The sequence below is a fragment of the Dactylosporangium salmoneum genome, assembly GCF_039532525.1.
In the GTDB taxonomy this organism is placed as follows: Bacteria; Actinomycetota; Actinomycetes; order Mycobacteriales; family Micromonosporaceae; genus Dactylosporangium; species Dactylosporangium salmoneum.
This window is the reverse complement of sequence record NZ_BAAARV010000025.1, coordinates 1-57671: the sequence shown is the minus strand read 5'-3', so window position 1 is coordinate 57671 and position 57671 is coordinate 1. Positions and strand designations below refer to the sequence as shown.

The window sequence follows — 57671 nt, the reverse complement described above, 5'->3', positions numbered from 1 at the left end:
GGCCGAACTGCAGCCGCTCGGCCGTCTCCTGCATGGTCGTCATCGGCGAGGCGAGCAGCGGGCCGTACGGCTGGACCGGGAAGTTCCTGATGAACTCCTCCGACAGGCCGCAGGTGCTGTACGGGGTGAGGCTCACGTCGGTGAACTCGTCCAGCAGCGGCCAGTAGTCCCGGGGCAGCGCGATGCCCTTGTAGCCGGGGTTGACCACCATGCCCCACGGGTCGCGCTCGCCGTCGAGGAACGCGCGGGCGTCCGGGTCGGCGTTGAGGTACTGCGACAGCGCGTACATCACGTCGGAGTTGCCGGACAGCGCGATGAGCGCGGTGCCGGACAGCGCCTCGGCCATCGAGCCGGTGAGCTTGGGGTTCAGCGCCAGGAACTCCGGGTCGGCCACGAGGTACGTCGGGTTGTTCGCCAGCGCGCGGTACGGGCTGTCCTTGGGTACCGTGCCCTCCTTGTTGGCGAGCAGCTGGTTGATGTCGGGCCGGCCCAGGTAGGACTCGCTGAGCAGCTTGGCGATGAGCCGCGGGTTGAGCTTGAGCTCGGAGTACTCGCTGTGGGTGTTGTCGTCCACCACGTAGCTGATCGCGAAGCCGGTGGCCGCGATGGGCGCGTTGACCACCGGGAGGTCGCCGTACCCTTCGTCGGGTGGCCGGCTGATCAGCGAGGCCGAGGTCTTGCCGTCGATGAGGTTGTTCTTGGCCAGCGGCTCGCCCATCTGCACCAGCCGGAACTTGAACCGCGTGGGGTCGCCGCAGAAGGCCGGCGCCCACTGCTGCGTGGCCTCCTGCATGAGCTCGGAGCCGAAGATGTCCAGCGCCTTGCGGGCGTCGCCGGCGTCGCAGACGTCGGCCGCGGTGCCGAAGCCCAGCTTGACGCTGAAGTGGTTCTTCCAGATCGACGGCGACCACCAGTCGGCCGCCGTCACCGCCATGTCGACCTGGAAGCGCGGCACCGGGTTGGGCAGGAACTCGCCGGGCTCGTTCTTGCCGGCCGCGTGGCAGGCGTCCAGGGCGCCGTTGCGGTAGCGCCCCGGCGCCGGCCGGTCCGCCTCGGGCAGCTGGGAGAAGGTGTCGTCGCAGCTGATGCCCATGATCGGCAGCACCACCAGGGAGCAGCTCACGGACTGCGAGCAGCCCAGCGACGCGTTCTCCAACCCGGTCCAGATCACGAACTTGGCGCTGCCGTTGCCGTTCTTGTCGGTGCTGGCGAACGTCGTGTTGCCCGGCGGCGCCGCCTTGTCCTCGACGTTGACCATGTCCGGGGCGAGCACCTTGCCGCAGACGTCGGTCTTGTCGTAGGTGGTCAGCGGCCGGTAGATGTTGCCGTCCGCGGCGACGAACGGCTCGTAGTGCGCCACCGCGTCCTTCGGCCCCTCGCAGTCCTTGGTCGGCAGCGGATCGGGGAAGCCGACGATCTGCTTGGCCTGGGCCGGGGTGTTGTCGCGGTCCATCCGCCACGGCGGGACGTTCCTCGTGTCGATCGGCAGGAACGTGTCCTTGCGCTGGTCGAAGCCCTGCGTCCAGCAGGTGCTCGGGCTCAGCGTGCCGCTCGCGTCGTCACCCCGGCACTCCATGATCATGACGGGGTACTCCTGGTAGATCGCCTCGGCGGAGTTCTGGTCGTCGACCACGCCGAGGCTCGGGTGCGCCCCCGTCCACGAGATCTCGACCTGCTGCCGGGCCTTGAGCTTGCTGACCTGGTTGACCGAGACGGTCACCGTGCGCTTGTCGGCCTCGGTCTCGACGTGGTTCTCGCCGAGGTGCGCGCGGACGAGGGTCTTGGTCTGGACGGACTCCGGGCTGTCGGCCGAGGCCCGCGGCGGCGCGAAGGTGGCCGCCGGCAGCATCATCGCCAGGATCAGCAGCGCGAGCGCGCCGGCCCGGCGGCGACGGTTCATGCCCTTCACTGCCCCTCCTTGCGCCTGGCCACCAGGCGCCCGAACAGCGCCGGCGCGAACAGCACGATCAGCAACAGGCCGACGGAGACCGGCCCGAGCACCGCCGCGTACCGGTTGGCCTTGAAGGCGGCGAGGTCCGTCGGGACGGCGGCCGCGTTGGCGTCGGTGGAGTTGCCGCCGGAGCCGGTGCCGCCGACCACCTCGCCGGTGTCCGGGTCGATCTGCGGGCCGTCGGTGCCCGTGCCGGTGCCGGTGCCGGTGGTGCCGCCATTGGCGGCCGTGCCCCCGGTGCCGCTGCCGGAGCCGGAGCCGGAGGTGCCGCCGGTGGTGCCGCCGCTGGTGCCGCCCGACCCGGAGCTGCCGCTGCTGCCCTTGGGCGGGCACGGGCCGGCCCCGATCTTGTCGCAGGGCTGGGGCATCGGGGCGATCTCGGCCAGGTGGTTGCGGGTCAGGTCGCCCGGCACGAACGTCGGGTTGTTGCAGCTGGTCGCCGGCTGGTCCTTGATCTCCACCCCCGGGTCGGCCGCCTTGAGCTTCTTGACCTGGTCGAAGCCGGCCTGCACCAGGTTGAGCGGCAGCGGCGAGTAGCCCTTGGAGCCGATGCTCTGCTGGCCGGCGCAGATCGAGTAGTCAACGAAGTCGGCCAGCGTCTGGCGCTTGGCGGTGGTGAGCCGCTTCTCCTCGGGGTCCTTGGCGCCGGTCGGCAGGACCATGTACGAGTACGACGAGAGCGGGTAGGTGCGCGCGTCGGGGTTGACGTACACCTGGTCCAGGTTCTGGATCAGGTACTCCTTCGAGTTCGGGTCGTTGTTGATCTGCGCCTTGGTCAGCGAGACGGCCACGTTGTAGTCGGTCGGCTCGGTGAAGTAGCCGGCCTTGTTGCCGATCTTGGCCACCGGGTAGCCGATGTTCAGGGCGAAGGAGTACTCGTCGTAGCCGATCGAGCCGTTGCCGGACTTCGACACGATGAAGTTCATGACGCTGTCCGAGCCGGCCTGGGGCACCGCGCCGCCCTGGCGCGGGTAGTACTCGGTCGGCACGTTGCGCCCGGCGAAGGCCTGCCAGTACTGCGGGAACTGGTTGACGAGGTACCGGGTGAACTGCGCCGTGGACCCGGAGCCCTCGGCGTGCAGGACCGGCACGATCTTGATCGACGGCAGCTTCCGCCCGTTGTTGTCGGCGGTGATCTGCGGGTCGTCCCACTTGGTGATCTGGTTGGTGAAGATCTTCGCGAGCGTGTCGCCGGACAGCCGCAGGTCCTTCACCAGCTTGCCGCCGACCTCGATGTGGTACGGGAAGGCGGTGCCACCGGCGACCATCGGCAGGTAGGCGTAGGGCCGGCCGCGGGGCGTGTCGTCCTCGCCGGTCAGCGGGTCGGAGCCCTGGAAGGGGATGTCGCTGATGGCGAAGTCGTTGGTCTGGTAGCCGAAGTCCTTGCGCCCGGCCGCGGAGCCCAGCGAGGTGAAGACCACCTGCAGGCCCTGCGGCTTCACGTCGGCGATCCACTGGGCCAGCGCGTTGGCCGACCAGGACGAGCCGGTGCCCTCGATGCGCACGTGCGCGGCCGCGGCCGCGGGCCGGGCGGTGGCGGCCAGCAGCAGGGCCACGACGGCGCCGAACGCGGCGGCCCGCCGGAGGATCGTGCGCTTCATATCAATTTTCCTCGCATACTCAAGGGCAGGAATTAGCGGCGGCCGACGCGCGGCCGGGCGAGCCAGCGGGTGACGGCGAAGAGCACCAGCACCAGCACGAGCAGCACGATCGCGGCGCCGAAGCCGCGGGTGATGTAGTCGGGCTGGCCGCTGCGCACCGCGGTGAAGATGTAGAGGGGCAGCGAGTTCATCGTGTAGTGGAACGGGTCCCAGTTGAGGAACGTGGACGCGCCGGAGGTGAGCAGGACCGGCGCGGTCTCGCCGATGCCCCGGGCGACGGCCAGGATCAGCGCGGTGGCCAGGCCCGGCAGGGCGGTCGGCAGCACGACCCGGAACACCACCTGCACCTGCGAGGCGCCGAGCGCGAGCCCGGCCTCCCGCAGGCCGCCGGGCACGACCCGCAGCACGACGTCGGCGGCCCGGGCGATGATCGGCACCATCGTCACCGAGATCGCCAGGCCCGCCGCGAAGCCGCTCTTGGGGAAGTTGAACGCCACGATGAGCGTCGTGTAGATGAACAGGCCGGCCAGGATGTCCGGCACCGCGGTCATCGCCTCGACCATGGTGCGCACGATCCGCGACAGCCGGCCGCCGACCTCGGTCATGTACACCGCCGTCACGATGCCCAGCGGCAGCGAGACCACGATCGCGATGGCCACCTCGATGAGCGAGCCGACGAGCGCGTGCAGGATGCCGCCCTGGTCCAGCGGGGCGTCGCCCGGCACGCCGGACATGTCCTTCGTGTAGAAGTCCACGTGCGGCAGGGCCGGCGCGCCGCGCAGGGCCGTGTAGATCACGGTCAGCGCGAGGCACAGGCCGACCAGCGCGGCGCCGGCGTGCAGCATGGCCGAGGCGATCCGGTCCTTCACCACCGGCCACGGGTTGCCCACCGCGGTGACCGCCGCGTAGATGAGCACGAAGACGACGTACCAGGTGATGAGGAACCCCGTGAAGCCCGACAGCAGCAGCACCTGGGTGTAGACCAGCCAGGACAGCCCGAGCGAGCCGCACGCCGCGCCGATGACGCTGGCCCGGTCGTCGATCGTGCGGCTGTGCAGGTCCCGCGGCTTGTCCGCGGGCGGCGGGCCGGTCGGCGGCGCGACCGGAGCCGGCTTCGGGTCCGCGTGCGGCTGCTCCCGCGGCAGCGTCGTCCTCGGCAAGGAGACCGTCTTCGGCAGGACATCCGTCATGAGCTCTCCCCGCTCAGATCTCGGTCGCCGCGCCGCTGCGGCTGCGGCTGACGATGACCGAGGCGATCGTGTTGATGATCACCGTGATGACGAACAGCACCAGGCCCGCGGTGAGCAGCGCCGAGAGCTGCATGGAGGTGGCCTCGCCGAAGCGGTTGGCGATGAGCGAGGAGACCGTGATGCCGCCGCCCTCCAGGATCTTGATCTTCAGGTCGAAGATCGGCTGGATGATGAGCAGCACGGCCACCGTCTCGCCGAGCGCGCGGCCGAGGGCCAGCATGGTGCCGCCGATGATGCCGCCGCGGCCGAAGGGCAGCACGACCGTGCGCACCATGCCCCACCGGGTGGCGCCGAGGGCCAGCGCCGCCTCCCGCTCGCCGATCGGCGCCTGGGCGAAGACCTCCCGCATGACCGAGCAGGCGATCGGGATCGCCATCATGGCCACCGCGACGCCGGCGATGAAGACCGAGCCGGTGTACTTCGACATCTCCAGCAGCGCCGCGTCGGGATCGGTGTCCACGTCGAAGATCGGGATGAACCCGAGGTTCTGGTGGATCCAGTGCGCGACGTCCTGCAGGTAGGGGGCCAGCATGAACAGGCCCCACAGCCCGAAGACGATGCTGGGCACCGCGGCCATGAGGTCGACCACCGCCACCAGCGCGCCGCGCAGCTTCGGCGGCGCGTACTCGCTGATGTAGAGCGCGCTGGTCAGCGCCAGCGGGAAGGCGACCGCCAGGGCGACGAGAGCGACCAGGAACGTGCCCAGCAGCACCTCGGACAGGCCGACCTGGTCCCGCTCCGGCTGCCAGTCGTGCTCGGTGAAGAAGCTCCAGCCGTACCGCCGGAAGGTCGGGAACGCCGAGAGGGCCAGCATGAAGCCGATCGCGCCGAACAGGACGAGCACGAACAGGCCCACGCCGGTGCTGCCGACGCGGAACACCCGGTCGGCCGGCGCCGGCCGGGTGACCAGCTTGCGCGGCGCGTCGTCCGGGGCGGGCAGCTCCCGGGGCTCCTCGAGCTCCTGCGGGGCGCTCATCCGAACCGGCCGTGGACGTAGTCGGCGGTGCGCGGGTCCTGCGGGTCGCCGAACATCGCGTCGGTCGGGCCGTACTCGACGATCACGCCCGGCTGGCCCTGCTCGGCCAGGAAGAACGCGCACTGGTCGGAGACCCGGTTGGCCTGCTGCATGTTGTGCGTGACGATGATGATCGTGACCTCGGCCGCGAGCTCCGAGATCGTCTCCTCGATGACCCGGGTCGAGGTCGGGTCCAGGGCGGAGCAGGGCTCGTCCATGAGCAGGACCCGCGGGCGTACGGCGAGCGACCGGGCGATGCACAGCCGCTGCTGCTGGCCGCCGGAGAGTGCGCCGCCGGGCTGGTTGAGCCGGTCCGCCACCTCCCGCCACAGGCCGGCCTTGGTCAGGCACTCCTCGACCAGGTAGTCCTTCTCGGCCCGGCCGGCCCGCTTGCCGGTGAGCTTGAGCCCGGCGATCACGTTGTTGTAGATGCTCATCGTCGGGAACGGGTTGGGCTTCTGGAACACCATGCCGATGTCCCGGCGGGCCTCGGTGATGCGCCGGCCGGTGGCGTAGATGTCCTGGCCGTCGAGCAGCACCTCGCCGGCCAGCTGGGCCGAGGGCACCAGCTCGTGCATCCGGTTGAGAATGCGCAGGAACGTCGACTTGCCGCAGCCCGACGGTCCGATCAGCGCGGTGACCTCGCCGGCCTGCATGGTGAGCGACACCCGGTCGAGCACCTTGCGCGCGCCGAACCAGGCCGAGATGGCCCGTGCGTCGAGCGAGGCCGGCTGCGGCCGGTCGGCGAACGGCGGCGCGACGGGGGCCGTCGCGGCGTACATCGGCGGCGGGGGCGGATATCCACCCGGTGGCACGAAGTCCCCCTGAGCCGGGAACTGCTGCGTGTCTGCGGCGTGTGTCATGAACGGCTCCCAGCGCGCTCGCTGCGGCGGCGGGCGGCGACGAGCACCGAGGCGCCCAGCGCCACCAGGCCGACGCCGACTCCGGCGATGAGCAGGATGTTGAGGCCCGTGCGCGGCAGGTCGCCGCCCGGGGAGCTCGGGGTGGTCGTGGCGGTCGGGGTGGTCGTGGCCGTGGTCGGCGCGGGGCTGCCGGGCACGCTGACCACGATCGGCACCCCCTCGTCGCGGCGGGGCGCGCCGATCGCGAGGCCGAGGCCGCCCGCGCGCGGGGCCCGGCCGGCGGCCTGGGCGCTCGTCGCCACCAGCGTCCACGTGTCGCCCTCGACCTTGAGGTCGGCGGTGGCGTAGGAGCTGTTCAGCGTGGGCTCGTTGGGCACGCCGAGATACATCCGCAGCTGGACGAGGCCGTTCCAGCGGGTGGGGTACTTCTCGATGAACTCCCGCAGCGAGAGCCCCTCGGCCGGCGCCTGCGCCGTCGGGTGGGCCTTGTCGTCGTAGGTGCTCGCGCCGGTGAGGAACGTGCCCGCCCACAGCGACGGGTCGACGCCCTCGCGCGGCTGGTAGGCCAGCAGCGACGCCTTCCGCCCGTCCCCGTCGTAGGGTGCGGGCGCGGAGACCTGGCTCACCGCCTTGGCCACGAACGGCTTGTCGGACAGCTTGCCGGTGCTCTTCGCCTTGCCGTCGGCGCCGTAGAGCACGAGCGCGCCGGTGGAGCGGGAGTCGTGGTATGGCACCCGGTCCTTCTGCCCGCCACCGCACGCGGCCAGGAGGGTCAGGGCGGCGACCGCCACGACGGTCGCGCCGATGCGCAGCCGCCGGGTCACTTGGCCGCCTCGACGACCGTCGTGGCCGGCTTCTTCTCCTGCTTGCCGGGGCGCGCGACGTTCGGCATGTCACGGACCGGGCGCGTGGCGCGCTTCGGGGTCTCCGCCGCCTTGGACGGCGTGGGCGGGGTCGGCGGGGTCGGCTTCTTCGGCGCGCCGCCGCCACCCTTGCCCTTGCCCGGGCGGGGCCGGCCGAAGCGCATGCCGATGAGAACCGCCAGGCCCACGAGGACGGCCACGATCAGCAGCGTGATCAGCCACGGCACGGCCCAGATGGTCACCGAGGTCTTGGCCGTGGCGATCTGCTGGCCGACCGGCTGGTCGGGGTCGGCGTAGGGCTCGAGGATGACGTTGGCGTCGATCGGGCCGGCCGGGAAGACGCCGTCGACGTGCGCGGTGTACGTCACGCGCTGGCCGGGCAGCAGCTCCGTCAGCTCCTTCTTGGCCTCGCCGCCGAGGCGGGTGCCGAAGAGCGCCGAGGTCACGTTGATCTTCGCGTGGCTGGCCAGCCGGATGTTGCCGGTGTTGACGACCGTGTAGGTCACGTCGACGCCGCCCTTGCCGATCGGGTTGCTGACCCCGGCGTACGACGCCTGGACCTTCTGCGCCTCGAGCGTCGGGCGCAGCAGTCCGGCGATCCTGAGGTACACCCGGACCGCCACGCGCGTGTCCAGCTTGACGTCGGTGCCGTTGGCGGCCAGCGACACCACGACGCCGCCGGCGTGGTCGCCGGGCGTGGCGCCGGCCGGCACGTCGATGATGAAGGGCACCGCGACGGTGGCGCCGGCCTCGATCTCGACGGCCGGGCTGGCGAACTTCATCCACGAGCCGATGCCGGTGGGCTTGGTCGCCGCCGGGAGCAGGTCGAACGCGCCGGTGTCGGTGTTGAACGCGTCCGTGCCGTAGACGAGGAACGACGCCTTCACCTTGCTGGAGTTGGTGATGAGCACCATCTCCTGGACCTTCTTGCCCAGGTCACCCTGCAGCGTGTAGTGGGTGCGCCGGTCGGGCTTGCCGTCGGCGGTCCCGGGCCGCACGGACCACGCCCGGTTGCCGTCGTCGGCAGGCTCGGCGCGCGCGGGGGCGCCGGCGGCCAGTAGGAACGCGGCGACGGTCGCGGCCAGGAGGGCGAGGTACGTGCGGGCTGTCTTCATGGAGGGTTCCGTTCTCTGGCAACCGCAGATGCTGGGAGCCAGGCCGGCCGGAAACCCGGCCGACCTGGCGTTGTGGTGCTAGCGCGGGGTCATCCGCGTCAGGGGCTGACCAGGGTCAGCGTCAGCGTGCTCTGGTACAGACCGGTCGGGGACGTGTCCGGAATCCGCAGCTCCAGGGAGGCGCTGAGGTTCTGGGTGCCCAGGCCGTTGCCCGCGCCGGCGTGAGCGAACAGGCTGCTGGTGTGCAGACCGTCGCTGGAGGCCGTCTTGAGCTTCGAGTCGACCGAGTTGCCGGCGCCCAGCGTGCCCTCGGCGTCGCCGCCGGTGGCGAGAGCCGGGGTCCAGCCCAGGTTGCTGCCCGTCACGGTGGTGGTGCCGTTGACGAAGTCAGCGGCCTGGCCGTTGAGCGTCCAGCCATCCTGCGTCGGACGGGTGTCGTTGACCGACACGCCGGAAAGCGAGCCGGTGAACACCCAGGCGTGGCGGTGACCCGTCGGGTCGGTCGCCTGCGCCGGGTGGCCGTTCGGGTCGGTCACCGGAACCTGGGTCAGGTGCACGGCCGTGCCCGAGGCGACCTGCAGCGACAGGGCGCCCGCGAACGGCTGCGTGTCGTTCTGGGCGTCGACCGGGATCGCGGCCGAGTTGCTGCCCACAACGGCGTAGTTGATGATCGACGAGGACGACGACTGGAAGCCGCCGACGCTCGGCGCGAACGTGGCGATGAGCAGGTGGTTGCCGATGGCTAGGCTCGTCGTCAGCGTGGCCGTCCCGGTCGCGGCGGTGTAGTTGCCCGCACCCAGGTCGGTGGTCCCGTCGAAGAAGTGGACCGAGCCGGCGGTGCCGACCGGGGCCACCTGGGCCGACAGGTTCACGTCGAGCGTGCCGCCGCTACCCGCGGGCGCGCCGCTGGGCGGCGTGACCGACAGGGTGGTGGTGGTCGGCGTGCCGGCCGGGTTCACCGTGTAGGCGAGGTCGGACGACGTCGACGCGTTGAACGAGTCGGTGTCGGCCGGCGTGAACTTGGCCGTGAAGGTGTGGTTGCCGTCGGCCGGGGTGGTCGCCAGGGTGGCGGTGCCGGTCGCGGCGTTGTAGGTCGCGGCGCCGAGGTCGTTGCTGCCGTCGAAGATGTGGACCGAGCCGGCGGTGCCGGCCGGGGTCACCTTCGCGGTCAGCGTGACCTGCGAGCCGTGGTTGGCCGGGCTGTTCGGGCTGGCCGTCAGCGTGGTGGCCGTGTTGGTCTTGGTGCCCGGGTAGACGACCGACCACGTGCCCGCGGCGGGGTTCACCTGGATGTCGACCCGGTAGTAGTTCGTGTTCTGCGGCTGGCCCGCCGCGGTGGTGATGAGCCGAAGCTGGTAGATGTTCGCCAGGTTCGCGGCCGTCTCGGTGTTCGGGTTCGACGCGATGTAGCTCGCCAGCGACGGCACGCCGGCGAGGCCGGTCGCGACCGCGTTGGCCGAGGTGTTCAGCGGCGCCGGCGCGTTGGTGTTCGGGAAGTTCTGCGCGCTCGTCAGCAGGCCGCTGACGAACTGGTCCGGCGGGGTGTTGGCCTTCGGCGTGGCCACCCGCAGGAACGCCCGGTTGTCCCCGGGACGCCCGCTGCCATCCGCCTCCGCGTAGGCGACGATCGGGCTGTCGGCCACGTTACCGCCGGTGATGACCTGGCCGGCCGCGTTGTAGAGCGTGAGCGCGCCGCTCACGCTCGGGTCCGGCTCGAACGGCGGCGTGATGGTGGCGGCGAACGCGCTGCCCCCGCTCACGAGAACGCCGGCCGCGACGACCAGAGCGGCCGCCCCGACCATCAACGACCTCGAGCGAATGCCCACTTGGGGCTCCCTTCGGTGTGGAACCGGCCGGCGACGCCGGCCGGGGTTGCGATACGTGCGGTCGTGCCTGTTACTGGTGGTGCGACCGACGTCAGGCCGTGTGGCAGAGGCCGGCGTCGGCGTACTGGTAGGTGAAGCCGGCCGCGTCCTCGATCAGCGGCTGGGCGAGGAACGACTGCGACATGAACCCGCCCGGGGCGAACAGGTCCTTGTTCCACTTCGCGTTGATCTCGCTCTGGCGCACGACGATGTACACCGGGCGGGTCACGCTGAAGCCGGGGCCCAGCAGCTTCACCGGGTCGGTCGACGGGGCGGTGCCGCCGTTGAAGTAGCCGTTGTGGATCATGCCCTGGCGGGCCGTCGAGAACGGCGCGATGGCGTTCGCGTTGCTCTGGATGGCGGCCGGGTCGTGCTCCTCGGCCCGGGTCACGTCGGCCCGGACCTGGGCCTCGGTCAGACCGAGCTGCTGGATGAAGAACTGCTCGGTGCCCGAGGTCGACGGCGGCAGGACCGGCACGATCGCCGTGCTGGCCGCGCCGGACGGGCCGTTCCAGCCGGTGACCTGGCCCCAGGTGCGGATGGTGCCGGTCGCCGAGTAGATCTGGACCAGGTCGGCCTTGCTGATGCCGTTGGTGCCGGCGTTGGTCGCGGTCAGGTTCGACACGGCGATCTTCAGGCCGTCCAGCGCCATCTGGTAGCAGTGCAGGCCACCCCAGCCGTTGGCGACGGCCGCGTCGTCCTCGGCCTTCGACGGCGGGCGCGACATGCGGACGTACTGCACCTTGTGCGTCGCGCCCTTGTCGCTGTTGTTCAGGAAGCTGACGCCACCGCCGGTGCCGTTGGGCCGGGTCACCGGCACGGTGCCCGCCCGCAGCACGACGGTCGCGCCGTTGGTCAGCTTGCCGCTGGCGTCGCCGGTCGCGTCGAAGTTGATGACGCGGCCGCCGGAGGAGTTGTAGCCCGGGTTGCCCAGGTAGTCACCGTCGGCCAGGAAGTTGGCGGCGAACTGGATGGTGTCCGAGCCGACGCCGACGACGTCCACGGCCTCGGGCGCGTGGTCCGCGTGCGCCGCGGTGGCCTGGGTGAGCATGAGGGCCGTGACCCCCAGGATGCCGAGGCCGGCCTTGCTGAGTCTTCTCATTCCGAGCCCTTCTGCCTCACTGAAGCTGCGAGTTGCTGTCATTTCGCCTGCAGCCACGAATGGATGCGCAAGGGACGCTGGCAGTCCAGAACCAAATATCGGGAGTCGAATCATGAACGACGAATGAAGCATTTTCCGAGCGTTTGCCGGGGCAGCATCCACCGGCGTGGTCACCATTTCGGTCACCCCGCTGCCCGCATCATTCAGTTATCTATTTCGACTTTCCCCGGGCGACACACCAGGCTTTCACCAGGCCACGCGCCAGGCATTCTCCAGGCTTTCCCTAGGCCACGCGCCCGGCCGGATCGCGTCTCGCGGGCGAAGTCTCGGCGGGGCCCCGGGTCAGCCGTTCGACCGCCCGGGGCGCCTCTCGCAGCAGGCGGCGGCCATCCGTCAGCAGCGCCGCCGGCAGTGCGGCCAGGAACCGCCCGACGTTGTACTGGCACTCGCGGGCCCGCAGGTACGAGCGATGCGAGACCGCGACCGGCGAACCGTCGAGCTCGACCCGCCAGACCCAGTGCCCGCTGGTCCCGAGCGCGGTCGAGACCGCGTTGAGCCGGTCGGCCGCGCGCACCACGCCGAGCACGGCCTCGCGGCACTGTGCCTCGGAGTCGAAGGTGCGCTCCCCTCGGCCCAGGATCCGGTTGTTGGGCGAGCACAGCATCCATGCGGTTCGCTGTTGCCGGTCCGCAACAGACTCGTCATCGTCGGGTGTGACGATCGCCAGGAAAATGAACCGTGGCGGCAACATGTGGACATTCCTCCCCGAATGTTCCGTACCCGCGCGCCGGGCAGCTGTGGCTCCTACCGGCGCGCAGGCCACCGTGCTGACAGTCGATATCGGCGATGACGTGCCACGCGTTCCTGTACGCACGCCGGACATGCGGGAGATGAACATCAAGAAACGGCGAGTAATCCATTCATCGGGAATGGCTGACCGAACAGGCGATACCCAGTGCTACCTTAAGTGTGTCTTAGGTCGGGTGGGTGCCTGAATTCCACCTGAATGCCCGCTGCGAGCGAACCGCGAGCCGCCTGACGCACGCGATTGGTGCGCTGGCTCAGATGTCCGGGTCGACCTCGATGAGGACCTTGCCGACCGCGCCGGACTCGACGGCCGCGTGGGCGGCGGCGGTCTCCGGCAGCGAGTAGACGTGCAGGGGGACGCCGGCGTCGGCGCCGAAGCGCAGTCCGCCGCCGGCCAGGGCATCGTTGACGGCGGCGGCGCCGTCCGCGAGGGCCTCCGGGCGCACGGTGTACAGCAGGACGAACTGGTACCGCGCGTTGAGCACCATGTTGCGGCGCACGTCCAGGGCCAGCGGCCCGCCCCGCCCGTCGTTGGCGTAGACGGCGATGGTGCCGCCGGGGCGCAGCACGGCGAGGTTGAGCTCGGCGTTGTGGGCGGCGGCCACCTCCACGACGACGTCGGCCCCGCCGGGGAACGCGTCGCGGACCTGCTCGGCCGCGTCCGGGTCGGTGTAGCGGACCACCCGGCCGGCGCCGGCGGCCCGGGCCAGCGCCGCCTTCTCCGGCCCGCTGACCGTGGCCACGACCGACGCCCCGGCCCAGACGGCGAGCTGGATCGCGGCGTTGCCGACCGCGCCGGCGCCGCCGGCGACGAGCACGTTGACGCCGGCCAGCGCGCCCGGTGCGAGCCGCGCGGGGGCGCCGTCGTGCACGGTGAGCGCGCGGTGGGCGGTCAGCGCGGGCACCCCGAGGCACGCGCCGGCCGCGAAGCCGACCCCGTCGGGCAACGGCACCGCGCGCTCGGCCGGCACCACGGTGTACTGCTGCGCGGTGCCGCTGCCGGGGCGCTGGTAGGCGGCGAGCATGAGCCACACCCGGTCGCCCTCGGCCAGGCCGCGCACCCCCGGGCCGACCGCGTCGACGACGCCGGCCCCGTCCTGGTTGGGCACCGCGCCGCCGGCGGGCACGTCCGAGGTGGCCGTGGCGCCGGTGCGTTGCTTCCAGTCGGTGGGGTTGACGCCGGAGACGGCCACGCGCACGCGGACCTCGCCCGGGCCGGGATCGGTCACTTCGCGGGTGAGCTCCCGCAGTACCGATGCGTCGCCGAACTCGGTGTGCACGATCGCCCTGTTCGCGCGGGTCATGACTCAACCCTACGCATTAGGGGTGCGTTACGGGTGTCGGGCCGCTCGGAACCCGGCATACGGTGGCGGGACCGAGGGGCGTTAGGGGGCGTGCCGATGGCGTCCGGATCGCTGTACGCGGTGAGCGACCTGCACGTCGTCTACGCCGAGAACCGCCAGGTCGTCGAGGGGCTGCGGCCCGTGCGAGGGGACGACTGGCTCATCGTGGCCGGCGACGTCGGGGAGTTCTTCGCCGACATCGAGTGGGCGCTGACCCTGCTGCGGGACCGCTTCGCGCGGGTCATCTGGGCGCCCGGCAACCACGAGCTGTGGACGCCGCCCGACGACCCGGTGCGGCTGCGCGGGGTGGCCCGCTACGAGGCGCTGGTCGGGCTGTGCCGCCGGCTGGGCGTCCTCACCCCGGAGGACGACTACGCGGTCTGGGACGGCGCCGGCGGGCCGGTGACGATCGCGCCGCTGTTCACGCTGTACGACTACTCGTTCCGCGCCCCCGGGGTGCACACCAAGGAGGAGTCGCTGCGCCGCGCGCACGCCGCCGGGGTGGTCTGCACCGACGAGATGCTGCTGCACGCCGACCCCTACGCGGGTGCCGACGACTGGTGCCGGGCGCGGGTCGGGCTGACCGAGCGCCGGCTCGCCGCGTGCGACCCCGACCGGCCGACCGTGCTGGTGAACCACTACCCGCTCGTGCGCCGGCCGACCGACGTCCTGTACTACCCGGAGTTCGCCCAGTGGTGCGGCACCGAGCTGACCGCGGACTGGCATCTGCGCTTCCGGGCCGCCGCGGTGGTCTACGGCCACCTGCACATCCCCCGGACCACCTGGCACGACGGCGTGCGCTTCGAAGAGGTGTCGCTGGGCTACCCGCGCGAGTGGCGCCGGCGGGGGGTGCCGCGGCCGATGCGCGCGATCTTCCCTGCACTGGCCCGCGTCTAGTTTCCTCTGTTGCCTTAGGAGCCACCATGAGCCGGTCCGATCTCGTCGTGCGCAACTACTACACCGGCGAACTGCTGCACTTCCGTCACCAGGGCGCGCTCGACGGGCCGAAGACCTACGCCGAGGCGCTGCTGATCAGCGACCGGTTCGGGCCGCGGTCGGTGGAGTGGCTGGGCATCGGCGACTTCACCGGCGGCGGGGGCACCGACCTCGTCGCGGTGACGCCGGCCGGGCGGTGCGTGCTGTACCCGGGCACGCCCGGCCCAGGCGGCGGGCTCGTGCTGGACGGCCCCCTCGATCTGGGGTGCGACCTGTCCCGCGGGGCCTACCACTCGCTGGCCGTGGCCGACGTGGACGGCGACGGCCGGGTCGGGATCGTGGCCCGCCGGGCCGGCAGCCCCGTCGTCGACGTGCTGCGCACCGAGATCGTGGCCGGGCGGCCGCGGCTGCGGGCGCCCGAGGTGCTGGCCGAGGTGGCCCGCACCGACTACCTGATCGGCATGGCCGACGTGACCGGCGACGGGCGGCTCGACCTCGTCGTCAGCCGGGCCAACGGGCAGCTCGCGGCTTTCGAGCTCGGCCTCGCCGGAGACCCGCCGCGCTGGCACCCGGTCATCCAGGTGGCGGCCGGGCACCGGATCGTGGCGATCGCCGACGTGAGCGGCGACGGGCGGCCCGACATGCTGGCGGTGCGGGCGGACGGGACGCTGGTCGCCTACCCGCACGCCGGCGGTTTCCGGCCCGGGCACCCGCTGGCCACGTTCCTCTCCCCCGTGCCGCTCGGCGCGGGTTGGGGCGAGTTCGACATCATCAACTGAGCAACGTCAATTTCTTGTAAATATATAAGCGAATGATCATTCGGTGTTGCCATCGGGCCTTCACCGCTACTGAGCAGCGACTACAGTCCGATAGGGGAGCAGGGGTACGGGATAGGGGTTATCGGCGTAGGGGTGCCGTCGATAGGATCGATTCACACAATTCGTGAATTCGGAATCGACAGACCTGAGTCGGTACAACGGACATACAATGACACGGGGCTTGCGATTCTGCGTGGGGCGAATACGGGGCGCACGGATCGGAGGCCGCATATGCGGTATGAAATTCTCGGGCCGTTACGGATAACCAACGACGAGGGCACCCGGTCGATAGCCGCCCGCAAGATCGAGGTCCTGCTGGCCCTGCTGCTCATCCGCGCGAACCAGGTGGTGTCGACCGAGGAGGTCATCGCCGAGATCTGGGGCGGCTGCGCGCCGGACCGCGCGATCGCGGCGGTGCACGTGTACATCTCCAAGCTGCGCAAGATGCTGGGCCTCGACGCGCAGGGCGACAGCCCGATCGTGACCCGGCCGCCGGGTTACGTGTTCCGGCTGGGCGCGGCCGGGTTCGACGTTGACGACCTGCAGGCGCTCATGCGGGAGGGCCGGGCCCACCTGCGCGGCGGCCGGCACCGGCCGGCCGCGCACGCGTTCGGCGAGGCCCTGCGGCTGTGGCGCGGCCCGGTGCTCGGCGACGCGGTGAGCGGGCCGGTCACCACCAGCTTCGTGACGTGGCTGGAGGAGGCGCGGCTGGAGTGCATCGAGTCGCTCATCGACTCGCAGCTGCACCTGGGGATGCACCGGGAGCTGGTCGGCTGGCTGTTCACGCTCATCGGGGAGTACCCGCTGCGCGAGACGTTCTATCGCCAGCTGATGCTCGGGCTGTGCCGATCGGAGCGGCAGGCCGACGCCCTGCGGGTGTTCCACATCGCCCGCCGGACCCTCAACGAGGAATTGGGGCTGGAGCCCAGCCGGGCCCTGCAGCAATTGCACGAGGCAATTCTTCGGGCGGACGAGCGGCTTGAGGTCGACGCCGCCGCATAGCGGCGTAAGGCCGCCTTTAGAGGCGCGCGATACATCGATTACGGTTTATCACGTCGCCGGCAGTAGAGGGTTCGAGAACCGATGACCACGCTCACGCGCGAAACCGGGAGTCCCGCCCAGGAGCCGGGATCCCTCCTACTCGACCTGCACCGCTCCGGCCGCCTCGCCGGGGAGTTCCCCCGCATCGGCCGGCTGCTCGACGGGCTGTCCGGCGGCGAGCTGATGCGCGCCGGCACCCTGCTGTCGCGGCTGAGCGCCGAGGACGTGCTGGCGCAACACCCGGGCCTGCCGGCGCTGACCGTCGCGGTGACCGGGCACGGGACCCTGGCCGGCCTGGTGCCGGCGCTCACCGCGGAGCTGGCCCGGCACGGCGTGCTGTGCCGGGCCGTGGCCGGGCAGTTCGACGGCTACGTGCTCGACCTGGCCGAGCCGGGCAGCGCGCTGTACGCGGCCGAGCCCGACGTCGTGCTGTGCGTGCTCGACCCGGCCGTCGTCTTCGACGAGGTGCCGGTGCCGTGGCGGGTCGAGGACGTGGAGCGGGTCCTGGCCGAGAAGGTCGAGCTGCTGGCCGGGCTGGCCGCGACCTTCCAGCAGGCCCAGGGCGGAGTGCTGGTGCTCAACACGCTTCCGCTGCCCCGCGAGCTCACCGCGCAGCTGCTCGACCACCGGTCCCGGTCCCGGCTCGGCGCGGTCTGGCGGGAGGCCAACGCGCGGCTGCTGCGGCTGCCGGAGACCTTCCCGGGCCTGGTCGTGCTCGACCTCGACCCGCTGCTGAGCGGGCCGGTCGCGGTGAGCGAGCCGCGGCACCGGGTGTACGCCAAGGCGCACCTGTCGGCCGAGCTGCTGGTGGAGTACGCCCGCGAGGTCGGCCACCTGGCCCGGCACCTGGTCGGGCGGACCCGCAAGTGCCTGGCCCTGGACCTGGACAACACGACGTGGGGCGGCATCCTCGGCGAGGACGGCGCCGACGGCATCGAGGTGGCGGGCAGCTACCGGGGCGAGGCGTACAAGGCCTTCCAGCGGGTCGTCAAGCAGATCACGTCGCAGGGCGTGCTGCTCGCCGCAGTGAGCAAGAACGATGCCTCCGAGGTACGGTCGGTGCTGAGCGGGCATCCCGACATGACACTGCGGGAGGAGGACTTCGTGCGGGTGGTGGCCAACTGGCGACCGAAGCACGAAAACCTGGTCGAGCTGGCCACGGACCTCAACATCGGCCTGGACAGCGTCGTCTTCGTCGACGACAGCTCGTACGAGTGCGGCCTGATCCGGCAGGAGCTCCCCGAGGTCGCGGTGGTGGCGGTCGACGAGGATCCGGCGACGCACGTGCTCAAGCTGGTCCGCGACGGGTGGTTCGACACCCGGGAGCTGACCGACGAGGACCGGGTCCGCACCGACCGGTACCGCGAGGAGCTCGCCCGCAAGGACTTCCTCGACACCTTCGCCTCCCTCGACGACTACCTCGGCGCGCTCGGGCTGGAGGTCGACCTGCGCCCGATGGGCGAGGCCGACGTGGCGCGGGTGTCCCAGCTGACCCTGCGCACCAACCAGTTCCACCTCGCCGGCCAGCGGCTGCAGCCGGACGAGGTCCGCGCCCGGCTGGGCGACGCGGCCGCCCCGGTGCTCACCATCCGCTCGCGGGACCGCTTCGGCGACCACGGGCTGGTCGGCGCGATCATGACCCGGCGCGAGGGCGACCGGCTGCACATCGAGAACTTCCTGCTGAGCTGCCGGGTGTTCTCCCGCGGCATCGAGTCGAGCTGCCTGACCGAGGTGCTGCGGTGGGCCCGCGACAGCGGCGCGGCCGCGGTCACCGCCGACTACCGGGCGACCGCGCGCAACGGCAAGGTGGCCGACTTCTACCCGCGCAACGGGTTCGCGGCCGGCAGCCCCTTCCGGCACGACCTGGCCGTCATCCCCTCCCCCGCGGCGCACATCAAGCTGGCCGTGACGCTGCCGGCCGTGGTGATCAAGGAAGTCGTGGTCCAACCGGAAGTCGCGGTCAGACCGAAGGCGCCGGAGGCCCGGGACCGGCTGGAGCGGCTGCTCGACGAGGGGACGCTGACCGCGCTGCACGCCGACCCCGCCGAGGGCATCGTCACCGCGCGAGGGCGCATCGACGGCGTGAAGGTGGTCGCGTACTGCACCGACGCCACCAAGCGCGGCGGCGCCATCGGCCACGCGGCCGCCGAGCACATCGTCGAGGCGATCGACGCGGCCATGCGGGACCGCTGCCCGGTGGTGGGCCTGTGGCACTCGGCCGGCGCCAAGCTGACCGAGGGCATCCAGTCCATGGACGGCGTCGGCCGGATGTTCGCCGCGATGACCCGCGCCTCGGGCAAGGTGCCGCAGATCTCGGTCGTGCTCGGCCCGGCCGCCGGCGCCGCCGCCTACGGGCCCGCGCTCACCGACGTCGTCATCATGGCGCCGGCCGGGCGGCTCTTCATCACCGGCCCGGACGTCGTGCGCAGCGTCACCGGCGAGCAGATCGACATGGAGGGGCTCGGCGGCACCGAGGCACACGGCCGCCGCTCCGGCGTGGCCCACATCGTGGCCGATTCCGAGGACGACGCGCTGCGCCGGGCCCGCCGGCTGGTCGGGCTGTTGCAGCGGCCCGGCCGCTTCGCGCTGGACGGGCTGCGGGAGCCGGTCGACCTCGCCGCGCTGCTGCCCGGCCGGTCCCGCCGGGCCTACGACGTGCGCCCGCTGGTGCGGGCCATCCTGGACGGGCCGGACGAGTTCGAGGAGCTGCAGCCGAAGTGGGCCGCCGCCATGGTGACCGGCTTCGGCCGGCTGGGCGGGCGGACCGTGGGCGTGCTGGCCAACAACCCGCTGCGCCGGGGCGGCTGCCTGGACTCGCTGACCGCGGAGAAGGCGGCCCGGTTCGTGCGGATGAGCGACTCGTTCGGCGTGCCGCTGCTCGTCGTCGTGGACGTTCCGGGGTACCTCCCGGGCGTCAAGGAGGAGTGGGACGGGGTCGTCCGCCGGGGCGCCAAGCTGCTCTACGCCTTCGCCGAGTCGGTTGTGCCGCGGGTGACCCTGGTGACCCGCAAGTCCTACGGCGGCGCCTACATCGCCATGAACTCCCGGTCGCTGGGGGCGAGCGCGGTGCTGGCCTGGCCGCAGGCGGAGGTGGCCGTGATGGGCGCCGAGGCGGCCGTGCGGGTGCTGCACCGCAAGGCGCTGGCCGCGGCCGAGGGGCCGGCCCAGGCCGAGCTGCTGGCCCGGCTGATGGCCGAGCACGAGCGCACCTCGGGCGGCGTGGCCCGCGGCGTGGCGCTCGGCCTGGTCGACGAGGTGATCGATCCCGCCACCACCCGGCTGCGCGTCGCCGAGGCGCTCGCCGGCGCCCCGGCCGGCCGGGGTCACCACGGGAACATTCCGCTGTGACGGAGGCTTTGGTGCGATGACTTCGGCCCGTACGGGGGTGGGCATCCTTGTCGAACGCGAGGCGGAGCTGTCGGCGATGGCCGACCGGTTCGAGGAGGCGCTCGCCGGCCGGGGACAGCTGGTGCTGGTCTCCGGCCCGGTGGGCAGTGGCAAGACCGCGCTGCTGCAGGCCTTCGCCGATCACGAGGTGGGGTCGAGGGCCCGGGTGCTGCGGGCGGTCGGCTCCCGCGCCGAGCGGACCCTGTCCCTCGGCGTGGTGGGCCAGCTGTTCCGGCACGCCGACCTGAGCCCGGAGGGCAAGGAGCGCGTGTCGCGGCTGCTCGACGACGGGGCCTTCTCCTCGATGATCAACGACGGGGACGGCGAGACCGGCGGCGAGGTTTCCGCGCACGTCCTGCAGGGCCTGTGCCTGGCCATGCTGCAGCTGGCCGAGCAGCGCCCGCTCGTCGTGGCGCTGGACGACGTGCACTACATCGACGGTGCCTCGCTGCAGTGGCTGTCGTACCTGGTGCGCCGGCTGCGCCAGGCCCGGGTGCTGGTGGTGTGCAACGAGGCCACCCGGCTGGTCCCGGTGCACCCGGCCTTCCACGCCGAGCTGCTGCACGAGCCGCGCACCACGCGGATCAGGCTGGGGCCGCTGTCGCGGACCGGGGTGCAGCAGGTGCTGGCCCCGTCGCCGCGCACGGCGGCGACCCGCACGCTGGCCGCCGACTGCCACCGCATCACCGGCGGCAACCCGGCGCTGCTGCGCGGGCTGATCGCCGACTCGACCGGCGACCGCGGGGCCGCGCCCGGCCACCTGGTCGTCGGGGCCGGCTTCGCCCAGGCGCTGGTGATCTGCCTGTACCGCTGCGAGTTCACCCTCCTGAAGGTGGCCCGCGCGCTGGCCGTGCTGGACGAACCGGCCTCGATGCCGCTGCTGGGCCGGCTGGCCGACGTGGAGCCCGAGCTCGCCCAGCGTGCGGTCGAGGCGCTGAACGCGGGCGGCTTCCTCGACGACGGGCAGTTCCGCCACCCGGCCGCCCGGGCCGCGGTGCTCGACGGGATGGTGCCGGAGGAGCGCGCGGCCATGCACCTGCGGGCCGCGCGGCTGCTCAACAGCGACGCCGCACCGGCCGTCGTGGTGGCCCGGCACCTGCTGCTGGCCGACTTCGTCGAGGACCCGTGGATCCCGCCGGTGCTGCACGAAGCGGCCGACCACGCCCTGGCCATCGGCGACGTGAACGCCGCGATCAGCTTCCTGCGCCTGGCCCACCAGATCGGCGGCGACGAGGCGCAGCGGGCGGTGAGCGAGGCCGCGCTCGCCCGGGCCGAGTGGCGGCTCAACCCGCAGCGCACCGCCCGGCATCTGACCGACCTGGCCGGCTACGTGCGGGCCGGGCACCTCACCGGGCGCGACGCGCTGAGCGTGGTCGACTGGCTGCTGTGGTTCGGGCGGGTGGACAAGGCCGTGGCGCTGCTCGACGTCATCGGGCGCAACGCCGACCGGCTCGACGCCGAGGCGACCGAGGGCCTGAACCTGTCCCGGCTGTGGACCGCCTGCGCCTACCCGGGCGCGGGCCGCACGCACGACTGCCCGGCGACCGGCCCGGCGACTACCCGGCTGCAGGCCGGCTACCTGCTGGTCGAGGTGCTCACCAGCGGCCCGACGGCGCGCTGCGTGGCCGAGGCGGAGCAGATCCTGCACGGCAGCCGCCTCGACGAGCGCACCATCGGCCCGATCGGAGTGGCACTGGCCGCGCTGGTCTACGGCGACCGGCTCGGCATGGCCGCGCAGCGCTGCGACGCGTTGCTGCACGAGGCCGAGGGGCGCCGGGCGCCGACCTGGCACGCCGTGCTGGCAGCGCTGCGGGCCGAGATCGCGCTGCGCCAGGGCGACCTGCGCGTCGCCGAGGACTACGCGCGGGCCGCCCTTGCCGTCATCCCGCCCAAGGCCTGGGGCGTGGCGATCGGGGCGCCGCTGTCGACGCTGCTGCGCGCCTGCACCGCGATGGGCCGCTACGACGACGCCGTGACGCACCTGCGCATGCCGGTGCCCGACGCGCTGTTCCAGACCCCGATCGGGCTGCACTACCTGCAGGCGCGGGGCCGCTACTTCCGCACCACCGGCCGGCACTCGGCCGCCCTGGCCGACTTCCAGACCATCGGCGAGCTGATGACCGCCTGGGAGGCGGAGATCCCGGCATTCGTACCGTGGTGGGGCGAGGCCGCCGAGACGCACCTGGCCCTCGGCCGCCCCCGCGAGGCCCACGACCTGATCGTGGAGCAGCTGCGCCGGCTCCAGCCGGGGCACGTGCGGACGCGGGCGATCTCGCTGCGCATCCTGGCCGCGACGGGCGACCCGCGCCGCACCGAGCTGCTGCAGCGGGCGGTGACCGCGCTGCAGTCCTGCGGTGACCGGCTCGAGCTGGCCTACGCGCTCACCGACCTGAGCCAGGCCCAGCAGGACGAGGGCAACCTGGGGCAGGCCCGGGTCACCCGGCGGCGGGCCCGGGACCTGGCGAAGATGTGCGGGGCGTTCCTCGGCGGCCTGGACCCGGCGGCCGACCCGTTGGGCACCGCCCCGCCGGCCCCGCCCACCCCCGTCGAGGAGACGGTGAGCGAACTCAGCGACGCCGAGCGGCGGGTGGCGGTGCTGGCCGCGCAGGGGCACACCAACCGGCAGATCTCCGACAAGCTCTACGTCACCGTGAGCACCGTCGAGCAGCACCTGACCAGGGTGTACCGCAAGCTGAACATCAACAGCCGGGCCGACCTCCCGCTGCGGCTCACCTCCGACGTCGTGGGCTGGCCGCCCGGAGCGTAGCCAGGCGGCTACACATTGACGGCATTCGCTGTAGAATCGTCCCATCTTCGGCGGAATTCGGCCGTTCCGCCCAGTACATGACGCCGGGTAGCCCAAGGAGACGCGAGTGCCTGCCCTACTCTCCGGCCTCCTCGGAGCGGGCGACGACCGCCCCGACGCCATCCGGGTCGTGGACCGGCAGCTGTCCCGCGAGCAGCTGCTGCTGTGCGCGACCGCCCTGGCCGACGAGATCCGGGGCGCCGGCATGGTGGCCATCGACGCCACGCCGAGCATCGAGTCGGTGGTGGCCGTGGTGGCGGCGCTCATCGCCGGGGTGACGGCCGTGCCCGTGCCGGCCGAGGCCGACCTCCGCCAGCGCCAGCACATCCTCGGCGACTCCGGGGCCCGGGTGCTGCTGTCCACCCGGGCCGAGCCGATCGACCCCCGCATCCCGGCGGTCGCCGTCGACCTGCGCCGCCGCTCGGCCGGCAGCCACCCCGAGCCGCCGGCGTCCGGCCCCGCGCTGGTGCTCTACACCGGCGGCACCACCGGCGTGCCGAAGGGCGTGGTCATCTCCCGGGCCGCGCTGGCCGCCGAGATGGACGCGCTGGCCGACGCGTGGGCCTGGACGGCCGGCGACGTGGTCGTGCACGGGCTGTCGCTGTCCCGGCTGCAGGGCCTCGTGGCGGGGCTGCTCGGCCCGCTGCGGGTGGGCTGCCGCCTGCGCCACACCGGCCGGCCCGGCTCGAAGCACTACGCGGCCGCCGACGGCACCATGTACCTCGGCCTGCCCCAGATCTGGGCGCAGATCTGCGCCGACCCGGCCTCGGCCCGCGCCCTGCGCGGCGCCCGGCTGCTCGTCTCCGCCGACGCGGCCCTGCCGGTCACCGTCTTCAACCGGCTGGCCGCGCTGACCGGGCACCGGCCGGTGGAGGCCTACGGCATGACCGAGACGCTGGTGACCGTCGGCGGGCGGGCGCTGGGCGAGCGGCGGCCGGGCTTCGCCGGCACCCCGCTGCGGGGCGTGCAGACCCGCCTCGCGGCCGAGGACGGCACCACGATCCCGTGCGACGACCAGACCATCGGCGAGCTGTGCGTGCGCGGGCCGATGCTGTTCGGGGGGTACCTCAACCGCCCACCCGGCGACGCCGCCTACACGGCCGACGGGTGGTTCCGCACCGGCGACGCGGCGAGCATCGGGCCGGACGGCTGGCACCGCATCGTGGGGCGGGTACCGACCGACATCATCCTCACCGCCGGCGGGCTGCGCATCGGCGCCGGCGAGGTGGAGGACACCCTGCTGGCCCACCCGGCGGTGCGGGAGGCGGCGGTGGTGGGGGTGCCGCACCGCGACGGGGGCGCGCGGGTGGTCGCCTACGTGTGCGCCGAGGGGGTCGGGCCGCAGGAGCTCATCGACTTCGTGGCGCGGATGCTGGCCCCGCAGAAGCGGCCGAGCCAGGTGCGCATCGTGCCGGACCTGCCGCGCAACGCGATGGGCAAGGTGCAGAAGCACCTGCTGCGCGGCCGCTGAGCCTGCGCGGCCGCTGAGCCTGCGCGGCCGCTGAGCCCGCGCGGCCACTGAGCCCGCGCGGCCACTGAGCCCGCGCGGCCACTGAGCCCGCGCGGCCACTGAGCCCGCGCGGCCACTGAGCCCGCGCGGCCACTGAGCCCGCGCGGCCACTGAGCCCGCGGCCATTGAGCCCAGGCGGCCACTGAGCGCACGCCGCCACTGAGCCCGCGCGGCCACTGAGCCTGCGCGGGCGGCCCCGCCGCGGGCCGGCCTCCTCAGGCCTTGCTCGCGGCCGCGGCGGTCAGGTCATCGCGGATCAGCTGGATGAGCCGGGCGCTCTGGTCGACCAGGTAGAAGTGGCCGCCGGGGAACACGCGCAGGTCGAACGGGCCGGTGGTGTGGTCGGCCCAGGCCCGCGCCTCGGCGGCGGAGACCCGCGGGTCGCGGTCGCCGATGACGGCGGTGACCGGGCACGACAGCGCCTGGCCGGGCGTGTGCCGGTACGTCTCGATCGCCCGGTAGTCGTTGCGGATCGCCGGCATGATCATGGCGAGCGCGTCTGGGTCGTCGAGCAGCCCGCCGCCGGTGCCGTCCAGCTCGCGCAGCTCGGCGATGATGCTCTGCTCGCCCTGCTGGTGCAGGGCCTCCTCGCGGTACCGCGACGGCGCCCGCCGCCCCGAGGCGTAGAGGCGCAGCAGCGGCGCCCCGCCGGCCGCCTCGAAGCGCAGCGCCACCTCGTAGGCGAGCACCGCGCCCATGCTGTGCCCGAAGAAGGCGGTCGGCCGGTCGAGCAGCCCTTCGAGCGCGCCGAACGCGGCGTCGGCCAGGCGGCTGATGCTGTCGATGTTCGGCTCGGCCCGCCGGTCCTGGCGCCCGGGGTACTGCAGCGCGAAGACGTCGGTCGCGGGAGCCATCCGGGCCGAGACGGGGAAGAAGAAGCTCGCCGAGCCGCCGGCGTGCGCGAAGCACACCAGCCGGACGGCGGCCCCGGGCGCCGGGTGGAACCGCCGGATCCAGGTCTGCTGGGCGCTGGTCAGCTGGGTCATGACGTCGGCGTTCCTCTCCGCGGGCGGTGATACCTAGCATCGCCTCGGCGCCCGCCCCGGCATACCCGGAAACGGCCCCTATCGCTGCCGGTTAGGGGGCCGCTAAGGGTTGGCCGCCCCCTGGGCTGTGCATAACGTCACAGCTGCCGAGGGCGCCGCCGCCACCGCGGTCGGCCGCGCCACGGGCGAACCCAAGCCGCTGTCATGCCCCTCAAAGGAGGCCATGCGATGGTTCACGTCCCCGATCTCGACAACGACCCGGTGGAGCTCGTCGAGGCGATCCTGGAGGGCGGCCCGGCGCACTTCCCGGCCGAGCTGCGCGCCCGCCAGGTCCCGCACACCGACGAGAAGATCAAGGTGCCGCACCTCAACGGCTACGAGCACTTCGAGCGCGACCCGGCCGCCTGCCCGGTGGGCGTGCCGATCGTCTACCGCTGGACCGGCCGGACCCGCGTCGCGGAGTAAGCGCCGCTTAAGCGGGCCGGTCGATGGTGGGCGCCGGTACCCCTACCCCCGGAAGGGACAAGCTGGTGGACGTTGACGACTTCGTCGGCCTGCTCCGCGACGAGCTGAGCCTGGAGGTGTCCCGCGCGGACCTCGGGCGCCGGCTCGACGAGCTGCCCGGATGGGACTCCGTCCACCTGCTGTGGCTGCTGACCATCCTCGAGCAGCGCATCGGCCGGCCCATCTCCCTGCCGGAGCTGCTGGAGGCGCAGAGCCTGCAGGAGCTGCACGAGCGGGCCGCGGCATGAGCGGTCCGGAGCGGAGCGGAGGGGCCGCGAACAACAAGCACGGGGTTGGCTCAGGCCGTCGCCGGAGCGCAGCGGAGGTGACGGCATGAGCGGTCCGGAGCGGAGCGGAGGGGCCGCGAACAACAAGCACGGGGTTGGCTCAGGCCGTCGCCTGAGCGCAGCGGAGGTGACGGCATGAGCGGTCCGGAGCGGAGCGGAGGGGCCGCGAACAACAAGCACGGGGTTGGCTCAGGCCGTCGCCGGAGCGCAGCGGAGGTGACGGCATGAGCGTCGCCCCGCTCGCGCCGCAGCGCCGGCACACGCTGTTCTTCCTGGAGCAGGCCCGCGCGATCGCGCCGGTCTTCCTCGACACCGAGGTCGACATGGCCCGCGTGGTCGTGCACCGGGCCGCCGGACGGGCGGCCGGGCGGCCCGTCTCCCCCGTGACCTACCTGCTCTACTGCGCCGCCCGGGTGCTGGCCGCGCACCCCGAGGCCAACGCCGCGATCGGCGGCGGCCGGCGCCCGAAGGTGGCCCGCTACGAGCGGGTGGCCGGCAAGGTCACCTTCGACAAGACCCTCGACGGGCACCGCGTCGTGCTGACCACGGTCCTGCCCGACCTGGACGCCGCCCCGCTGGAGGACATCCAGCGGCGGCTGGAGCACTTCCGCGACGGCGACCCGGCGACGATGCCGGAGCTCGCCAAGGTGCGCGCCCTGCACCGGATGCCGATCGGGCTGGGCCGGCTGGCCGCGCGGATGGCCAACCGATCGCTGCGCCGCCGGGCCGAGCTGATGGGCACGTTCGCGGTCACCTCGCTCGGGCACCGCCCGGTGGACTCGTTCCACTCCGTCGGCGGCACCACCGTGACGCTCGGCATGGGGCGGATCCTCGACCGCCCGGTGGCCCGCGGCGGCGCGGTGGTCATCGCCCCGGTGATGCGGCTCAGCCTGGCCTTCGACCACCGCGTCATCGACGGCGCCGAGGCGGCCGACGTCCTGGCCGGCATCAAGGACTCGCTGGAGACGTTCGCGCCGGCCGAGGCGGCCGCGCCCGTCGAGGCGGGCGTCGCGGGATGAACGACGTCGCCGAGCTCAAGGAGTTCGCCGTCACCCACGCCCGCGCGCAGAACATCGCCGGCTACCGGGACGTGCTCGCCCGCGTCGACAACGACGAGGACGGCGCCGAGGGCTCGTGGGCGATCGAGTGGACGCGGGCCGGCGCGGCGCTGGAGGAGCGGGGCAAGCACCTGGAGGCCGCCCAGTGCTACAACATGGGCCGCTTCCCGTTCGTCGACGGCCCCGCCCGCTCCGACGCGCTACGGCGGTGCGTGGCCGCGTTCGACCGGTGGCGCGGGCCGGGCATCGAGCGGATCGCGGTCGACGGCGGGCAGGTCCACGGCTGGGCCGCCGGGCTGTCGGCCGCCAAGCCGCGCCCGCTGCTGGTGGTCACCGGCGGCATCGTGAGCATCAAGGAGCAGTGGGCGCCGATCCTCTCCGCGGTGACGCGCCTCGGGATGGCCGGCGTGGTCACCGAGATGCCGGGCGTCGGGGAGAACTCGTTGCCGTACACCCCGGACAGCTGGCGCATGCTGAGCGCCGTCCTCGACGCGGTGGCCGGCCGGGCCGACGTGTCGCGGACGTATGCGCTCGCCCTGAGCTTCAGCGGCCACCTCGCCATGCGCTGTGCCCTGGACGACCCGCGCATCCGCGGCATCGTGACCGCCGGCGCGCCGGTGCGCGGCTTCTTCACCGACCGCGCCTGGCTGCGCACGGTACCCCGGCTCACCATGGACACCCTGGCCCACCTGACCCGCACCGGGCGCGACGACGTCGCCGGGCAGCTGGACAAGTGGGCCCTCAGCGATGAGCAGCTGCGGGCGCTGGAGATTCCGGTGTACTACATGAAGAGCGCCCGCGACGAGATCATCCCGCCCGCCGAGGCCGAACTGGTCCGCTCCCGGGTCCGCGAGGCGCACCTGCTGGAGCACGACGACACCCACGGCTCCCCCGGCCACATCGCCGAGACCCGGCTGTGGTCGGTCTGGGCGGTGCTGCACGCGCGGCGGGCGCTCCCGGCGCAGCGGATGGCCCTGGGCGCCGCGCTGCGCCTGCTGCGGGCCCGCCCCCGCCGCCGATGACCGCGCTGCGGGATCTCCTGCCGGAAACGATCGCGGTCCGGGAGACGGCGGCGGACCTGTCCGAACCCCTGCTCCCGCAGGAGGAGCCGTTCGTCGCGCGGGCCGTCGACAAGCGCCGCCGCGAGTTCACCACCGTGCGCGCGTGCGCCCGCTCGGCCCTGGCCGGCCTGGGCGTGCCGCCGGTGCCCATCCTGCCCGGCGACCGCGGCGCGCCCGGCTGGCCGCCCGGGATCGTCGGCAGCATGACCCACTGCGACGGGTACCGCGCGGCCGCCGTGGCCCGGCGCGACGACATCCGTTCGATCGGCATCGACGCGGAGCCCGACGCGCCGCTGCCCGGCGGCGTGCTCGAGTCGGTGGCCCGGCCGGCCGAGCGGGACATGGTCCGCCGGCTCGCCGCCGAGCCGGCCGCGCACTGGGACCGGCTGTTGTTCAGCGCCAAGGAGTCCGTCTACAAGGCCTGGTTCCCGCTGACCGGCGCCTGGCTGGGCTTCGAGGACGCCGAGATCCTCATCGACCCGGCGGGGCGGACGTTCACCGCCCGGCTGCTGGTGCCGTGGCCGGCGCGGGACACCCCGCCGCTGCACCGGCTGGACGGCCGCTGGGTGCGCCGGGACGGGCTCGTGATCAGCGCAATCGTGGTGCCGGCCTAGGGCCGCGGAAAGGGTGACGACATGCAGGACGTATTGGACGCGATCCTCGCGGACCGGACCGGGGAGCTGGCCGGGATGCCCGTCCCGCCGACGTACCGGGGCATGGCGGTGCAGGCGGCTGAGCAGGACATGTTCGCCGGCATGGCCACGCGGGACAAGGACCCGCGCAAGTCGCTGCGCATGGTCGAGGCGCGCACGCCGGAGGTCGGGCCGGGCGAGGCGCTCGTCGCCGTGATGGCCTCGGCGATCAACTACAACACGGTGTGGACGTCCATCTTCGAGCCCGTCTCGACGTTCTCCTTCCTGCGCCGGTACGGCAGAACCTCGCCCCTGGCCGCCCGGCACGACCTGCCGTACCACGTCGTCGGCTCCGACCTCGCCGGCGTAGTGCTGCGCACCGGGCCGGGCGTGCACCTGTGGAAGCCCGGGCAGGAGGTGGTCGCCCACTGCCTCTCGGTGGAGCTGGAGGACCCGGCCGGGCACGACGACACCCTGCTGGACCCGCAGCAGCGCATCTGGGGGTACGAGACCAACTTCGGCGGCCTGGCCGAGCTCGCGCTGGTGAAGACCAACCAGCTGATGCCCAAGCCCGCGCACCTGTCGTGGGAGGAGGCGGCCGCGCCCGGGCTGGTCAACTCGACCGCCTATCGGCAGCTGGTCTCCAAGAACGGGGCCCGTATGAAGCAGGGCGACCACATCCTGATCTGGGGCGCCAGCGGCGGCCTCGGCTCGTACGCGACCCAGCTCGCCCTCAACGGCGGCGCCGTGCCGATCTGCGTGGTCTCCTCCGCCGCCAAGGCCGAGCTGTGCCGGCGGATGGGCGCCGAGCTCGTCATCGACCGCACCGCCGGGGACTTCCGGTTCTGGGAGGACGAGCACACCCCGAGCATTGCCGGATGGCGCCGCTTCGGGCAGGCCATCCGCGAGCTCACCGGCGGCCACGACCCGGACATCGTCTTCGAGCACCCGGGCCGGGACACGTTCGGCGCCAGCGTCTACGTGGCCCGCCGCGGCGGCACCGTCGTCACCTGCGCCTCCACGACCGGCTACCAGCACCACTTCGACAACCGGTACCTGTGGATGCACGTCAAGCGGATCATCGGCTCGCACTTCGCCAACTACGCCGAGGCGGCCGCGGCCAACCGGCTCATCGCGCGCGGGGCGATCCATCCGACACTGTCGCGCACGTACCCGCTCGCGGAGGCCGGCCAGGCCGCGCACGACGTGCACCAGAACCGCCACCAGGGCAAGGTCGGCGTGCTGTGCCTGGCGCCGCAGGAGGGCCTCGGCGTGCGCGACCCGGAGCTGCGCGCCCGCCACCTCCGGAGCATCAACCGGTTCCGCTCCGACGCCTCCGCGGCGCAAGGGCCGCTTTAGCGGACTGGCCAAGCATGACCTTCGCAGTTGTGCCGGCCGTTCGGGCCGGTACGACCCGACCAGAAGGGAAGGCCTTCATGCGCCTCGGCAAACCGAGCCGCCCGCTCGCCCTGTCCGCCGCCGTGGTGACCGTCAGCGCGATCGGTGGCGTCGCCTTCGCCGCCTCTTCCGCCGAGGCCACGGCGACGGGGGCCGGACACGGCAAGTACGGCTGCACGACCATCGACTACTTCGAGCGCACCGACAAGCACGACGCCAACAAGCCCCTGCCGGACCCGCGCAACGTCCCGGTCGGCCTGCAGCTGACCTACTTCGACTCGGTCTACGACCCGTCCGGCACGACGAAGGTCGGCGACGCGGCCGGGGTCAACAGCATGGTCGAGAAGCGGGCGTCGGACGGGCACATCATCCAGTACGTCACGCAGCAGTACACCTTCGCCGACGGCAGCCTCGTCGCCTCCGGGTCGATGGACCGCAGCGACGTCATCGGCCAGAAGTGGGTCGGCACCCCGGTCTACGGCACCGCCGGCCGTTACCTGGGTCTGGCCGGCACGTGGACGTGGCGCCTGGTCGACCTGACCGACCCGACGGCGCCCGCCGTCGTCAAGTTCACCCTCTGCGGACGCATGTAGTTCGTTTTGTGACCGTGGGCGTTCGCCGCGGCACGTTGCAGCGAGGAGGCACGCGAGGCCCATGAGCAGCGAGCCCGAGCGGAACCCCGCGGACCGCTACCGGCGGCAGGCCGACCCGATCGCCGTGGTCGGCCTGTCCTGCCGACTGCCCCAGGCACCCGACCCGGAGGCGTTCTGGCGGCTGCTGCGCGACGGCGTCGACGCGATCACCGAAGCGCCCGCCGGCCGGTGGGACGGCGCCACGGTCCGCCGCGGCGGCTTCCTGGACCGCATCGACGGCTTCGACGCGGACTTCTTCCGCATCGCGCCGCGCGAGGCCGTGGCCATGGACCCCCAGCAGCGGCTCCTGCTGGAGCTGGCCTGGGAGGCGCTGGAGGACGCCGCGATCGTGCCGGCCGCCCTCGGTGGCAGCCGCACGGGCGTCTTCGTCGGGGCGATCGCCTGGGACTACGCCACGCTGTCGCAGCGCGAGGGCCTGCGGGGCATCACGCCGCACACGATGACCGGGCTGCACCGCGGCATGCTGGCCAACCGGTTGTCGTACCTCTTCGGCCTGCACGGCCCGAGCCTGACCGTCGACGCCGCCCAGTCCTCGTCGCTGGTCGCGGTGCACCTGGCCTGCGAGAGCCTGCGCAGCGGGGAGTCGGACGTCGCCCTGGCCGGCGGCGTGAACCTCAACCTCGTCGCGGACGCCACGGTCGGCGTGGAGCGCTTCGGCGGGCTGTCGCCGGACGGGCGCTGCTTCACCTTCGACGCCCGGGCCAACGGCTACGTGCGCGGCGAGGGCGGCGGCCTGGTCGTGCTGAAGCCCCTTGCCGACGCCGTGGCGGCCGGCGACCGGATCTACTGCGTCATCCGCGGCAACGCGGTCAACAACGACGGCGCCACCGACGGCTTCACCGTCCCCAGCCCCGATGCCCAGGCCGCGGTACTGCGCAGCGCCTACGACCGCGCCGGCGTCGCACCGGCCGACGTGCAGTACGTCGAGCTGCACGGCACGGGCACCCGCGTCGGCGACCCGATCGAGGCGGCGGCCCTGGGCGCCACGCTGGGCGCGGGCCGGGGCGAGGCGGACGCGCTGCTGGTCGGCTCGGCCAAGACCAACGTCGGGCACCTGGAGGGCGCGGCCGGCATCGTCGGCCTGCTCAAGGCGGCGCTGAGCATCAGCCATCGGGAGCTGCCGCCGTCGCTGCACTACGACACGCCCAACCCGGCGATCCCGCTGTCCGCGCTGGGCCTGCGGGTGCGCACCGCGCACGGACCGTGGCCCCGGCCCGGCGGAGCGCTGCTGGCCGGCGTGAGCTCCTTCGGCATGGGCGGCACGAACTGCCATCTCGTGCTGTCCTCGTTCGACGGCCCGCCCACCGCGTCCCCTGACCCGGCCGCGCCGCCCGCGCTGGCCCTGGTCCTGTCGGCGCGCGACGCCGAGGCGCTGCGCGGGCAGGGCGCCCGGCTGGCCGGGCACCTCGCCGAGCGGCCGGACCTCGACCTCGCCGGCGTGGCCCGGTCCCTGGTCGCGTCCCGCACGCTCTTCGCCGACCGGGCCGTCGTCGTCGGCGCCGGCCGCGAGGACGCGCTGCGCGGGCTGGCCGCGCTGGCCTCCGGCGAACCGGCGACCCAGCTGGTGCAGGGCCGCGCGACCGGCGGCGGGCTGGCCGTGCTCTTCCCCGGCCTGGGCAGCCAGCGCGACGGCATGGGCCGCGAGCTGTACGAGGCGTACCCGGCCTTCGCCGCCGCCCTCGACGACGTCTGCGCGCACCTCGACCCGCTGCTGGACCTCCCGCTGCGACGGCTGCTGTGGGGCGGCTCCCCGCTGCTGCACGAGACGCCGTACACGCAGCCGGCCGTGTTCGCGCTCGAGGTGGCGCTGTTCCGGCTGGTCGAGTCGTTCGGGGTGCGGCCGGACCGGCTGATCGGCCACTCGGCCGGCGAGGTGGCCGTCGCGCACGCGGCCGGCGTGCTAGACCTCGCCGACGCCTGCACCCTCATCGCGGCCCGCGGCCGGCTCATGGGCACGCTGCCGACCGGCGGCGCGATGATCGCCGTGCAGGCCACCGAGGAGGAGGTCGCCGCCGCGATCGCCGAGCACGGCGGCGCGGTGAGCATCGGCGGCGTGAACGCCCCGCAGTCGGTGGTCATCTCCGGCGACGCGGACGCGGCCGAGGAGATCGCCGCCGGGTTCGCCGCCGAGGGCCGGCGCACCAAGCGGATCCGGGTGACGGTGGCCGGGCACTCGCCGCACACCGACGGGATGCTGGCGGAGTACCGGCGGGTGGCGGAGGGGCTGACCTTCCGGCCGCCGGCCATCCAGGTGGTCTCGACCGTCACCGGCGGTCCGGCCGGGGCCGAGCAGCTGTGCACCCCGGAGCACTGGGTGGCCAACGTCCGCGGCACGGTGCGGTTCCACGACTGCCTGCGGTGGATGGAGGCGGCGGGCACGGCGGCGTACCTCGAGCTCGGGCCGGACGGCGCGCTGAGCGCGATGGCCCGCGACGGCCTGACCGGCACCCCGGCGATCGCCGCGGCCATGCGCCCGGACCGCCCCGAGCCCGTGACCCTGCTGGCCGCGCTCGGGCACCTCCACGCGCACGGCGTGCCGGTCGACTGGGCCGCGGTCAACGGCGGCGGCCCGGCCCCGCGGGCTCCCCTGCCCACGTACGCGTTCCAGCGCCGCCGGTACTGGCTCGGCGACGCGCCCGCCGCCGCGGACGCTCCGGCCGCCGCGGACGCTCCGGCCGCCTCGGACGCGCCGGTGCGACCGGCGGCGGAAGACCTCGACGCGCTGGCCACGGTCCGCGCGCACGTGGCCGTCACCTTGGGGCACGACTCGGCCGGCCGGGTGGACATTGCGCTGCCGTTCCGGGACCTCGGCTTCGACTCGCTGACCGCGGTCGAGCTGGTCACCCGGCTGCGTGCCGCGACCGGCCTGCCACTGACGGCCACGGCGCTGTTCGACCATCCGACCCCCGAGGCGCTCGCCGGCCACGTGCGCGACCTGCTGGCCGGCGCTGCCAACCGCCCGGCGCCGGTCGCGGTGGCGGCGGTCCCGACCGGCGAGCCGATCGCGATCGTCGGCATGGCCTGCCGCTTTCCCGGCGACGTACGCTCCCCGGAGGACCTCTGGCGGCTGGTCTCCGGCGGCGCCGACGCGATCGGCCCGTTTCCCGCCAACCGCGGCTGGGACCTCGACGCGCTGCGGGACTCCTGCGCCACCGACCGCGGCGGCTTCCTCTACGACGCCGACGGCTTCGACCCCGCCTTCTTCGGCATCAGCCCGCGCGAGGCGGCGGCGATGGACCCACAGCAGCGGGTCGTGCTGGAGACCGCGTGGGAGGCCTTCGAGCGGGCCGGGATCGACCCCGCGACGCTGCGCGGCCGCCCGGCCGGGGTCTTCGTCGGCACGATCCCGCAGGAGTACGGCCCGAGGCTGCACGAGGGCGCGCCGGGCGCCGACGGCTACCTCCTCACCGGCAACACGACGAGCGTGGTCTCCGGCCGCGTCGCCTACAGCTTCGGCCTGCAGGGCCCGGCGGTCACGGTCGACACCGCCTGCTCGTCCTCGCTGGTCGCCCTGCACCTGGCCGCCCAGTCGCTGCGTCAGGGCGAGTGCGAGGTGGCGCTGGCCGGCGGCGTGACGGTGATGGCCGCCCCGGGCCTGTTCACCGAGTTCACCCGGCAGGGCGGCCTGGCGCCGGACGGCCGCTGCAAGCCCTTCGCCGCCGCGGCCGACGGCACCGCCTGGAGCGAGGGCGCCGGCCTGCTGGTCCTGCAGCGCCTGTCCGACGCCCGCCGGGCCGGCCGCACGATCCTGGCGGTGCTGCGCGGGTCGGCCGTCAACCAGGACGGCGCCTCCAACGGCCTCACCGCCCCCAACGGCCCCTCCCAGCAACGCGTCATCAACCAGGCCCTCGCCAACGCCGGCCTCCGCCCGTCCGACGTCGACGCCGTCGAGGCACACGGCACCGGCACCACCCTCGGCGACCCCATCGAGGCCCAAGCCCTCCTGGCCACCTACGGCCAGGACCGCACCGAACCACTCCACCTCGGCTCGATCAAGTCGAACATCGGCCACACCCAGGCCGCCGCGGGCGTGGCCGGGGTCATCAAGATGGTCATGGCCCTGCGCCACGACCTGCTGCCCGCCCAGCTGCACACCGACGCGCCCAGCCCGCACGTCGACTGGTCGGCCGGGAGCGTGTCCCTGCTGACCGAGCCGGTGCCGTGGCCCGCCGACGGCGACCGCCCGCGCCGCGCCGGGGTCTCGTCGTTCGGCATCAGCGGCACCAACGCCCACGTCATCATCGAGGAGCCCCCGCCGTCCGATGCCGCGGCGCGTTCCGAGGGCCCGTTCCCGTGGTTCCTGTCGGCCCGCACCGAACCCGCCCTGCGCTCACTGGCCCGCCAGCTCGCGCCGGTGGACGTCGACCCCGCCGACGCGGCTCGCACCCTGGCCCAGCGGGCGCGCCTGGAGCACCGGGCCGTGGTCATCGGCGACGACCTGGACGAGCTGCGCTTCGGTGTCGACGCGCTCGCTTCCGGCCGGTCGGCGCCGAACCTCATCCAGGGAGCGGCCGCCCCGGCCGGCAAGACGGTCTTCGTCTTCCCCGGCCAGGGATCCCAGTGGTCCGGCATGGCCGCAGACCTGCTGGAGACCTCCCCGGTCTTCGCCGCCGCGTACCGAGCCTGCGCCGAAGCCCTCGCCCCCTACGTGACCATCTCGCTCGACGCCACCGAACCGGTCGACGTCGTCCAACCCACGTTGTTCGCGGTCATGGTCAGCCTCGCCCGGCTCTGGCAGGCCCACGGAGTCGAACCCGACGCGGTCATCGGCCACTCACAAGGCGAGATCGCGGCCGCACACATCGCCGGTGCGCTGACCCTCGACGACGCCGCACGAGTCGTCGCGCTCCGGGCCCGCGCGTTGACCCGGCTCGCCGGAACCGGCGGCATGCAGTCCATCCAACTTCCCGCCGACCAGGTCGAGCTGCCCGACGGGGCCTGGATCGCCGCGTACAACAGCCCGACCACCACCGTCGTCGCCGGGACACTCGAAGCCCTCGACCAAATGCCCGGACGCCGCATCGACGTCGACTACGCCTCACACACCCCACACGTCGAAGCGCTCCGCGACCAGATCCTCGCCGACCTCGCCGACATCACACCGCAGACCGGGAACATACCGTTCTACTCGACACTCAGCGGCGAACCGACCGACCATCTCCTGCTCGACGCCGACTACTGGTACGACAACCTCAGACACCCCGTCCGGTTCCGCGACACCCTCGAAGCACTCACCGGACACACCATCTTCGTCGAAGTCAGCCCGCACCCGGTGCTCACCATCGGAGTCAGCGAAACGCTTCCCGACGCACGAGCCATACCAACACTCCGACGCAACGAACCCGGACTCCGGCAGTTCCGCACCTCACTCGGGCACGCCGACATCGCCGGACTCAAGGTCGACTGGCGGGTTGGCGGGGCGCATACCGAGCTGCCGGGGTATCCGTTCGAGCATCGGCGGTACTGGCTCAACGCCTCGACCACCGCCGGGCACCATCCCCTGCTCGGGGTGGCGACCGAGATCGCGGACCAGCAGCAGACCGTGTTCGCGGCCAGGGTGTCGCTCGACAACCTTCCATGGCTGGCCGACCACGCCGTCGACGAGACCGTGCTGCTGCCGGGGGCCGCGTTCGCCGAGCTCGCCCTCGCCGCCGCCGAGCAGACCGGCCACGCCCGGGTCGCCGACCTCACCCTGGAGGCGCCACTGGTGCTGCCGGACCGCGGCGCGGTGCGGCTGCAGGTCATCGTCGAGGACGCGGGGCGCTTCAGCATCCACGGGCGGCCCGACGGCGCCGACGACTGGACCACGCACGCGACCGGGACGCTCGACGCCGCACCGGCGGGCGCCGGGGAGCCACTCGGCGAGTGGCCGCCGCCGGGAGCGGTGCCGGTGCCCGTGGACGACCTCTACGACCGGCTGGCCGCCGCCGGGTACGGCTACGGCCCGGTCTTCCAGGGCCTGCGGGCAGCCTGGCGGCTGGGCGACGAGGTCTACGCCGAGGTGAGCCTCCCGGCCGAGGCCTCGACCGGCGGCTTCGGCATCCACCCGGCGCTCCTGGACGCCGCGCTCCACGCGGTCGTCGGCGTCATGTGGGAGCCGGACCGCGCGCTGCTGCCCTTCGCCTGGTCCGGCCTGCGGCGGCACGGGACTGCCGGGTCACGGCTGCGGGCCCGGCTCGCGCCGGCCGGGCCGAACGCGGTCGCCCTGACGCTCGCCGACCCGGACGGCACACCGGTGCTGAGCCTGGCGTCGCTGGCCCTGCGGCCGGCCGGTGCCGGGGCGCCGCCGCTGTACCGCGTGGAGTGGACGCCCGTGCCGCCCGGCGACGCGCCGGAGCCGGACCTGGTGGTCGCGACCCCCGACGCGCTGCCGGCCGCCCGCGACCTGGTGGTCGCGGCTCCCGACTCGCTGCCGGCCGCGCTCGAGGTGGTGCGGGCGTGGCTGGCCGACGACGCCAATGCCGAGCGCCGCCTGGCCGTGGTGACCCGGCGGGCGGTCGCCCTGGACGGCCCGCCCGACCTGCGGCTGGCCCCGATCTGGGGCCTGGTCCGCTCGGCCCAGACCGAGCACCCGGGCCGCATCGTGCTGGTCGACCTGGACGACTCCGAGCTGCCACCGCTGCCGCCGGGCGAGCCCCAGGTGGCGGTCCGCGGCGGCTCGGCGTACGTGCCCCGGTTGGCCCGAGTGGCCGGCGACGCCGCGCCGGGCGTGCCGATCGGGTCCCGCGGCACGGTACTGATCACCGGGGGCACCGGCACGCTGGGTGGCCTGCTGGCGCGGCATCTCGTGGCGGTACACGGCGTCCGGCGCCTCCTGCTGACCAGCCGCCGGGGGCCGGACGCGCCCGGGGCCGAGCGGCTGCGAGCCGAGCTGGCCGCGCTCGGGGCGGACGTCACGGTGGCGGCGTGCGACGTGGGCGACCGCGCGGCGCTCGCCGCGCTGCTGGACGCGCACCCGGTCTCGGCGGTCGTGCACGCGGCCGGGGTGCTGGACGACGCGCCGTTCGGCAGCCTCACCCCGCAGCGGCTCGAAACCGTGCTGCGGCCCAAGGCCGAGGCCGCCCGGCACCTGCACGAGCTGGCCGGGGAGCTCGACCACTTCATCCTCTTCTCCTCGGCGGCCGGCACGCTCGGCACCGCGGGGCAGGCGGGCTACGCCGCCGCCAACGCGTACCTCGACGCCCTCGCCGAGCACCGCCGGGCCCTCGGACACCCGGCCGTGTCGCTGGCGTGGGGGCTGTGGGCGCCGGACAGCGGCCTGACCGGGCGGCTGAGCGACGCCGACCGGGCGCGGCTGGGACGGGCCGGCGTCGCGCCGCTGCCCGCGGAGCAGGGGCTCGCCCTGTTCGACGCCGCGCTCCAGTCCGGCGCCGCGGTGACCGTGCCGATGCGGCTGGACCTGCCGGCGCTGCGGGCGCAGGCCGCGGCCGGTGCGCTGCCGCCGCTGATGCGCGGGCTGGTGCGCGCGCCCGCGCGGTGGGCGGCCGAGGCCGGCGACGGCGGCTCGTCCTGGGCCCGGGTGCTGTCGGCGCTGCCGCCCGCGGACCGGGAGCGGCAGGTGCTCGCGCTGGTGCGGGCCCAGGCCGCGACCGTGCTCGGGCTGGCCGGCGAGGAGGCCGTGCCGGAGCCGCGCCCCTTCAAGGAGCTGGGCTTCGACTCGCTGACCGCGGTCGAGCTGCGCGGGCGGCTCGCGGCGGCCACCGGGCTGCGGCTGCCGGCCACGCTCGTCTTCGACTATCCGACGCCGCTGGCGCTGTCCGCGTTCATGGTCGAGCAGATCGCCGGGGCCGCGCCCGCGCCGGTGGCCGCCCGGGCCCGCACCGCGCTCGACGAGCCGATCGCCATTGTGGCCATGGCCTGCCGGTACCCCGGCGGCGTCCGCACCCCGGAGGACCTCTGGCGCCTGGTCGACTCCGGCGGCGACGCGATCGGCGAGTTCCCCTCCGATCGCGGCTGGGACCTGGACCGGCTCTACGATCCCGACCCCGACCACCCGGGCACGCTGTACGCCCGGGCGGGTGGCTTCCTGCACGACGCGGCCGCGTTCGACGCCGGCTTCTTCGGGCTGAGCCCGCGCGAGGCGCAGGCGACCGACCCGCAGCACCGGCTGCTGCTGGAGACGGCGTGGGAGGCCTTCGAGCGGGCCGGGATCGATCCCGCCTCGCTGCGCCGCACCCCGACCGGCGTCTTCACCGGCGTGATCTACCAGGACTACGGCCAGCGGCTGCTGGACCGGCCGGGCGACGGCTACGAGGGGTACCTGCCCACCGGCGGCACCGGCAGCGTCGCGTCCGGGCGGCTGGCGTACACGTTCGGCCTCGAGGGGCCGGCCGTCACCATCGACACCGCCTGCTCGTCCTCGCTGGTCGCCCTGCACCTGGCCGCCCAGTCGCTGCGCCAGGGCGAGTGCGACCTGGCGCTGGCCGGCGGCGTCACGGTCATGGCCACCCCGGGCATGTTCATCGCCTTCTCCCGCCAGCGCGGCCTGGCCCCCGACGGCCGCTGCAAGCCTTTCGGCGCCGGCGCGGACGGCACCGGCTGGGCCGAGGGCGCCGGCCTGCTCCTCCTGCAGCGCCTCTCCGACGCCCGGCGCGCCGGCCACCCGATTCTCGCCGTGCTCCGCGGCTCGGCCGTCAACCAGGACGGCGCCTCCAACGGCCTGACCGCCCCCAACGGCCCCTCCCAGCAGCGCGTCATCGCCCAGGCCCTCGCCAACGCCGGCCTCCAGCCGTCCGACGTCGACGCCGTCGAGGCACACGGCACCGGCACCACCCTGGGCGACCCCATCGAGGCGCAGGCCCTCCTGGCCACCTACGGCCAGCGCTCGGGCAACGAACCCCTCCGGCTCGGCTCGCTCAAGTCCAACCTCGGACACACGCAGGCCGCCGCCGGCGTCGGCGGCGTCATCAAGATGGTCATGGCGCTGCGCCACGAGAGCCTGCCGAGGACGCTGCACGCCGACGAGCCGACCCCGCACGTCGACTGGTCCGCCGGGCACGTGTCCCTGCTGACCGAGCCGGTGCCGTGGCCCGCCGACGGCGACCGCCCGCGGCGAGCCGGTGTCTCGGCCTTCGGCATCAGCGGCACCAACGCCCACGTCATCATCGAGGAACCCCCGGCGCCGGATGCCGCGGCGTCGTTCGAGGGCCCGTTCCCCTGGCTCCTGTCGGCCCGCACCGAACCCGCCCTGCGCGCCTCGGCCCGGCAACTCTGCGAAACGGACGCCGACCCGGCCGATGCGGCGCACACCCTGGCCAAGCGGGGACGCCTCGAACACCGGGCCGTGGTCATCGGCGACGACCTGGACGAGCTGCGTTCGGGTCTACGCGCGCTCGGCTCCGGCCAACCGGCACCCAACGTCGTCCAGGGAGTGGCGGCACCCTCCGGCAAAACCGTCTTCGTCTTCCCCGGCCAGGGATCCCAGTGGTCCGGCATGGCCGCAGACCTGCTGGAGACCTCCCCGGTCTTCGCCGCCGCGTACCGAGCCTGCGCCGAAGCCCTCGCCCCCTACGTCACCATCTCGCTCGACGCCACCGAACCCGTCGACGTCGTCCAGCCGACGTTGTTCGCGGTCATGGTCAGCCTTGCCCGGCTCTGGCAAGCCCACGGAATCGAACCCGACGCCGTCATCGGCCACTCACAAGGCGAAATCGCCGCCGCACACATCGCCGGCGCGCTCACCCTCGACGACGCCGCACGAGTCGTCGCACTCCGCGCCCGCGCGTTGACCCGGCTCGCCGGAACCGGCGGCATGCAGTCCATCCAACTTCCCGCCGACCAGGTCAAGCTGCCCGACGGGGCCTGGATCGCCGCGTACAACAGCCCGACCACCACCGTCGTCGCCGGGACACTCGAAGCCCTCGACCAAATGCCCGGACGCCGCATCGACGTCGACTACGCCTCACACACCCCACACGTCGAAGCACTCCGCGACCAGATCCTCACCGACCTCACCGACATCACACCCCAGACCGGCAACATACCGATCTACTCGACACTCACCGGCGAACCCATCGACCATCTCCTGCTCGACGCCGACTACTGGTACGACAACCTCAGACACCCCGTCCGGTTCCGCGACACCCTCGAAGCACTCACCGGACACACCATCTTCGTCGAAGTCAGCCCACACCCCGTGCTCACCATCGGAGTCAGCGAAACGCTTCCCGACGCACGAGCCATACCAACACTCCGACGCAACGAACCCGGACTCCGGCAGTTCCGCACCTCACTCGGGCACGCCGACATCGCCGGACTCAAGGTCGACTGGCGGGTTGGCGGGGCGCATACCGAGCTGCCGGGGTATCCGTTCGAGTACCGGCGGTACTGGCTCAACGCCTCCGCCGGGGCCGGGGACTCCGGGCATCCGCTGCTCGGGGCGGGCGACCAGATCGCGGAGCAGCGCCAGACCGTGTTCACCAGCGTCGTGTCGCTCGGCCGCCACCCGTGGCTGGGCGACCATGCGGTGCACGGGACGGCGCTGCTGCCGGGGGCCGCGTTCACCGAGCTGGCCCTCGCGGCGGGGGCGCGCGCCGGGCGGGATCGGGTCGACGAGCTGACCCTGCACGCCCCGCTCACGCTGCCCGAGCAGGCCCCGGTACGGCTCCAGGTCATCCTCGGCGACGACGGGCAGGTCGAGATCTTCTCGCGGCCGGACGGCGACGACCACGCCTTCTGGACCCGGCACGCCAGCGGGCTCCTGGGCGAAGGGGCAGCCGAACCGGAGCCGTGGGCCGGCGCCTGGCCGCCCGCCGGGGAGGCGGTCGAGCTGGACGAGCTGTACGAGCGGCTGGCCGACCGCGGGTACGGGTACGGGGAGACGTTCCAGGGACTGCGGGCGGCCTGGCGGGCCGGGGACGTGGTGCACGCCGAGGTGCGGTTGCCCGAGGGCCTGGACGCCGGCGGGTACGGGCTGCACCCCGCCCTCCTCGACGCCGCCCTCCACGTCGTGCACCTCGACCGGGCCGACGACGGCGGGGTGGACCTGCCGTTCGCGTGGGGCGGCGTGGTGCTGCACGCGCGCGGGGCCACCTCGCTGCGGGTGCGGCTGGCCCGCAACGCCGACGGCACCGTCACGCTCGACCTCGCCGACGGCGACGGGCGGCCGGTGGCGACGGTCGGGTCGCTCGCGGTGCGGGCGGTCGACGCCGGGCGGCTGGGCCTCGCCGGGGACCCGCACCGGGACGCGCTCTTCGGCGTGGACTGGGAGCCGGTGGCGGGCGCGCCGATCGCCGGCCCGGTCGCGGCGCTCGGCCTCGAGTTGGCGGGGGCCGCGCGGTACGCGGACCTGCGGGCCCTCGCCGCGGCCGAGCCGGTGCCGGGGACCGTGTTCGCACCGCTGCCCGCCGCGCCCGCGGGGGTGCTCGGGCTGTTGCGGGAGTGGCTGGGCGAGCCGCGGTTCGCGGCCGCGCGGCTGGTGCTGGTCGGCGCGGGCGCGGTCGCGGTGCGCGCCGGGGAGGCGCCGGACCCGGATCTCGCGGCCGGGTGGGGGCTGGTCCGCTCCGCGCAGAGCGAGCATCCGAACCGGTTCGTGCTGCTCGACCTGCCCGCGGGCACCCACCTGCACGCCGGCACCGACCTGCCCACAAGCACTGAACTGTCCGCTGGCGCCGACCTGCGCACCGGCGCTGAACTTTCCGCAGGCGCTGAACTGTCCGCAGGCGCTGAACTGTCCGCAGGCGCTGAACTGTCCGCAGGCGCCGGCCTGCCGACGGGCGACGGCGTGGTGCTGGCCGACGGTGAGCCGCAGCTCGCCGTCCGGGACGGGGTGACGCTCCGGCCGCGGCTGGTCCGGATCGCCCCGGCGCCCGCCACCATCGAGACCGACGGCGTGGTGCTGGTCACCGGCGGCACCGGGATGGCCGGGGCGCACGTGGCCCGGCACCTGGTGACCGCGCACGGGCTGCGCCGGCTGCTCCTGACGAGCCGGAGCGGCCCGGCGGCGGACGGGGCCGCCGAGCTGCGCGACGAGCTGACGGCGCTCGGGGCGGACGTCACCGTGGCCGCGTGCGACGTGGGCGACCGCGACGCGCTGGCCGCGCTGCTGGAGGCGCACCCGGTCACCGCGGTCGTCCACGCGGCCGGCGTGCTCGACGACGCGACCCTCGACAACCTCACGCCGGGGCGGCTGGATGCGGTACTGCGGCCGAAGCTCGACGCCGCGAGGCACCTGGACGAGCTGACCGCCGACCGGCCCCTGGCCGCGTTCGTGCTCTTCTCGTCCGTGGCCGGCACGCTGGGCACGCCCGGGCAGGCCAACTACGCGGCGGCCAACGCCGGGCTGGAGGCCATCGCCGCGCGGCGCCGGGCGGCCGGGCGGCCGGGCGTGGCCATCGCCTGGGGCCGGTGGGAGCAGGTCAGCGGCATGACCGGGCACCTCGGCGACGCGGACGTGGCCCGGCTGGACCGCGAGGGCATCCTCGCGATGCCGGCCGCGCAGGCCCTCGCCCTCTTCGACGCGGCGCTCGGCGCGGGCCGCGACACCGTCGTGGCGGCCCGGCTCAGCCCGCCCGCCCTGCGCGAGCTGGCCGGCGACGGCGCGCTGCCGCCGATCCTGCGCGGTCTGGTCCGCGCCCCGGCCCGCCGCGCGACCACCGCCGCAACGGCCGACTGGGCGACCCCGGACGCGGCGCTGGCCCTGGTCCGCGCCTCGGTCGCCGCCGTGCTCGGCCACACCGGCACCGAACACATCGACGCCGCCCGCGCCTTCAAGGACCTCGGCTTCGACTCCCTCACCGCCGTCGAACTGCGCAACCGCCTCCAGACCGCCACCGGCCAACGCCTCCCCGCCACTCTGGTCTTCGACTTCCCCACCCCGGCGGCGCTCGCCGCCCATCTGCTGGACCGCCAGGCGCCCCGGGCGGCGGTCGAGCGGCGCGCCGCCACCGACGAGCCGATCGCGGTCATCGGGATGGCCTGCCGCTTCCCGGGCGGCATCCACACCCCGGACCAGCTCTGGCAACTCCTGGCCGAGGGCGGAGACGCCATCGGCGACTTCCCCACCGGCCGCGGCTGGAACCTCGACGACCTCCTCGACGGCGGGCGGTCCCACACCAGGCACGGCGGCTTCATCCACGACGCGGACCAGTTCGACGCCGACTTCTTCGGCATCAACCCCCGCGAGGCCGCGGCCATGGACCCGCAGCAGCGCATCCTGCTGGAGAGCAGCTGGGAGGCCTTCGAGCACGCGGGCATCGACCCGCGCTCGCTGCACAACAGCCCGACCGGCGTGTTCCTCGGCGTGATGTACAGCGACTACGGCGCCCGCCTGGTCCACGCCGACCGGCCGCTCGACGACTACGAGGGGTACCTGGCCAACGGCTCGGCACCCAGCATCGCCTCCGGGCGCATCGCCTACACCTACGGCCTCCAGGGCCCGGCCGTCACCGTCGACACGGCATGCTCGTCGTCGCTGACCGCGATCCACCTGGCCGCTCAGGCCCTCCGCAGCGGCGAGTGCACCCTGGCCCTGGCCGGCGGCACCACGGTCATGGCCGCACCGACCGTCTTCACCGAGTTCACCCGCCAACAAGGCCTCGCCCCCGACGGCCGCTGCAAACCCTTCGCCGACGCCGCCGACGGCACCGGCTTCTCGGAGGGCACCGGCCTGCTCCTGCTGCAGAAGCTCTCCGACGCCCGCCGCGACGGCCGCACGATCCTGGCCGTCATCCGCGGCACGGCGACCAATCAGGACGGCGCCTCCAACGGCCTCACCGCCCCCAACGGCCCGTCCCAGCAGCGGGTCATCAACCAGGCCCTGGCGAACGCCGGCCTGCGACCGTCCGACGTGGATGCGGTGGAGGCCCACGGCACCGGCACCACGCTCGGCGACCCGATCGAGGCCCAGGCGGTGCTCGCCACCTACGGCGCCGACCGGCCCGAGCCGCTGCGCCTCGGCTCCGTCAAGTCCAACCTGGGCCACACCCAGGCCGCCGCGGGCGTGGCCGGCGCCATGAAGATGATCCTGGCCCTCAACCACGACCTACTGCCCAAGACCCTCCACGTCGACCAGCCCACCACCCACGTCGACTGGACCGCCGGCAACGTCGCGCTCCTGACCGAGCCCGCGCCCTGGCCCCGCACGGACCGCCCGCGACGGGCCGGCGTCTCGTCCTTCGGCCTGTCGGGCACCAACGCCCACATCATCGTCGAGGAGGCACCGGCCGCGGACGGGTCCGAGACGCCGGCCGCGGCCCCGCTGTCGTGGCGCCTCTCGGCCCGAAGCCGTGGCGCGCTCCGCGACCTCGGCCGGCGCCTGCTGGGGAGCCTGGACCACAACCCCGCCGACATCGCCGCGACGCTCGGCAGCCGGGCCGCGTTCGAGCACCACGCCACCGTCGTCGGCCACACCACCGACGACCTCCGCGCCGGGCTCGAGGCCCTCACCGACGACCGTCCCGCGCTGAACCTCATTACCACCCACACCCCCGAGCCCCACGGCAAGCTCGCATTCCTGCTGCCGGGTCAGGGCGCCCAGCACGCGGGCATGGGCCACGGCCTCTACACGACGTACCCGGACTTCGCGGCCGCGTTCGACACCATCGCCGGGCACCTCGACCTACCGATGCACGACATCATGTGGGGCGAGCAAACCCACCTGCTCAACCAGACCCTCTACACCCAGACCAGCCTCTTCACCCTCCAGATCGCCCTGCACCACCTCCTGCGGGACACCTTCGGCATCACACCGGACTACCTGCTCGGACATTCGGTCGGCGAAATCGCGGGCGCATACCTCGCGGGCATCCTGACCCTGCCCGACGCCTGCCGACTCCTCCTCGCCCGGGCCCGGCTCATGCAAGACCTGCCCGCCGGCGGAGCGATGGCCGCCATCCAGGCCACCCCAGACGAAATCGACGACAACACCGTCAGCATCGCCGCAGTCAACAGCCCGACCAGCACCGTCATCTCCGGCGACCGGAACAACGTCGAGGCAGTCGTCCAGCGGTTCAAAGCGCAAGGACGCAAGGCAACCAGCCTCGACGTTTCACATGCATTCCACTCCCATCGCATCGACCCCATCCTCGAACAGCTCGACCACATCGCCTCCGCAATGCCGCACCACGAGCCGCACACAACGCTGATCGCCAATCTCACCGGCGAACACATCGACGGCCACTACTGGGCACGGCACGCACGACAGACCGTCCAGTTCCGCAACGGCGTCGAACAGCTGCACGGGCACGGGGTCACCAGGTACCTCGAACTCGGCCCAAGCACCGCCCTTACCACCCACATCGACACCGGTACCACCGCGGCCACGCTCAACCCGAGACAGCCCGAAGACCTCGCCCTGCTCGGCGCGCTCGCCGGGCTCGGCCTGCGGCACCGGGTGAGCGGCCGGCACGTCGACCTGCCCACGTACCCGTTCCAGCGCCGCGGCTACTGGCTCAACCCGCCGGCCGGCGCGGCCGACCCGCGGCACATCGGCCAGCGCCCCACCGGCCACCCGCTCCTCCCCTCCGCCGTCGAGCTCGCCGACGGCCAGATCGTCCTCACCGGCCGCCCGGCGGCCGACGCCCTGTCCGCGGCCGCGCTCATCGGGCTGGCGCTGCACGCCGCCGAGCAGACCGGGTGCGAGGGCGTCGAGGAGCTGACCGTCCGCGGGGCGCTCGCGCCGGACGACCGCGAGGTGAGCGTGCGCGCCACGATCGGGGCGCCCGGGGAGGGTGGCCGCCGCACGTTCGCCGTCCATTCCCGCGAGGACGACGGCCCGTGGGCGGCGCACGCGGAGGGTTGGCTCGGCGAGGCGGTGGACGTACCGAATCCGGCTCTGGAAACCGCCGAGGACCAACTTGACCGAAGGGTCGCCACCCCCGACGGGCCGCCGATGGCCGCCACGCTGCGGGGCGCGCGCAGGCGGGCCGGCGGGATCGTGGTGGCGGAGCTGACGTTCCGCCCGCTCACCGCCGAGGAGCTGCACCGCCTGACCGTCGCGCTGTTCGAGCCCGAGTGGGTGCCGGCGCCCGGAGGACCGCTGCCGCTGCCGGCCCACGCCACGCTCGACCCGGACGACCCGGCCGCGGCCCTGGCCGCCCTGGCCGAGGTGCCCGGTCTGGTGCTGCTCCCGAACGCGGGCCAGCCCGGCACCGCCCGGGAGGCGGTGCGGGCCTGGCTGGCCGACGGGCGGTTCGCCGGTTCGCGCCTGGCCGTCGTCACCCGCGGGGCGGTGGCGGCCGAGCGGCCCGACCCGGACGCCGCGCTCGTGTGGGGCGTGATCCGCGCGGCCCAGGCCGAGCACCCCGGCCGGTTCCTGCTGGTCGACGTGGACGGCCCGGAGCAGGCGCCCCCGGTCCTGGTGCCGGGCGAGGACCGGCTCGCGATCCGCGACGGCGCGCCGATGGTGCCCCGCCTGGTGCGGGCGACCGTGCCGCCGGCCCCCGGCGACGTGGTCCTGCACGTCGAGCCCGCGGACCCCGGAGCGACCAGGCGGCGGCTCGAGGAGACCCCGGCCGACGCCCGGCTCGTGCTGATCGCATCGCCGGAGGCGTACGACTTCCCGGCCGCCCTCGCACGGCGCCGGCCCGGAACCGTCGTGCTGGTCCTGCCGGCCCACAGGCGGGCCGAGCCCGGGAACGTGGACCTGCCGCTGGCCGAGCGGCTGGCCGGGCTGGCCCCGGCCGACCAGCGCCACCTGGTCCTCGATCTGGTCCGCCGCCACCTGGCCGTCGTGCTCGGCCACCCCGACCCGGCCGGCGTCGACACCGCCCGCTCGTTCAAGGAGCTGGGCTTCGACTCGCTGACCGCGGTGGCGCTGCGCAACCGCCTGGCCGAGGCGACCGGCCTGCGGCTGCCGGCCACGCTGCTCTTCGACCACCCGGCGCCGGCCGGCCTGGCCGAGCACGTGCGCGACCTCCTGCTCGGCCGCGAGCGCGCGCAGGCGCCGGTGGCGACCGCGTTCGCGGCCGACGAGCCGATCGCGATCGTGGCGATGAGCTGCCGGTACCCCGGCGGCGTGACCTCGCCGGAGGATCTCTGGCGGCTGGTCGCCGGCGGCGTCGACGCGACCTCGGACTTCCCGGCCGACCGCGGCTGGGACGTGGACGCGCTCTACGACCCCGACCCCGAGCGGGCCGGCACCTCCTACACCCGCCGCGGCGGCTTCCTGCACGACGCCCACCGCTTCGACCCGGCGTTCTTCGGCATCAGCCCGCGCGAGGCGGTGGCCATCGACCCGCAGCACCGGCTGCTGCTGGAGACGACCTGGGAGGCCCTGGAGCGGGGCGGGATCGCGCCGGACTCGCTGCGCGGCAGCGACACCGGGGTGTTCGTGGGCGTGGTGTACAACGACTACCGCTACCGCATCGCCGGCGCCGCCGACGGCCTCGAAGGCCACCTCGACACCGGCAGCGCGGCCAGCATCGCCACCGGCCGCATCGCCTACACCCTCGGCCTGCGCGGCCCGGCGGTCACGGTCGACACGGCGTGCTCGTCGTCGCTCGTCGCGCTGCACCTGGCGGCCCAGTCGCTGCGGCAGGGCGAGTGCTCGCTGGCGCTGGCCGGCGGGGTCACGGTGATGGCCTCGCCCGGCGCGTTCGTGGAGTTCAGCCGCCAGCGGGCGCTGTCGCCGGACGGGCGGTGCCGGGCCTTCGCGGCCGACGCGGACGGGACCGGCTTCGCCGAGGGCATCGGGCTGCTGCTGGTCGAGCGGCTCGGCGACGCGCGGCGCAACGGGCACCCGGTGCTGGCCGTGCTGCGCGGCTCGGCCGTCAACCAGGACGGCGCCTCCAACGGCCTGACCGCGCCGAGCGGCCCAGCCCAGGAGCTGGTTATCCGGCAGGCCCTGGCCAACGCCCGGCTCGGCCCGTCCGACGTGGACGCGGTCGAGGCGCACGGCACCGGCACGTCGCTGGGCGACCCGATCGAGGCGCAGGCGCTGCTGGCGACGTACGGGCGGGACCGGCCGGCGGACCGACCGCTGTGGCTGGGCTCGCTCAAGTCGAACATCGGGCACACCCAGGGCGCGGCCGGCGTCGGCGGGATCATCAAGATGGTCATGGCGATGCGCCACGCGCGCCTGCCCCGGACCCTGCACGTGGAGGCGCCGACGCCCCGGGTCGACTGGGGCTCGGGCGCGGTCGCGCTGCTCGCCGAGCCGGTGCCGTGGGCGGCGAACGGGCACCCGCGCCGGGCCGGGGTCTCGTCATTCGGCATGAGCGGGACCAACGCCCACGTCATCATCGAGGAGCCGGCCGCCGCCCCCGTCGCGGCCCCGGCCGCGGCGCCGGAGGACGGGCTGCACGCCTGGCCGCTGTCGGCCCGGACCGCCGCGGCGCTGCGGGAGCAGGCCGGGCGGCTCGGGGCGCTGCTGGGCGAGCGGGACGACCTGGACCCGGCCGACGTTGGCCACACCCTGGCGACCGCGCGGACCGCCTTCGAGCACCGGGCCGTGGCAATCGGGGCGGACCGCACGGAGCTGCTGGACGGCCTGGCCCAGCTGGAGGCCGGCGTGGCCGCGGACCCGGGGCGGATCGTGTTCGTGTACCCCGGGCAGGGCTCCCAGTGGGTGCGCATGGGCGCCGACCTGCTCGACGCATCGCCGGTGTTCGCCGCGGCGATCGGCCGCTGCGCCGAGGCGTTCGCGCCCTTCGTCGACTGGGATCTCGCCGCCGTGCTGCGCGACGAGCCGGGCGCGCCGTCGCTGGAGCGGATCGAGGTACTGCAGCCGGTCCTCTTCTCGGTCATGATGGCTCTGACCGCGCTCTGGCGGGCGCACGGCATCGAGCCCGCCGCCGTGGTCGGTCACTCGCAGGGCGAGATCGCCGCCGCCTGCGCGGCCGGGATCCTGTCGCTGCCCGACGCCGCGCGCGCGGTCGCGCTGCGCAGCCGGGTCTACGCCGAGACCATGGTCGGGCGGGGCGCGATCGTCTCGGTCCGGCTCCCCGTGGAGCGGGCGCTGGACCGCATCGGGGACGCCGAGCTGGCCGTCGCCGGGTACAACGGCCCGCACGCGTGCACGGTCGCCGGGCCGCTGCCGGCCGTCGAACGGTTCGTGGCCGAGTGCGCGGCCGACGGCATCACGGCCCGCATCGTGCCCGTCTCGATCCCGTCGCACACCGACATGGTGGTGCCGCTGCGGGAGCGGCTGAACCAGCTGCTCGCCCCGGTGCGACCGCGGCCGGGCGACGTGCCGTTCTACTCGACGGTGACCGCCGGGCCGCTCGCCGGCGACCGGCTCGGCGTGGAGTACTGGTTCGACAACGTGCACCTGCCGGTGCGCTTCGACCCGGCGATCCGGGCGATGCTCGACGACGGGTACCACACCTTCGTCGAGGTGAGCCCGCACCCGGTGCTCACCGCCGCGCTGCAGGAGATCTTCGACGACGCGGGCAGCGAGCGGGCGGTCGCGCTGGGCACGCTGCGGCGCGACGAGCCGGGCCCGCGGCGGTTCCTGGCCTCGCTCGCCCAGGCGTGGACGCACGGGCTCCCCGTCCGATGGAACCGGCCGGGGCGGCGGGTGGACCTGCCGACGTACCCGTTCCAGCGGCGCCGGTACTGGCCGGACGTCACCGTGGCGGCCGAGCGGCCGATCGCGGGCGGTCACCCGGTGCTCGGCCCGGCGGTCGACCTCGCCGACGGCGACACGACCGTGTTCACCGGGCGGCTGTCGCCGGGCGGCCAGCCGTGGCTGGCCGACCACGCGGTCGCCGGGACCGTGCTGCTGCCCGGCACCGGCTTCGTCGAGCTGGCCCTGCACGCCGGGGCGCACGCCGACCGGCCGCACCTGGCCGACCTGACCCTCGACAGCCCGCTCGTGCTGGACCGGCGGGCCCGGCAGGTCCAGGTGGTCGTCGGGCCGGAGGCGGCGGGCGGGCGGCCGGTCACCATCCACTCGCGGCCGGACACCGGCGAGCCCGAGCCGTGGACCCGGCACGCCGCCGGCCTGCTCACCAAAGCCGAGGCCGGGAGCGGCGGGCGGCTGGACGCGTGGCCACCCTCGGGGGCCGAGCCGATCGGGCTCGACGGGTTCTACGGGCGGCTGGCCGCGGACGGGTACGAGTACGGCCCGGCCTTCCAGGGCCTGCGCGCCGCCTGGCGGAAGGGCGACGACGTCTACGCCGAGGTGGCCCTGCCCGACGAGGTCGGCCCGGGAACGTTCGGCATCCACCCGGCGCTGCTGGACGCCGCGCTGCACACCATGGCGCTGACCGACGGCTCCGACACGTCCGTGGTCCGGCTGCCCTTCGCCTGGAGCGGCGTGACCCTGCACGCGACCGGGGCCACCACGCTGCGGGTGCGGCTGGCCGCGACCGGGCCGGACTCGGCCGCGCTGACCGTCGCGGACGCGGCCGGCGCGCCGGTGGCCACGGTGGACGGCCTCGCGATCCGGCCCGTGGACGTCGGGCAGCTGCGGCGCACGGGCGGGAGCGACGGGCTCTACGTACTGGAGTGGGTCGAGGTCCAGGCCGCCGGCGTTCCCGCGGCGGACACGGTGCTCTGGGACGTGCCGCTCAGCGGCGGGGAGGCTCCGGAGGCTGCTCGCCGTACCGTTGCCGGGGTCCTGGAAAAGGTCCAGGAGTGGCTGACCGACGACGAGTCGGCCGGCCGGCGGCTGGTCGTCGTCACCCGCGGCGCGGTCGCGGTGCGCCCCGGGGAGGCGCCGGAACCGGCCGCCGCGCCCGTCTGGGGGCTGATCCGGGCCGCGCAGGCGGAGAACCCGGGCCGCCTCGCGCTGGTCGACGTGGACGACTCCGGAGGTCCACTGTGGAGCGAGGACGAACCGCAGCTGGCCGTGCGCGGGGGCGTCGCCTACGCGCCCCGCCTGGCCCCGCTGGCCGCGCCGCCCGGACGGAAGCCCCTGAACCCGGCCGGCACCGCGCTCATCACCGGCGGGACCGGCATGATCGGCTCCCTCGTCGCCCGTCACCTGGCCGAGGCGTACGGCGTGCGGCACCTCCTCCTGGCCGGCCGCAAGGGCCCCGAGGCGCCGGGCACGGACCGGCTGCGCGAGGAGCTGGAGGCGCTCGGCGCCACGGTGACCATCGCCGCCTGCGACGCCGCCGACCCCGAGGCCCTCGCCGCGCTGCTGGCCGCGATACCGCCCGAGCACCCGCTCACCGCCGTCGTCCACGCCGCCGGCGTGCTCGACGACGCGACCGTGCCGAACCTGACCGCGGCCCACCTGGAGACGGTCCTGCGCCCGAAGGCCGACGCCGCCTGGCACCTGCACCGGCTGGCCGGCGACGTCGAGACGTTCGTGCTGTTCTCCTCCACCGCCGCGCTCGGCAACGCCGGGCAGGCCAACTACGCCGCCGCCAACGCGTTCCTCGACGCGCTCGCCGCACACCGGCGCGTGCGGGGCCTTCCCGCCGTCTCGCTGGCGTGGGGGCTGTGGGAGCAGGCCGGCGCGATGGGCGAGCACCTGGACGCGGCCGACCGGGCCCGGATGAGCCGGACCGGGATCCTGCCGCTGCCGGCCGAGCGGGGCCTGGCCCTGTTCGACGCGGCGCTGGCGACGGATCGGCCGGCCATGGTGCCGGCCGCGCTGGACCGGGCCGCGCTGCGGGCCCAGGCCGAGGACGGGCTGCTGCCGGCGCTCTTCCGCGGGCTGGTCCGCGCCCCCGCGCGGCGGGCCGCGAGTGCCGCTCCCGTGTCCGGGCTGGCCGGGCTGGGTGCCGAGCAGGCCGCCGAGGCGATCCGGACGCTGATCCGCGAGCACGCCGTGGTCGTGCTGGGGCTGGCCGGCGGCGAGGCGCTGGAGGACGGGCGCGGCTTCCTGGAGATGGGCTTCGACTCGCTCACCGCGGTGGAGTTCCGCAACCGGCTGGGGGCGGCGACGGGGCTGCGGCTGCCGGCGACCCTGCTGTTCGACTATCCGACGCCGGGGGATCTCGGGAAGTACCTGCTGAGCCAGGTGGCGCCCCCAGCTCGGCCGGCCCCGGGCAGCCTCGACGAGCTGGAGGCGACGCTGGTGGCCGCCGACGCCGATCCCGAGCTGCGGGCCGCGCTGACCCGGCGGCTGCAGGACATGCTGGCCCGCCTCGCCGGCCCGGCCGGCGCCGCGGGGCCGGACCAGGTGGACCTCGGCGACGCCACCGACGACGAGATCTTCGACTTCATCGACAACGAGCTCGGGACGGGGAGCTGACGCCGCATGGCCAACGAGGACAAGCTGCGGGAGTACCTCAAGCGGGTCACCGCCGACCTGCACGACGCGCGCAAGCGGCTGCGCGAGGCCGAGGCCCGGGACCAGGAGCCGATCGCGATCGTCGGCATGAGCTGCCGCTTCCCCGGCGGGGTGCGCTCTCCCGAGGAGCTGTGGGACCTCGTCGACGCCGGCACCGACGCGATCGGCGACTTCCCCACCGGCCGCGGCTGGCCGGTCGACGACCTCTACGACCCCGACCCGGACCGGCCCGGCACCAGCTACACGCTGCAGGGCGGGTTCCTCTACGACGCCGACCAGTTCGACGCCGAGCTCTTCGGGATGAGCCCCCGCGAGGCCCTGGCGACCGACCCGCAGCAGCGGCTGCTGCTCGAGCTGGCCTGGGAGGCGTTCGAGCGGGCCGGGATCGACCCGACCGGCCTGCGGGGCAGCCCGACCGGCGTGTACGTCGGCGTCATCTACGGCGACTACGGGGGCCGGCTGCTGCACCGCGACCGGCCGCTGGAGGGGTACGAGGGGTACCTCGGCAACGGCAGCGCGGCCAGCGTCGCCTCCGGGCGGGTGGCGTACACGTTCGGCCTCGAAGGACCGGCGATCACCGTCGACACCGCCTGCTCCTCGTCGCTGGTGACCCTGCACGAGGCGGCCCACGCGCTGCGGCGCGGCGAGTGCGACCTGGCGCTGGCCGGCGGCGTGACGGTGATGGCCACCCCGGTGGTGTTCACCGAGTTCAGCAAGCAGCGCGCGCTGTCCTTCGACGGGCGGTGCAAGCCCTTCGCGGCCGCCGCCGACGGCACCGCCTGGAGCGAGGGGGCCGGGCTGCTGCTGGTCGAGCGGCTGTCGGACGCGCAGCGGCGCGGCCACCCGGTGCTGGCCGTGCTGCGCGGGTCCGCGGTCAACCAGGACGGCAAGAGCAGCCAGCTCACCGCCCCGAACGGGCCCGCACAGCAGCGGGTGATCCGCCAGGCGCTCGCCGACGCCCGGCTGCGACCGTCCGATGTGGACGTCGTCGAGGCGCACGGCACCGGCACAACGCTCGGCGACCCGATCGAGGCGCAGGCGCTGCTGGCCACCTACGGCCAGGACCGGCCCTCCGACCGGCCGCTGTACCTCGGCTCGCTCAAGTCGAACATCGGGCACACCCAGGCCGCGGCGGGCGTGGCCGGCCTGATCAAGATGATCATGACGCTGCGCCGGCCGACGATACCTCGCACCCTGCACGTCGACGCCCCCTCGCCGCACGTCGACTGGGCCTCCGGCGCGGTGTCGCTGCTGACCGATCCGGTGCCGTGGCCGGAGGCCGGGCGCCCGCGCCGGGCCGCGGTCTCCTCGTTCGGCGTGAGCGGGACCAACGCTCACGTGATCGTCGAGTCCTTCGAGGCCGAGGCGCCCGAGCAGCCGCGCGGGGGGCCGGTGGCGCTGCCGCTGTCGGCGCGGACCCCGGAGGCGATCCGGGCGCAGGCCGCACGGCTGCGCGACCACCTCCGCACCCGGCCCGGCCTCGACCCCGCCGCCGTGGCCGGCACGCTCGCCGCTCGGGCCCGGTTCGCGCCGCGGGCCGCGGTCGTCGGGGAGACGGCCGAGGAGTTGGCGGCCGGCCTCGACGCGCTCGCCGCCGACCGGCCGGACCCCGCCGTGGTCGCCGGGTCCGCCCGGGCCGCCGGCGGGGTGGTGTTCGTCTACCCCGGCCAGGGCTCGCAGTGGGCCGGGATGGCGGCCGACCTGCTCGACGCCTCCCCGGAGTTCGCCGCCGCGATCGACGAGTGCGCCGAGGCCCTGGCCCCGCACATCGACTGGTCGCCGGCCGACGTGCTGCGCGGGGCCGCCGGCACCCCGTCCCCGGAGCGCATCGACGTCCTCCAGCCCCTGACCTTCTCGGTCATGATCGGGCTGACCCGGATGTGGCAGGCCCGCGGCGTCACGCCGGCCGCGGTGATCGGCCACTCCCAGGGCGAGATCGCCGCCGCCCACGTGGCCGGCGCCATCTCCCTCGCCGACGCGGCCCGGCTGATCGCCGTGCGCAGCCGTCTCTTCGCCGAGCACATGGCCGGTCGCGGCGCGATCGCCTCGGTCGCCCTCGGCGCCGGCAAGGTCGAGGCGCGCCTGGGCGAGGGCCTGACCATCGCCGGTCGCAACGGTCCGAACGCCTGCGCGGTCGCCGGCGACCTCGCCGCCGTCGAGGCCTTCGTCGCGGCGTGCGAGGCCGACGGGATCCGGGCCCGGCTGGTGCCCTCGACCGTCGCCTCGCACAGCCCGCACGTCGACGGGCTGCGGGAGACGCTGGCCGAGCGGCTCGCCACGGTCCGGCCGGGCCACGCCGGCATCGCGTTCCACTCCACCGTGACCGCCGGGCCGCTGGACGGGACCGAGCTCGACGCGGGCTACTGGTTCGAGAACCTGCGCCGGCCGGTCCGCTTCGAGGAGACCGCCCGCGCGCTGGTCGAGGCCGGCCACCTCGCCTTCGTCGAGGTGAGCCCGCACCCGGTGCTCACCGGCCCGCTGCAGGACATCATCGAGGAGGTCGGGGCGCCCGCGGTCGCGCTCGGCACGCTGCGCCGCCAGGAGCCCGGGCCGCGGCGCTTCCTGACCGCCCTCGCCGAGGCCTGGGTGGCCGGGCTGCCGGTGCGCTGGGAGACGGCGCACCGGCCGGCGGAGGTGCCGACCTATGCGTTCCAGCGGCGGCGGTACTGGCTGGACGCCCCGACGGGCGGCGGCGGGACGACCGGCCTCGACCACCCGCTGCTGGCCGATGCGGTCGACCTGGCCGACGACGCCTCGACCACCGTGTTCACCGGGCGGCTGGGGGTCGGACCGCATCCGTGGCTGGCCGACCACGCCGTCGCCGGGTCGGTGCTGCTGCCCGGGACCACCCACGTGGAGCTGGCCCTGCACGCCGGCGCCCGGCTGGGCCTGCCGCACCTGGAGGACCTGGCGATCGACCACCCGCTGGTCCTGGACCGCCAGGCCCAGCAGCTGCAGATCGTGGTCGGCCCGGATACCGGCGGCGGCAGGCCGGTCAGCGTCCACGCCCGGCCCGACGTCATCGACCCTCCGCCGTGGACCCGGTACGCCGCCGGCACCCTCACCGCCGCCCGCTCCGGACCGGTCGCACGGCTGGACGCCTGGCCGCCGCCGGGGGCCGAGCCGATCCCGGTGGAGGAGCTGTATCCGCGGTATGCCGCGCTCGGGTACGAGTACGGCCCGGCGTTCCAGGGCCTGCGCGCCGCGTGGCGGGACGGCGAGACCGTCCACGCCGAGGTGGCCCTGCCGAACGGGCTCGACCCGGCCGGCTTCGGCATCCACCCGGCCCTGCTCGACGCCGCCCTGCACACCGTCGCCCTGCTGACCTCGTCCGAGGACCTCCGGCTCCCGTTCGCGTGGACCGGCGTCGCGCTGCACGCCACCGGCGCCACCGCGCTGCGGGTCCGCCTCTCGCCAGCCGGCCCGGACGCGGTCGCGCTGCTGGCCACCGACCCGGCCGGGGACCCGGTCGTCACCATCGACCGGCTGCTGACCCGCCCGGTCGACGCCGAACGGCTGCGCCCCACCGGTCCGGCCGACGCCCTGTTCGGCCTGGACTGGGTCGACGCCGGCCCGGTGCCCGCCGAGGCGGATCCGGACGCCGTGCTCCATCGGGTGACCGCCCCGCCGGGTCCGCCGACCGAGACGGTCCGGGCGGTCGTCGGCGAGGTGCTCGAGGTGGTGCAGCGCTGGCTCGCCGAGGACCACCCGCCGCAGCAGCGGCTCGTCATCGCCACCCACGGCGCCGTCGCGGCCCGCCCGGGCGAGCTCCCGGACCTGGCCACCGCGCCGATCTGGGGTCTGGTCCGGGCCGCGCAGGCCGAGCACCCGAACCGCTTCGCGCTGGTCGACCTCGACGCCCCCGGCGCGCCCGTGCCGCACCTGCCCGACGAGCCGCAGGCCGCGATCCGCGACGGCCGCGCCTACGTCCCCCGCCTGGCCCGCCGCGCCCCCGGCGAGCCCGTCGCCTTCCGCCCCGGCGGCACCGTCCTCGTCACCGGCGGCACCGGCGCGATCGGCGCCCACGTGACCCGGCATCTGATTGCCCAAGGTGTACGTCGGGTGCTGCTCCTGAGCCGCCAAGGCCCGAGTGCCCCGGGTGCGGCGCGGCTGCGCGAGGAGCTGACCGCGCTCGGCGCCGAGGTGGTCCTGGTCGCCGCCGACGCCGCCGACCCCGACGCCCTGGCCGCAGTGCTGGCCGAGCACCCGGTCGCCGCGGTCGTCCACGCCGCCGGCGCCCTGGACGACGCCGTCGTCGCCAACCTCACCCCGGCGCAGGTCGAGACGGTCCTGCGCCCCAAGCTCGATGCCGCCTGGCACCTGCACCGGCTCGCCGGGGACGTCGAGCACTTCGTGCTGTTCTCGTCCACGGCCACGCTCGGCAGCCCCGGCCAGGCCGGCTACGCGGCCGCCAACGCGTTCCTGGACGCGCTCGCCGAGCACCGCCGGGCCGGCGGCCGCCCGGCCGTCTCCCTGGCCTGGGGCCTGTGGGGCCACACCACCGGCATGACCGCCCACCTCGACCGGGCCGACCAGAGCCGGATGCACCGGGCCGGCTTCGTCGCGCTGGACCCCGCCGAGGGCGTGGCGCTGTTCGACGCGGCGCTGTCCACCGGCCGGCCGACCGCGGTCGCCGCCCGGCTGGACCCCGCCGCCCTGCGTGCCTCGGCCGCCGCGGGCACGCTGCTGCTGG

General features: G+C 74.4%; 26 protein-coding genes and 2 pseudogenes (1 of these 28 running past the window's edge). 16 read left to right on the top strand and 12 right to left on the bottom strand.

Annotation, left to right across the window (positions count from 1 at the left end):
- From ABD352_RS15920 to ABD352_RS15870, 11 genes are all read right to left on the bottom strand, one after another.
- Positions 1–1909, bottom strand: the 5' portion of a protein-coding gene (locus tag ABD352_RS15920; protein WP_344613136.1) for a hypothetical protein. It extends 893 nt beyond the left edge of the window; the window shows 1909 of its 2802 coding nt (coding positions 1–1909); the start codon lies at positions 1907–1909; its stop codon lies off the left edge, out of view.
- A complete protein-coding gene (locus ABD352_RS15915; RefSeq protein WP_344613135.1) occupies positions 1906–3552 on the bottom strand; it encodes a substrate-binding domain-containing protein in 1647 nt (548 codons plus the stop codon). Before ABD352_RS15915 ends, ABD352_RS15920 begins: the two co-directional genes overlap by 4 nt.
- A 32-nt stretch (positions 3553–3584) precedes the next feature.
- The gene (gene pstA, locus ABD352_RS15910) at positions 3585–4742 is read right to left on the bottom strand and encodes a phosphate ABC transporter permease PstA (RefSeq protein ID WP_344613134.1); all 1158 of its coding nucleotides are present in this window, start codon (positions 4740–4742) and stop codon (positions 3585–3587) included.
- A 13-nt stretch (positions 4743–4755) separates the two neighbouring features.
- Positions 4756–5778, bottom strand: coding sequence for a phosphate ABC transporter permease subunit PstC (gene pstC, locus ABD352_RS15905; protein WP_344613133.1), 1023 nt, complete (start codon positions 5776–5778; stop codon positions 4756–4758).
- The gene (locus ABD352_RS15900; RefSeq protein ID WP_344613549.1) at positions 5775–6599 is read right to left on the bottom strand and encodes a phosphate ABC transporter ATP-binding protein; all 825 of its coding nucleotides are present in this window, start codon (positions 6597–6599) and stop codon (positions 5775–5777) included. The genes pstC and ABD352_RS15900 overlap by 4 nt, the downstream gene beginning before the upstream one ends.
- A gap of 77 nt (positions 6600–6676) precedes the next feature.
- On the bottom strand, positions 6677–7504 hold the full coding sequence (locus ABD352_RS15895; RefSeq protein WP_344613132.1) for a hypothetical protein: 828 nt from the start codon (positions 7502–7504) through the stop codon (positions 6677–6679).
- A complete protein-coding gene (locus ABD352_RS15890) occupies positions 7501–8658 on the bottom strand; it encodes a WxL protein peptidoglycan domain-containing protein (protein ID WP_344613131.1) in 1158 nt (385 codons plus the stop codon). The genes ABD352_RS15895 and ABD352_RS15890 overlap by 4 nt, the downstream gene beginning before the upstream one ends.
- A 98-nt stretch (positions 8659–8756) precedes the next feature.
- On the bottom strand, positions 8757–10484 hold the full coding sequence (locus tag ABD352_RS15885) for an Ig-like domain repeat protein (RefSeq protein WP_344613130.1): 1728 nt from the start codon (positions 10482–10484) through the stop codon (positions 8757–8759).
- 91 nt (positions 10485–10575) lie between these two features.
- Positions 10576–11625 carry a PstS family phosphate ABC transporter substrate-binding protein gene (locus tag ABD352_RS15880; RefSeq protein WP_344613129.1) on the bottom strand — a complete coding sequence of 350 codons (1050 nt, stop codon included), beginning with the start codon at positions 11623–11625 and terminating at the stop codon, positions 10576–10578.
- Positions 11626–11908: 283 nt separating this feature from the next.
- A complete protein-coding gene (locus ABD352_RS15875) occupies positions 11909–12376 on the bottom strand; it encodes a hypothetical protein (protein ID WP_344613128.1) in 468 nt (155 codons plus the stop codon).
- Between the two features lie 310 nt (positions 12377–12686).
- Entirely contained in the window at positions 12687–13736 is a 1050-nt protein-coding gene (locus tag ABD352_RS15870) for an NADPH:quinone reductase (protein WP_344613127.1), read from the bottom strand.
- Between the two features lie 96 nt (positions 13737–13832).
- On the opposite strand from ABD352_RS15870, the gene ABD352_RS15865 reads away from it, so the two are divergent.
- The 7 genes and pseudogenes from ABD352_RS15865 to ABD352_RS15835 all read left to right on the top strand — a co-directional run bounded on the left by ABD352_RS15865 (position 13833) and on the right by ABD352_RS15835 (position 24234).
- Positions 13833–14672 (top strand): metallophosphoesterase family protein, encoded by an 840-nt coding sequence (locus ABD352_RS15865; RefSeq protein ID WP_344613126.1) that lies wholly within the window; start codon positions 13833–13835, stop codon positions 14670–14672.
- Between the two features lie 26 nt (positions 14673–14698).
- Positions 14699–15490 (top strand): FG-GAP-like repeat-containing protein, encoded by a 792-nt coding sequence (locus ABD352_RS15860; RefSeq protein ID WP_344613125.1) that lies wholly within the window; start codon positions 14699–14701, stop codon positions 15488–15490.
- A 270-nt stretch (positions 15491–15760) separates the two neighbouring features.
- Entirely contained in the window at positions 15761–16531 is a 771-nt protein-coding gene (locus ABD352_RS15855; RefSeq protein WP_344613124.1) for an AfsR/SARP family transcriptional regulator, read from the top strand.
- An 81-nt stretch (positions 16532–16612) separates the two neighbouring features.
- Positions 16613–18397 (top strand): annotated as a pseudogene (locus tag ABD352_RS15850) (HAD-IIIC family phosphatase); the annotation flags it as partial.
- 111 nt (positions 18398–18508) lie between these two features.
- Positions 18509–19918 carry an acyl-CoA carboxylase subunit beta gene (locus ABD352_RS15845; RefSeq protein ID WP_425553560.1) on the top strand — a complete coding sequence of 470 codons (1410 nt, stop codon included), beginning with the start codon at positions 18509–18511 and terminating at the stop codon, positions 19916–19918.
- Between the two features lie 16 nt (positions 19919–19934).
- Entirely contained in the window at positions 19935–22724 is a 2790-nt protein-coding gene (locus ABD352_RS15840; RefSeq protein WP_344613123.1) for a helix-turn-helix transcriptional regulator, read from the top strand.
- A 106-nt stretch (positions 22725–22830) separates the two neighbouring features.
- Positions 22831–24234, top strand: a complete 1404-nt coding sequence (locus ABD352_RS15835; protein ID WP_344613122.1) for an AMP-binding protein — start codon at positions 22831–22833, stop codon at positions 24232–24234.
- 254 nt (positions 24235–24488) lie between these two features.
- Here ABD352_RS15835 and ABD352_RS15830 read toward each other — a convergent pair whose 3' ends face one another.
- On the bottom strand, positions 24489–25259 hold the full coding sequence (locus tag ABD352_RS15830; protein ID WP_344613121.1) for a thioesterase II family protein: 771 nt from the start codon (positions 25257–25259) through the stop codon (positions 24489–24491).
- 228 nt (positions 25260–25487) lie between these two features.
- Between ABD352_RS15830 and ABD352_RS15825 the strand changes: the two genes are divergently transcribed.
- The 9 genes and pseudogenes from ABD352_RS15825 to ABD352_RS15785 form a co-directional block, all read left to right on the top strand.
- The gene (locus ABD352_RS15825; RefSeq protein ID WP_344613120.1) at positions 25488–25724 is read left to right on the top strand and encodes a DUF5988 family protein; all 237 of its coding nucleotides are present in this window, start codon (positions 25488–25490) and stop codon (positions 25722–25724) included.
- Between the two features lie 65 nt (positions 25725–25789).
- The gene (locus ABD352_RS15820; RefSeq protein ID WP_344613119.1) at positions 25790–26011 is read left to right on the top strand and encodes an acyl carrier protein; all 222 of its coding nucleotides are present in this window, start codon (positions 25790–25792) and stop codon (positions 26009–26011) included.
- Positions 26012–26274: 263 nt separating this feature from the next.
- Positions 26275–27069 (top strand): 2-oxo acid dehydrogenase subunit E2, encoded by a 795-nt coding sequence (locus ABD352_RS15815; RefSeq protein WP_344613118.1) that lies wholly within the window; start codon positions 26275–26277, stop codon positions 27067–27069.
- Entirely contained in the window at positions 27066–28130 is a 1065-nt protein-coding gene (locus ABD352_RS15810) for an alpha/beta hydrolase (protein ID WP_344613117.1), read from the top strand. The genes ABD352_RS15815 and ABD352_RS15810 overlap by 4 nt, the downstream gene beginning before the upstream one ends.
- Positions 28127–28783, top strand: a complete 657-nt coding sequence (locus tag ABD352_RS15805; RefSeq protein WP_344613116.1) for a 4'-phosphopantetheinyl transferase family protein — start codon at positions 28127–28129, stop codon at positions 28781–28783. The genes ABD352_RS15810 and ABD352_RS15805 overlap by 4 nt, the downstream gene beginning before the upstream one ends.
- A 21-nt stretch (positions 28784–28804) precedes the next feature.
- A complete protein-coding gene (ccrA, locus tag ABD352_RS15800; protein WP_344613115.1) occupies positions 28805–30160 on the top strand; it encodes a crotonyl-CoA carboxylase/reductase in 1356 nt (451 codons plus the stop codon).
- A gap of 77 nt (positions 30161–30237) precedes the next feature.
- A complete protein-coding gene (locus tag ABD352_RS15795) occupies positions 30238–30792 on the top strand; it encodes an allene oxide cyclase barrel-like domain-containing protein (RefSeq protein ID WP_344613114.1) in 555 nt (184 codons plus the stop codon).
- 61 nt (positions 30793–30853) lie between these two features.
- Entirely contained in the window at positions 30854–52939 is a 22086-nt protein-coding gene (locus tag ABD352_RS15790; protein ID WP_344613113.1) for an SDR family NAD(P)-dependent oxidoreductase, read from the top strand.
- Between the two features lie 18 nt (positions 52940–52957).
- A pseudogene (locus tag ABD352_RS15785) lies at positions 52958–57671 on the top strand (SDR family NAD(P)-dependent oxidoreductase); the annotation flags it as partial.

What these genes read in the sequence shown, in the direction of transcription:
- ABD352_RS15915 (WP_344613135.1), bottom strand. Translation starts at nt 3,552, where the DNA reads ATGAAGCGCACGATCCTCCGGCGGGCCGCCGCGTTCGGCGCCGTCGTG.
- pstA (WP_344613134.1), bottom strand. Translation starts at nt 4,742, where the DNA reads ATGACGGATGTCCTGCCGAAGACGGTCTCCTTGCCGAGGACGACGCTG.
- pstC (WP_344613133.1), bottom strand. Translation starts at nt 5,778, where the DNA reads ATGAGCGCCCCGCAGGAGCTCGAGGAGCCCCGGGAGCTGCCCGCCCCG.
- ABD352_RS15900 (WP_344613549.1), bottom strand. Translation starts at nt 6,599, where the DNA reads ATGTACGCCGCGACGGCCCCCGTCGCGCCGCCGTTCGCCGACCGGCCG.
- ABD352_RS15890 (WP_344613131.1), bottom strand. Translation starts at nt 8,658, where the DNA reads ATGAAGACAGCCCGCACGTACCTCGCCCTCCTGGCCGCGACCGTCGCC.
- ABD352_RS15880 (WP_344613129.1), bottom strand. Translation starts at nt 11,625, where the DNA reads ATGAGAAGACTCAGCAAGGCCGGCCTCGGCATCCTGGGGGTCACGGCC.
- ABD352_RS15875 (WP_344613128.1), bottom strand. Translation starts at nt 12,376, where the DNA reads ATGTTGCCGCCACGGTTCATTTTCCTGGCGATCGTCACACCCGACGAT.
- ABD352_RS15870 (WP_344613127.1), bottom strand. Translation starts at nt 13,736, where the DNA reads ATGACCCGCGCGAACAGGGCGATCGTGCACACCGAGTTCGGCGACGCA.
- ABD352_RS15865 (WP_344613126.1), top strand. Translation starts at nt 13,833, where the DNA reads ATGGCGTCCGGATCGCTGTACGCGGTGAGCGACCTGCACGTCGTCTAC.
- ABD352_RS15860 (WP_344613125.1), top strand. Translation starts at nt 14,699, where the DNA reads ATGAGCCGGTCCGATCTCGTCGTGCGCAACTACTACACCGGCGAACTG.
- ABD352_RS15855 (WP_344613124.1), top strand. Translation starts at nt 15,761, where the DNA reads ATGCGGTATGAAATTCTCGGGCCGTTACGGATAACCAACGACGAGGGC.
- ABD352_RS15840 (WP_344613123.1), top strand. Translation starts at nt 19,935, where the DNA reads ATGACTTCGGCCCGTACGGGGGTGGGCATCCTTGTCGAACGCGAGGCG.
- ABD352_RS15830 (WP_344613121.1), bottom strand. Translation starts at nt 25,259, where the DNA reads ATGACCCAGCTGACCAGCGCCCAGCAGACCTGGATCCGGCGGTTCCAC.
- ABD352_RS15825 (WP_344613120.1), top strand. Translation starts at nt 25,488, where the DNA reads ATGGTTCACGTCCCCGATCTCGACAACGACCCGGTGGAGCTCGTCGAG.
- ABD352_RS15815 (WP_344613118.1), top strand. Translation starts at nt 26,275, where the DNA reads ATGAGCGTCGCCCCGCTCGCGCCGCAGCGCCGGCACACGCTGTTCTTC.
- ABD352_RS15810 (WP_344613117.1), top strand. Translation starts at nt 27,066, where the DNA reads ATGAACGACGTCGCCGAGCTCAAGGAGTTCGCCGTCACCCACGCCCGC.
- ABD352_RS15805 (WP_344613116.1), top strand. Translation starts at nt 28,127, where the DNA reads ATGACCGCGCTGCGGGATCTCCTGCCGGAAACGATCGCGGTCCGGGAG.
- ccrA (WP_344613115.1), top strand. Translation starts at nt 28,805, where the DNA reads ATGCAGGACGTATTGGACGCGATCCTCGCGGACCGGACCGGGGAGCTG.
- ABD352_RS15795 (WP_344613114.1), top strand. Translation starts at nt 30,238, where the DNA reads ATGCGCCTCGGCAAACCGAGCCGCCCGCTCGCCCTGTCCGCCGCCGTG.
- ABD352_RS15790 (WP_344613113.1), top strand. Translation starts at nt 30,854, where the DNA reads ATGAGCAGCGAGCCCGAGCGGAACCCCGCGGACCGCTACCGGCGGCAG.